The sequence below is a fragment of the Streptomyces crystallinus genome (assembly GCF_039521265.1).
Classification (GTDB): Bacteria; Actinomycetota; Actinomycetes; order Streptomycetales; family Streptomycetaceae; genus Streptomyces; species Streptomyces crystallinus.
Genome location: NZ_BAAACA010000015.1, coordinates 1 through 56,747, shown reverse-complemented (window position 1 = coordinate 56,747; position 56,747 = coordinate 1). Strand labels below are relative to the sequence as shown.

The following is a 56,747-nucleotide window of genomic DNA, read 5'->3' as shown; positions in this document are numbered from 1 at the left end:
AGCGTGGGGGCGGCGCTGGCGGCGGTGCGCCGGGCGGGCGGCGGGGACTGACCCGGGTGCTGCTCAGTGCGCGGCGCCGCCGGCGTTGAGCAGCACCACACCGCCGATGATCAGCGCGATCCCGGCGAGTTTGGCGGCCGTCATCGTCTCGCCCAGGAAGAGCATGCCGATGGCGGCGATGACGGCCGTGCCGACGCCGGACCAGATCGCGTACGCGGTGCCCACCGACATCGACTTCAGGGTGAGCGAGAGCAGATAGAACGCGAGGAGGTATCCGCCCACGGTCACCAGAGAGGGCCAGAGCCGGGTGAAGCCCTCGCTGTACTTCATCGCGGAGGTGGCGGCGATCTCCGACGCGATGGCGCAGGAGAGCAGGACGTACGGCATACGGACAAGCGTACACAGCGATGCGTACGGGCGTACATAACGGTTGGGGGGGGCGCGGAATCCGTCTGCGGGCTGTGGTGGGTTGCTCGCGGAGTTCCCCGCGCCCCTGACCACCTAGGGGCGCGGGGAACTGCGCGATCAGCCACCGACCGGGCCGCAGGCGAAGAACCACGCTTCAGCCCAGCTGTTACGGCCGCAACAGCCGCCCCAGCAACTCCCGTGCGTAATCTGGGTCATAGGCTCCGCCGGTCAGCAGCGCCTGGAGGCAGATGCCGTCCATCAGGGCGACCAGGCCACGGGCCGTGACGGGGTCGGTGTGGCGGGCCAGGACCTCCGCCACGCCCTCGGTCCACTCGGCGGCGACGGGCCGCAGCGGGGGCCGCCGCAGCGCCGCCAGATACAGCTCGTACTCCAGCTCCACCCGCGCCCGGTCCCCCGCGATCCACTCGCCCATCAGCCGGGCGAGTTCGGCGGCCACGTCCACGCCCGGCTCCGCCAGCGCCCCGCTCGCGCGGATCGCGGCGGCGAAGCCCTCGTTGGCCTGGCGCAGGGCGGCCACCATCAGCTCGTCGAGCGTGGTGAAGTGGTACGTGGTGGAGCCGAGCGGCACATCGGCCTCGGCGGCGACGCTGCGGTGGCTGAGCCCGGCGATACCGCGCTCGGCGACCACCCGGATCGCGGCGTCGATGATGCGGCGCCGCCGGTCGGGGTCGTACCGTCGGGCCATCAGTCGCACGCTCCTGTGACGGGGGCCATGCCACGACCGTACCGGGCACCCGGTGAGCGGACGGCGCCCGCCCGGCGTCAGCCGGTGACGGTGAACCAGGTAGCGCGGGACTTCTTCCACTCCGGGTGGGTGAGGTCCTTCGCCTCGGTCCCGTCCCCGTACAGATCGGCCGAGCCGTCGTCGGTGATCAGCTGGGCGCGGGCGCCCGGCACCGACAGGTCCGGCACGTCCACCACGGCCTCCCAGCCGCCCGGGTCGCTGGTGGGCAGGTCGCGCAGCTTGACCGGGGCGTGCGCGGCGACGCCGTCCCAGGAGTAGAGGGCGTACGGGTCGGAGTTGTCGTCGGCGGCCCAGGACCCGGCGAGGATCAGATACTGGTCGGCGGCGTTCTTGCGGAGGTCGCGGATGCTGAGCCCGCCGAGGTCGAGCTCGATGCCCGGCCCGAAGACGGCCCTGGCCCCGCTGCCCAGCACCTTGTCGATGTTGGTGACGGGCACGACGAGCGCTTTACCGCCGTTCACCGGCGGCACGAGCGGCGCACGGAACCCGATGTACGCGGTGGTGGAGGAGCCGGGCGCGAACTCCAGCCCCTCCACGTTGAACCCGTCGACCTGCTTCGGCGCCTGCCCGGCGGCGGTCGCGGCGGCGAAGCCGTAGCGGTCGCCGTTGGCCCGGTCCCAGGCGACGAGGTCGTCGCGCAGCTTCTTGTAGGAGCGGCCGACGGTGAGCTGGGTGCTCGCCCCGGACCCGGTGACGGTGGTGGTGAAGACGGTGTTGCGGTCGGCCTTGTACACGCCGTCCTTGTTGTTGCCGAGCGAGCCGGTCCAGTAGACCGTGTCGCCGACCCGGGCCGCGCCCTCGATGTCGATCTCCTTGGAGACCCCGAGCTGCGCGCTGAAGTCCCAGCTCCGCACGGGCGCCCCGGACCTCGAGCGGTCGTACAGCCGCAGGGTGTTGGACTCGTCGTCGGCGACGACGGCATAGCCGCCGCCCACGTCGACGGCGGCGGAGGCGTCGCTGGAGCCGGTGAGATAGCGGGTGTCGGAGGCGTACTGCACGGCGGCCGAGGCGGCGTAGTGCAGCGTCGTGGTGACGCTCTTGCCGCCGAGCCCGGTGAGCTTGAGGGTCAGGTCGGTGTACCCGCGCCCGTGCGCGGCCACCGCGACCTGCCGGGTGGCCCCGGTCCCGGTGACGCTCACGTCGCCGGGTGCGGCGACCGACGCCCTGGTGCTGGCGGAGGCGGAGAGGGTGAGCGCCGAGGCGTCGGCCCCGCTCTGCCCCACGGTGACGGTCACCACGGGGTCCCCGCTCGCCCCCACGGCCCCCGACAGATAACTGGCCGAAAGGGCGAGGGTCGGGGTGCCGTAACCGGCCGCGTGCGCGGGTGCGTTCAGGCCCATGGCGGACAGCGTAAGAGCCCCGCTCACGGCGGCAAGGGCAACGCGCCTGCCACGGGAAACGTCATACAGCACTGGGTGCCTCTCGTCGACGTGCTATCGACGAGAAGGGTCTTGGGCTTGCGCCAATTCCGGCCGTACGGGGTACGTACAGGAGGGGAACAGATCCGTACGGCCGACCGGGCCGACTGAATGATGTCCGCCGACCAGCGTCAGCCGATGACGCCACCCTGTGCGGTCTCGCCCCGTCCGATACGTCGGCACTAGGCTCGCGCCATGCCGACAGCTGACAGCGTGACACTCCGGACGCTTGATGGTCTGCACCTGGCTGGCACGCTCGTGAAACCCGACGCGCACTCCTCGCGCGGCGTGGTCCTCGTGCACGGCGGCGGCGTCACCCGAGAAGAGGGCGGGTTCTTCTCGCGGCTGGCCACCGGACTCGCCGAGGGCGGCGTGGGGTCCCTTCGCTTCGACATGCGGGGGCACGGCGAAAGCGAAGGCCGACAGGAAGAGCTGACGCTCGCCACGATCCTCAACGATATTCGTACGGCCATCACCCATCTGCGCAACGCCACGACCGCTCGGGAGATCACCTTGTTGGGCGCCAGCTTCGGAGGTGGCGTCTGCGCGTACTACGCCGCAAAGCGTTCGGCCGACCTTTCACGGTTGGTGCTGTTCAATCCTCAGCTCGACTACAAGTGGCGCACCATCGATACGCGGTCCTACTGGGCGAACGACTCGATCAGCGAGGAAGCGGCCCAGCAACTCACCGAACACGGATTCATCCAGTTCACACCGACCCTGCGGCATGGCCGTCCGCTGCTGAACGAGGTTTTCTGGCTGCATCCCCATCAGGTGCTCGGCGAGGTCCGGTCCCCGACGCTCATCGTGCATGGCACTCAGGACACTTTCGTGCCCATCGAGTCGTCGCGGTCTGCCGTACGAGATTTTCGCGCCCCCTGTGAACTTGTCGAAATCGACGGATCACAGCACGGATTTGCCGTGCACGACGACCCGCAGTACCTGAACCCTCGAAGTCAGGAGTGGCAGGCATTCGTCATCCGCACGGTAACCGAATGGCTGACCACGGACCCTCCTCAGGGCTAGACCTCCTGGAGCGCTTCACGGAATTCTCGCACCATGGGACGAGTCCGCCAACGACTCAGCGTCTGCGAAACTTCACCCAACACCCGCAAGGTACGCGTGGACTGCACTACCCGAGCTACGCCTACCGAAGCCATACCGATCCTGGCTGCCTCATCGGGCTCGCCGCTCAACGCCAAGGCCGCCGAGCGCCGGGCATTGAAGAATCCGACGTCGCGGCGAGACAGCGTTTTTGCCGCAATGATTTTTCCGAACAGGTCGGCGGCGAGTCGCGGCCTACCCGCCTCGGTATAGATCACAGCATTCCGGAGCAGCAATGTGTCGTCGTCGAAGTAGGCGCCAAGGTCGCCTGGTTCACCATTGGCCGCGTGAGCAAGCAGTTCTCGCGCCGTACCGAGTTTCTGTTCCACCAGCGAGAACGGTTCACCGAGCATGGCGTATCCCAGCGCTTCCTGCTGTAGCAGCTCCGCTTGGACACGGTCCGGAAGTTGCCACCTGTCATGCCGCCCCGCTTGCGCCAGCGCCGACATCCGCCCGGCATCGCCGCAGTCGTACGCCATCTGGGACTTCTTGAGCAACATATAACCTTGCATGGCAGGGTCGTTGGCCTCCTGCGCCCACTCCATAGCCCGGTCGTACCAGAAGACAGCACGAGTTGGTTGCTGAATGTCACGGTAAAGCCATCCAGCGAACTCGGCGCCGTCCGCAGCGACCGACAACAGCTCTCGCCGCACGGACGGCTTCGCATCACGGATCCCCTGCTCAACAGCCCTGAGCAAGCCAAGAACCAGTGGCAGAGTTTTCCGCGCGCCCAGATACCCGTCGTCGCGTTTGGCCACTTCGAGCTGTTCACGGAGAGAATCCGGACCATCGACGCGGCAGTGCGCGCTTTCCGGCCCTACGCCTGCATATGAGATCCGTTCGAAGTCAGCCCCCGCCATGGCGGATGTGGCGTTCCGCGGTCTCACCTCGGCGCCAACGGCGGATTCGACGCCAGGGCCGGCGTGGTCAGTGGTTTCGCCGATTTCCTCGGGTGAACCCTCCCATGGCCGTCTCGGCAGTCCGAACATTTCTCCGGGGATACCGAACCCGTCAGCCACGCGCTCGATGACCTCGCGCCCCCTGATGCCCCGGACCCCCCGGATGATGTCGCTGACGCGTGAACTGGTCATCTTCCCGATGGCTGCCGCCATGGCCGCATGGCTTGAGCCGGTGCGCCGGTTCACGAGCCGGAAGATCTCTTGGAAGTTCCTTGTGAGGCACGCCTGTCGCATGGCCTCACCCTGGAGAAGGGCACCGGGAATCGTCAGCGGATAGCCGCTGCGCCGGGCCTCGCGTTCGTCCATGGGCGCCGCCTGGGAGGGACGGAAGTGATCTCCTCCAGAGTAGCCCCGCTTCCTGAACGGGGTTCCCCGAATCGCGCCGGAACGGGGTTCCCCAAATGGCCTTGCGGGGTTCCCCGTTCGCTGTTCCGTGAGAAGCCTCGCCCGACCGATGGTGTTCAGGCGGCGCTCCGCACGCGCTGGACATACACCGACCCACGACCGAAGTGACGGTCGGAGGGCGTGGCCACCGACCATCAGGGGTTGACGACAGTGCCCGAAGCCACAGCCAGCTCTGCCGGAGGCCCCCAGCGGGCGGAGGGTGACACCGACGCCCGGCAGTGGGAGTACACGACTTATGCGCCCGCCGGTGAGACGTGCCCGGGGTGCGGGAGGCCCATCAAGAGCCTTGAGATCTGCCACCGGGCGCTGCTGGGCCGCCGAGCCCCGGTTCCGACCGTGGCGTACTGGCATGCGGACTGCGCGCTCGGAGAGGAAGGGCAGTGATCCCCAGGGACGAGTACAAGAGCGCGCTCGCCGAGGCGGAGCACACAGCGGCTCTGCTGCGTGCGGCCCTGCAACGTGTCGGTGTGCCCGAGCAGGAGGTCTCGCGGGTGCGAGCCCTGGTCACCGGCAGGGGGCGTGCGTACGTGGAGATCGGGGCGCTTCCCGTCGGCTCGGCGGTCGCACTGCTCGACGCGCTTCCGGTCGAGACCATGCGCCGCCTGGCCGAGCCCCGGTGACGCGAGTGGGCCCCCGGCACCATCGGCACCGGAGGCCCACTCGACGTACGAAACGGGGTCAGACGTTGAACCCCAGCGCCCGCAACTGCTCGCGCCCATCGTCCGTGATCTTGTCCGGGCCCCACGGCGGCATCCAGACCCAGTTGATCTTGAGTTCGTTGACGATGCCGTCGGTCGCGGCCTTCGCCTGGTCCTCGATCACGTCGGTCAGCGGGCAGGCCGCCGACGTCAGGGTCATGTCGAGGGTGGCGATGTTGGCGTCGTCGATGTGGATGCCGTAGATGAGGCCCAGGTTGACGACGTCGATGCCCAGCTCGGGGTCGACGACGTCGTACAGCGCCTCGCGGACTTCTTCTTCCGAGGCCGGCTTCAAGGTGGCCTCCGCGTTCTCGGTCATGCGCTCTTCCTCTCGGCTCCGGCGTCGAGCGCCTGGGCCGTCGCGTCTTTCCAGGCCATCCAGCTCAGCAGAGCACACTTCACCCGGGCGGGGTACTTGGAGACGCCCGCGAACGCCACCGCGTCCTCCAGGACCTCCTCCATCGCGTCGTCCGGCTCCAGCTGGCCCTTGGACTGCATCAGCTCCAGGAAGGTCTCCTGGATCCGGCGCGCCTCGTCCAGGTCCTTGCCGACCAGCAGGTCGTTGAGGACCGAGGCGCTGGCCTGGCTGATGGAGCAGCCCTGGCCCTCGTAACTGATGTCGGCGATCTGCGAGCCCTCGTACTTCACGCGAAGAGTGATCTCGTCGCCGCACGTCGGGTTCACGTGGTGCACCTCGGCGTCACCGTCCCGCAAGCCCCGCCCGTGCGGGTGCTTGTAGTGGTCCAGGATGACGTCCTGGTACATCGAATCCAGCTTCACAACGAAGACCCCTAGCCGAAGAAGTTCCGTACGTGCTCCAGGCCGTCCACCAGGGCGTCGACCTCGGCGGGCGTGGAGTACAGATAGAAAGACGCTCGGGTGGTCGCGGGAATTCCGTACCGCAGGCAGACCGGGCGCGCGCAGTGGTGGCCGACCCGGACCGCGATGCCCTGCTCGTCGAGGACCTGGCCCACGTCGTGCGGGTGGATGTCGCCGAGCGTGAAGGAGATCGCGGCGCCCCGGTCCTCGGCCGTGGTCGGGCCGATGATCCGCAGGTCAGGGACTTCGAGCAGGCGCTTGACCGCGTACTCGGTGATCGCGTGCTCATGCGCGGCGATCTTGTCCATGCCGATCGCGGAGAGGTAGTCCACGGCCGCGCCGATGCCCACGGCCTGCGCGATCGGGGGCGTGCCCGCCTCGAACTTGTGCGGCGCCGGCGCGTACGTCGACGAGTGCATCGAGACCGTCTCGATCATCTCGCCGCCGCCCAGGAACGGCGGCAGGTCCTCCAGCAGCTCCTGGCGGCCCCACAGCACGCCGATGCCCGTCGGGCCGCACATCTTGTGGCCGGTGAAGGCCACGAAGTCGGCCTGGAGCGCCTGGACGTCCAGCGGCATGTGCGGCGCGGCCTGCGAGGCGTCGATGCACAGCAGCGCGCCGACCTCCTGGGCACGGCGCACGATCGCGTCGACCGGGTTGACCGTGCCCAGCAGGTTGGAGACCAGCGTGAAGGAGACGATCTTCGTCTTCTCGGTGATGATCTCGTCGATGTCGGAGAGGTCGAGACGGCCGTCCTCGGTGAGGCCGAACCACTTCAGCTTCGCGCCGGTGCGCTGCGCCAGCAGCTGCCAGGGCACGATGTTGGAGTGGTGCTCCATCTCCGTGATGACTATCTCGGTCTCGTGGTCCACTCGGTAGGGCTCGTCGGCCCAGCCCAGCATGTTGGCGACCAGGTTGAGCGACTCCGAGGCGTTCTTGGTGAAGATCACCTCGTCGCGGCTCGGCGCGTTGATGAACGCGGCGACCTTGTCGCGCGCCCCTTCGTACAGCGCCGTGGCCTCCTCGGCCACCGTGTACACACCACGGTGGACGTTGGCGTTGTGGCGCTCGTAGTACTCGTTGAGCGCGTCGAGCACCTGGCGCGGCTTCTGCGAAGTCGCCGCGCTGTCGAGGTACACGATCTTCTTCCCGTCGTGGACCACGCGGTCCAGGAGGGGGAAGTCCTTACGGATCGCCTCGGTGTCGAGGAGGCCCGGCAGATGTGTCACTCGGATGCGCCGCCCTTCGTGTAGGCCTCGTAGCCCTCGTTCTCCAGCTTGTCGGCGAGCTCGGCGCCACCGGACTCGGCGATGCGGCCGTTCGCGAACACGTGCACGAAGTCGGGCTTGATGTAGCGCAGGATGCGCGTGTAGTGCGTGATCAGCAGCGTGCCGACCTCACCGGTCTCGCGGACCCGGTTGACGCCCTCGGAGACGACGCGCAGCGCGTCGACGTCCAGACCCGAGTCGGTCTCGTCCAGGATCGCGATCTTCGGCTTGAGGAGCTCCAGCTGGAGGATCTCGTGGCGCTTCTTCTCACCGCCGGAGAAGCCCTCGTTGACGTTGCGCTCGGCGAAGGCCGGGTCCATCTGGAGCTGCTCCATCGCGGACTTGACCTCCTTCACCCAGGTGCGCAGCTTGGGGGCCTCGCCGCGCACGGCCGTGGCCGAGGTGCGCAGGAAGTTGGAGACCGAGACGCCGGGGACCTCGACCGGGTACTGCATGGCCAGGAAGACGCCGGCGCGGGCGCGCTCGTCGACGGACATCTCCAGGACGTCCTCGCCGTCCAGGGTGACCGTACCGCCGGTGATCGTGTACTTGGGGTGACCCGCGAGCGAGTACGCGAGGGTGGACTTGCCGGAGCCGTTGGGACCCATGATGGCGTGGGTCTCGCCCTGCTTCACGGTCAGGTCGACGCCCTTGAGGATCTCCCGGGGGCCGTTCTCGGCTTCCACGGAGACGTGCAGGTCGCGGATTTCAAGCGTTGCCATGGGGACTTAGTTCTCCTGGGATACGGAGACGAGCACATCGTCCCCTTCGATCTTTACGGGGTAAACGGGCACGGGTCGCGTCGCGGGGAGGCCGGACGGCTTGCCGGTGCGGAGGTCGAAGCTGGAGCCGTGCAGCCAGCACTCGATCTGGCAGTCCTCCACCTCGCCCTCCGACAGCGAGACGTTCGCGTGCGAGCAGATGTCGTTGATCGCGAACACCTCGCCCGCGGTACGGACGACCGACACCGGCGTGCCGTCGAGTTCCACCCGCCTGGGGGTGTCCTCCTCCAGCTCGCTCAGTGCGCAGACGCGGACGAAGGCGGTCATCAGACGGACGCCTCCAGCTCCGCCTCGATCTTGGCGAGCAGACGCTCCTCGACGTCGGCGACGCCGACCTGCTGGACGAGCTCGGCGAAGAAGCCGCGCACCACCAGACGGCGGGCCTCGGCCTCCGGGATGCCGCGCGCCATCAGGTAGAACAGCTGCTCGTCGTCGAAGCGGCCGGTGGCCGAGGCGTGACCGGCGCCGGCGATCTCACCGGTCTCGATCTCCAGGTTCGGCACGGAGTCGACGCGGGCGCCGTCCGTGAGGACCAGGTTGCGGTTCATCTCGTAGGTGTCGGTGCCCTCGGCCTTGGCCTGGATGAGCACGTCACCGATCCACACGGCGTGCGCGTCGTCGCCCTGGAGGGCGCCCTTGTAGACGACGTTGGACTTGCAGTGCGGCGTGTTGTGGTCGACGAAGAGCCGGTGCTCCTGGTGCTGGCCCTTGTCGGTGAAGTACAGGCCGAACAGCTCGGCCTCGCCGCCGGTGCCCTCGTAGGAGATCCGCGGGTGCAGCCGGACCACGTCGCCGCCGAAGGTGACGACCACGGACTTGAAGGAGGCGTCCCGGCCGACCAGCGCGTTGTGCTGGGCGACGTGGACGGCCTTGTCGTCCCAGTCCTGTACGGAGACGACGGTCAGCTTGGCGCCGTCGCCGAGGACGAAGTCCACGTTGGCGGCGAGCACCGCGTCACCGGTGTGGTCGATGACCACGACGGCCTCGGCGAACGCGCCGAGCTCGACGACCTGGTGCGCGAAGACGGTGCCGCCCTCGCCGTGCACGGCGATCCGGATCGGCTCGCTGAGCACCGCCTCCTTGGCGACGGTCACGACCGAGGCCTTCTCGAACGAGGAGTAGGCCTGGGCGGCGACCCGGTCCACCGGGGTGCCGGCCCGGCCGAGCCGGGCGTCGTCACGGCCGACGGTCTCGACGGTGACGCCCTCGGGGGCGCTCACCTCGACGCGCAGCCCGTCGCCGGTCGCGACGGCGGAGCCGTCGTGCAGCCCGCGCAGCCGCGCCAGCGGGGTGAAGCGCCACTCCTCCTCGCGGCCGTGCGGCACCGGGAAGTCGGCCACGTCGAAGGACGGGGGCGCGCTCATGCGCGTGGCGACGGTCGACTCGGCGGCCACCGCGATCGAGCCGGCGGTGGTGGAGCCCGCCGGGATGTTCTGAGCCTCAGCCATGGCTGTCGTGTTGCTCTCTTCCTACGTCAAAAGGATGTCGCTGTGCTGCGGGGGCGGTCGCCGTACTAGCCGACCGAGCCCTCCATCTGCAGCTCGATCAGCCGGTTGAGCTCCAGGGCGTACTCCATGGGCAGCTCCTTGGCGATCGGCTCGACGAAGCCGCGCACGATCATCGCCATCGCCTCGAACTCGGTCAGACCGCGGCTCATCAGGTAGAAGAGCTGGTCCTCGGAGACCTTGGAGACGGTCGCCTCATGGCCCATGGACACGTCGTCCTCGCGGACGTCGACGTACGGGTAGGTGTCGGAGCGGGAGATCGTGTCGACCAGCAGCGCGTCGCACAGCACGTTCGACTTCGATCCGGCCGCGCCCTCGCCGATCTCGACCAGACCGCGGTACGAGGTGCGGCCGCCGCCGCGCGCCACCGACTTGGAGACGATGTTGGACGACGTGTTCGGCGCCATGTGGACCATCTTGGAGCCGGCGTCCTGGTGCTGGCCCTCGCCCGCGAAGGCGATGGAGAGGGTCTCGCCCTTGGCGTGCTCGCCCATCAGGTAGACGGCCGGGTACTTCATGGTGACCTTGGAACCGATGTTGCCGTCGATCCACTCCATGGTCGCGCCCTCGTACGCCACGGCGCGCTTGGTGACCAGGTTGTAGACGTTGTTCGACCAGTTCTGGATCGTCGTGTAGCGGCAGCGGCCGCCCTTCTTGACGATGATCTCGACGACGGCGCTGTGCAGCGAGTCCGAGGAGTAGATCGGGGCGGTGCAGCCCTCGACGTAGTGGACGTAGGCGTCCTCGTCCACGATGATCAGCGTCCGCTCGAACTGGCCCATGTTCTCCGTGTTGATACGGAAGTAGGCCTGGAGCGGGATGTCCACGTGGACGCCCTTGGGCACGTAGATGAACGAGCCGCCGGACCACACGGCCGTGTTCAGCGACGCGAACTTGTTGTCGCCGACCGGGATGACCGTGCCGAAGTACTCCTGGAAGAGCTCCGGGTGCTCCTTCAGCGCGGTGTCGGTGTCCAGGAAGATGACGCCCTGCTGCTCCAGGTCCTCGCGGATCTGGTGGTAGACGACCTCGGACTCGTACTGGGCCGCGACACCGGCGACGAGGCGCTGCTTCTCCGCCTCGGGGATGCCGAGCTTGTCGTACGTGTTCTTGATGTCCTCGGGCAGTTCCTCCCAGGAAGCGGCCTGCTTCTCGGTGGAGCGCACGAAGTACTTGATGTTGTCGAAGTCGATGCCCGAGAGGTCCGAGCCCCACTTCGGCATGGGCTTCTTGTCGAACAGGCGCAGGCCCTTGAGGCGCAGCTTCAGCATCCACTCGGGCTCGTTCTTCTTCGCCGAGATGTCGCGGACGACGTCCTCGGAGAGCCCGCGCTTGGCAGCGGAACCCGCCGCGTCGGAGTCGGCCCAGCCGTACTCGTAGTTGCCCAGACCCTCGAGTTCGGGGTGGGCAGTCTCCGTGGGGAGAGTCATGCGGGGTTCCTCCCGGCCGTGCTTGTGGATGCTGATTCGGTGGTCTGTGATGGTGCGCTGTGCGGGATGAACGTCGTGCACACCCCGTCGCCGTGGGCGATGGTGGCCAGACGCTGCACATGGGTTCCGAGCAGGCGGGAGAAGAACTCCGTCTCCGCCTCGCACAGCTGCGGGAACTGCTCGGCGGCGTGCGCGACCGGGCAGTGGTGCTGGCAGAGCTGCTCGCCCCGTCCGGGGAGGGGCGCGCTGCGCGCCGTAGCAGCGTACCCGTCGGCGGTCAAGGCCTTGGCCAGGGCCTCGGTGCGCTCCTCGGGCGGCGCCGCCTCGACGGCTTCGCGGTAGCTCTCGGACTGGGCCTCGATCCGCGCCCGGGCGAAGGCGACGACGGCTTCCTCGCCGGCCGCGCCGCCGCCCGCGGACCGCTCGATCCAGCGGAGCGCGTCCACGGCCAGCTTGTCGTACGACTGGTCGAAGGCGTCCCGCCCGCAGTCCGTGAGGGCGAAGACCTTGGCGGGCCTGCCGCGGGTCCGTGCGCCGTACACCCGCTGCTCGCGGGGGGCCACGACCTCGTCGGCCACCAGTGCGTCGAGGTGGCGGCGGACGGCGGCCTGGGTGAGGCCGAGGCGCTTCGCGAGGTCCGCGACGGTGGAGGGCCCATGGTCCAGGATGGAGCGCGCGACCCGGTTGCGGGTGGACCGCTCACCGGTCGCGAGTTCCTCCTGGGGAGCCTCGCCGACGTTTTTCACAACACCATTGTTGCGTAATTCCTCAGAGCCTGACAAGCCACGTCGCGATCATCGAACGGTGCGGTGCATCACTTAGGCATACCTAAGCTGACCTGCGGAAACGATCTCTGATCGATCAAATGGGGCACCCGGGGAAAGGGCGGCGCCGACCCCTTTGACCTCGGCGTATGACCCGTACGAGGTCCGTTTCGGCGGCCGCCGGACGAGCGTTTTCGGCCGGGCCGCCCGGGCTCCTCGTACGGGCCCCGGATGGCCGGAAATCGAAGGTCGCGCACCCGCGCGTCCGTGCCCCCGTACGACCCCCTCCCCCGGTCCGGTGCCCTTCCCGCGCTGCCTAGACTTGCCCGTCATGAAGAGCGAGTCCGTCGTCCAGGTCAGCGGCCTGGTCAAACGGTACGGATCGAAGACCGCCGTGGACGGCCTCGACCTGCGGGTCGCCGCCGGGACCGTCACCGCTGTCCTCGGCCCCAACGGTGCCGGCAAGACCACCACGATCGAGATCTGCGAGGGCTACCGCAGACCCGACGCCGGCACCGTCCGCGTCCTGGGCCTGGACCCGGTCACCGAGGCCGAGCGGCTGCGCCCGCGCATCGGCGTGATGCTCCAGTCCGGCGGCGTCTACTCCGGCGCCCGCGCCGAGGAGATGCTCCGCCACATGGCGAAGCTGCACGCGCACCCCCTGGACGTGCCCGCCCTCATCGAGCGCCTGGGCCTGGAGAGCTGCGGCCGCACCACCTACCGCCGGCTCTCCGGCGGCCAGCAGCAGCGCCTCGCCCTCGCCATGGCCGTGGTCGGCCGCCCCGAGCTGGTCTTCCTGGACGAGCCGACCGCGGGCCTCGACCCGCAGGCCCGCCGCGCCACCTGGGACCTCGTACGGGAGCTGCGCGCCGACGGCGTCTCGACGGTCCTGACCACGCACTTCATGGACGAGGCCGAGGAGCTCGCGGACGACGTGGCGATCGTCGACGCGGGCAAGGTCGTGGCCCAGGGCTCCCCCGAGACGCTCTGCCGGGGCGGCGCCGAGAACACCCTGCGCTTCACCGGCCGCCCCGGGCTCGACCTCGCCTCGCTCCTCAAGGCGCTGCCCGACGGCACGGCGGCGGCCGAGCTCACCGCGGGCGCGTACCGCATCAGCGGCACCGTCGACCCGCAGCTGCTGGCCACCGTGACCTCCTGGTGCGCCCAGCACGGCGTGATGCCCGACGGCATCGCGGTGGAGCGCCACACCCTGGAGGACGTCTTCTTGGAGCTGACCGGCAGGGAGCTGCGCCGATGAGCATCGGTACCGGTACGTACACGCCGAACCCCGGGGCCGCGCCCGTCGGCCGGATGATCGGCGCGCAGACCGCGCTGGAGACGCGGATGCTGCTGCGCAACGGCGAGCAGCTGCTGCTCACCGTGGTCATCCCGACGCTGCTGCTCGTGCTGTTCAGCGGCGTCGACATCATCGACACCGGCGACGGGAAGTCGGTCGACTTCCTCACCCCCGGGGTCCTCGCGCTCGCCGTGATGTCCACCGCCTTCACCGGCCAGGCCATCGCCACCGGCTTCGAGCGCCGCTACGGCGTGCTCAAGCGGCTCGGCGCCTCCCCGCTGCCGCGCTGGGGCCTGATGACCGCCAAGACGCTGTCGGTGCTGGTCACCGAGGTCCTCCAGATCGTCCTGCTCACCGTGATCGCCTTCGCGCTCGGCTGGTCGCCGCACGGCAACCCGTTCGCCGTGCTGCTGCTCCTGGTGCTGGGCACGGCCGCGTTCTCCGGGCTCGGGCTGCTGATGGCGGGCACCCTCAAGGCGGAGGCGACGCTCGCCGCCGCCAATCTGGTCTTCCTGCTGCTGCTGGTCGGCGGCGGGGTCATCGTGCCGATGGACAAGTTCCCCGGCGGTGTCCAGACCGCGCTCGGGCTGCTGCCCATCTCGGCCCTCTCCGACGGGCTGCGCGACGTCCTCCAGCACGGCGCCTCGATGCCCTGGGGCGACCTGGGGATCCTGGCGGTCTGGACGGTGCTGGGCCTGGGCGCGGCGGCGCGGTTCTTCCGCTGGGAGTAAGGGGCCCGGCCGGGGGCCGACCCCTCGTGAAAACGTGCACAAACGGAGCCCTACGATAGAGCCCATGCCGAACGTGACCCGAGCCGAAGCGGCTCAGGCGGTGCGCAACCCGCTCGCCTTCATCGCCGAGCGGTGGACGCCGTCCCCGCGGACCGTCCAGCGCGCGGCGCTCATCGCCGTCGTCATGGCCGTCGTCATCGTGGTGACCGGCGGCGCGGTACGGCTCACCGGCTCCGGGCTCGGCTGCCCGACCTGGCCCAAGTGCACCGACCAGAGCCTGGCGCCGACCGGCGAGATGGACTTCCACAGCGCCGTCGAGTTCGGCAACCGGATGCTCACCTACGTGCTGTGCGCGGCCGTCGGCTGGGCGATCGTCGCGGCCCGCGCGGCCAAGCCCTGGCGGCGCAGCGTCACCCGGCTCGGCTGGGTCCAGTTCTGGGTCGTCATGGGCAACGCGGTCCTGGGCGGCATCGTCGTCCTGGTCGGCCTCAACCCGTACACGGTCGCGGCGCACTTCCTGCTCTCCACCGCGCTGCTCACGGTCGCGATGACGACCTGGCAGCGCACCCGCGAGGGCGACGGCGAGCCGCGCCCGCTGGTGGGCCGGGCCGTGGTCCAGCTGACCTGGCTGCTGGTGGTCGCGGCGGGCCTGCTGGTCGCGGTCGGCACGGTCGTCACGGGCGCCGGGCGGCACGCCGGCGACTCCAGCGACGTGGAGCGCATCCCGCTGAACTGGACGATGATCAGCCAGCTGCACGCCGACCTCGCCTGGGTCGTGGTGGCCCTGACCGTCGCGCTCTGGTTCGTCCTGAAGGCGGTCGACGCCCCGGTGGGCCCGCGCAACCGGGCCCGTGACCTGTTCCTGGTACTGATGGGGCAGGGGGTCATCGGATACGTCCAGTACTTCACCAAGACCCCCGAAGCCCTGGTGGCCCTGCACATGTTCGGCTCCTGCCTGGTGTGGATCGCCGTGGTGCGCGTGCTGCTCTCGCTGCGCGAGCGTCCGCACACCGCCGTGCCCGTCCCGGCCCAGTCAGACCCGGCGCTCACCCGCGCCTGACAGCCCGTACACCCGCCGGGCGTTGCCCGCCCCGATCAGCGCGGCGACCCGCTCGGCGTCGGTACGCGCCCAGGCGCCGTCGGCCACCCAGGCGCCCAGCACCCGGCCGAGCGCCTGCGTGAACAGCCGCGCGCCCACCACATGCAGCTCGGGCAGCCCGCGCGCCCCGCTGGAGTAGAGCAGCTTCCCGAACGGCGCCAGCTCCAGGAGCTCCGCCAGCACGTCGGCGGCCCGCGCCCCGGTCCGCACCAGGGCGGGCCCCACGTCCGCGTACACATGCGGGAAGACGCTCGCCAGATGGGCGGCCTGGCGGTGGTACGGATAGCCGTGCAGCAGCACCAGGTCCGTGCCCAGGCCGTTGGTGGCGGCGGCGAACCCCGCGAGGCCGGTGGCGTCGTCCATGCCGAGCCGCAGCTGGAGCGGGCGCCCCGAGGCGACCGCGCTCCACAGCAGGTGCCGCAGCAGCACCGGGTCCTCCAGCGGCTCCTGGATGCGCCGCCGGGTCAGCCAGCGGCCCGCCGCACCGCGCACCTCGCCGGGCCCGGGCGGGTCCGGGTCGAGGCGCCGGCGTACGGCCGTGACGGAGATGAAGGCGACTGCGGAGGCGGCCGCGGTGTGCACGGCCTCGGCGAGGTTGGCGAGGAAGGCGTCGACGGTTCCCGAGGTGTCGGCGACCTGCTCGGCGAGGAGTTCGAGGCGGACGATCTCATGGGCCTCGGCGGCCCCGGCGCCGGCCAGCTCGTCCGGCCCGGTCAGATCGCCGGGCGGGCCGGTGTCGACCAGATAGGTGGACACGCCCGAGCCGCGCAGCAGCCGCCGCGCGCTCTCCAGGACGCCCAGCTCGCGCCGGCGGGCCAGATAGCGGGCCGGGGTGCAGTGCGCCTCCAGGTCCAGCAGCGGCGGACACCAGCGGCGCACGGCGAAGCCGGTCTGGGTGTCGAAGAAGGTGGTGCCGGGGGCGGGCGGGGCACCGGTCCTGCCGAGCTGCGTCTCGAACGTGCCGAGCCCCAGCTCGGTGCGGAGCACCCCGTGGCAGTACTGGTCCACCAGGTCCGGCTGCGGCGCGGCGTCGATCATCCGGGGCTCCCTGGGTGGTGTGCTTCCACCTCACTAACGGGTGAGCCCCGGATGAGTGTTGCTGTTGCCGTTCAGCCGTTCTTAGGACCGCCGAGCTGGATCCCGGCCATCCGGCTCCACTCGTACCGGCCGGTCTTCACCTTGGCCGCGAACTCGCCGTCGAAGTCCTCGTGGACGGTGATCCCGGCCTTCTCGACCGCGCTCAGCGCGATGGCGTGGCTGGGGGCCACCAGGTCGCCCCAGCCGCCGTCCTCCCCCACCAGCACGATCCGCGCGCCGCGCTGACCGAGGTACGCCACCTGGCCCTCGGCGCCGCCGTGCTCCTGGGCGAAGTGGCCGATCTGCTTGGCGAGGCGAGCCGCCCGCCGCTCGGCCTTGGCGGCCTGCTTCTCGTCAACCTGGGTGTCTGCCATGAGCAGGATGCTACTCGCGAGTAGATCCAGATGCGACGGGAGGGCCCAGTGGCTTGTACCACTGGGCCCTCCCGTACCGAAGAGCGGGCGAACTACCGCAGGAACGGGTCCACCGCGACCGCCACGAAGAGCAGGGAGACATAGGTGATGGACCAGTGGAACAGGCGCATCTCCTTGAGCTTCGCGCCCGTCACGCCCGACTTGGCGCGGTTCTGGAGCCCGTGCGCCTCCCAGAGCCACCAGCCGCCGGAGACCAGCGCCACCGCCGTGTAGAACCAGCCGGTGTAGCCGAGCGGGGTCAGCAGCAGCGAGACGGCGACCATCACCCAGCTGTAGGCGACGATCTGGCGGGCCACCACCCTGTTGGAGGCGATGACCGGCAGCATCGGGACGCCCACGCGCGCGTAGTCCTCCTTCACCTTCATCGACAGCGGCCAGTAGTGCGGCGGCGTCCAGAAGAAGATGACCAGGAAGAGGATGACCGCGGCCCAGGACATCGAGTCCGTGACGGCCGACCAGCCGATGAGGACCGGCATACAGCCCGCGATGCCGCCCCAGACGATGTTCTGCGAGGTGCGGCGCTTGAGGATCATCGTGTAGATGACCACGTAGAAGAGCAGCGCACCGAGGGACAGCGCGGCGGACAGCCAGTTGACGAGCAGTCCGAACCAGAGCGTCGAGACGACCGCGAGGGTGATGCCGAACGCCAGGCACTCGCGCGGCGAGACCATTCCGGTGACCAGCGGCCGCTGCGAGGTGCGGTCCATCAGGGCGTCGATGTCGCGGTCGATGTACATGTTCAGCGCGTTGGCGCCGCCCGCGGAGAGATAGCCGCCAATGGTGGTGGTGAGCACCAGCCAGAGTGACGGGACGCCCTGCTCGGCCAGGAACATCACCGGAATGGTGGTGATGAGGAGCAGTTCGATGATCCGCGGCTTGGTCAGTGCCACGAACGCCTTGACGCGGGCCCCGAACGGCCGATGGCCCCCCGGGCTGGGAGTCAAGACGACCCCTGCGGGTCGGGACTCGACGGCCGTCACGCACACCCCTGACAGAGAATTCCCAGCAAGTCCCGGGGCAATCGGTCGGATGGGCCCGGACGTTCCGGGCAGGAGAGCCCGGTGAAGACTTGCGCGTACCACGCCACTGTAGACGTTGCCCATACGCCGCCCTTCGCGGGGGTGGGCTCGTGTTGGGGCCGGGTCGCGAAGACTACGCCGTGAGGCGGAAGTGACCGGTCTTGGGCACTCTGGAGGTGTGTGTCCCAACCGGTGGGCAGTCGAAAAAATGAGCGTTCCGGCGGGGGTAGGCTCGACAACGCCCGGTGCGCCCACAGTCACCGGGAACGAACATGTGGAGAGGAGCCCTGACTCAGGGTGAGCACCAAGCCGACCACCACAGACCTTGAGTGGACCGAACTGGACCAGCGGGCCGTTGACACCGGCCGCGTTCTGGCCGCGGATGCTGTACAGAAGGTCGGCAACGGCCATCCTGGTACGGCGATGAGCCTGTCCCCGGCCGCGTACACCCTCTTCCAGAAGGTGATGCGCCACGACCCGGCGGACGCCGACTGGACCGGGCGCGACCGCTTCGTGCTGTCCGCGGGCCACTCGTCCCTCACGCTGTACGTCCAGCTCTACCTGGCCGGGTACGGCCTGGAGCTGGACGACCTGAAGGCCTTCCGCACCTGGGGCTCCAAGACCCCGGGCCACCCGGAGTACGGCCACACCACCGGCGTGGAGACCACCACCGGCCCGCTGGGCCAGGGTGTCGCCAACGCCGTGGGCATGGCCATGGCCGCCCGCTACGAGCGCGGTCTGTTCGACCCGGAGGCAGCCCCCGGCACCTCCCCGTTCGACCACTTCGTCTTCGCGATCGCCGGCGACGGCTGCCTCCAGGAGGGCATCTCCGCCGAGGCGTCCTCGCTGGCCGGTCACCAGAAGCTGGGCAACCTGGTCCTGCTCTGGGACGACAACCACATCTCCATCGAGGGCGACACCGAGACCGCCGTGTCCGAGGACACGCTGAAGCGGTACGAGGCGTACGGCTGGCACGTCCAGCGCGTGGCCCCCAAGGAGAACGGCGACCTGGACCCGAAGGCGCTGTTCGAGGCGATCGAGGCCGCCAAGGCCGAGACCGGGCGCCCCTCCTTCATCGCGATGCGCTCGATCATCGCCTGGCCCGCCCCGCACGCGCAGAACACCGAGGCCGCGCACGGCTCGGCGCTCGGCGACGACGAGGTGGCGGCCACCAAGCGCGTCATGGGCTTCGACCCGGAGAAGACCTTCGAGGTCGCCGACGAGGTCCTCGCGCACACCCGCGCCGCCCTGGACCGCGGCCGTGAGGCCCGGGCCGAGTGGGAGAAGTCGTTCGCCGCCTGGCGCACGGCCAACCCCGAGCGCGCCGCCGAGTTCGACCGCGTCAACGCGGGCGAGCTGCCCGAGGGCTGGGAGGAGAAGCTCCCGGTCTTCGAGTCCGGCAAGGGCGTCGCCACCCGCGCCGCCTCCGGCAAGGTCCTCCAGGCGCTGGGCGCGGTCATCCCCGAGCTGTGGGGCGGCTCCGCCGACCTCGCGGGCTCGAACAACACGACGATCGACAAGAACTCCTCGTTCCTGCCGGCCGGCAACCCGCTGTCCGAGGCCGACCCGTACGGCCGCACGATCCACTTCGGCATCCGCGAGCACTCGATGGCCGCCGAGATGAACGGCATCGCGCTGCACGGCAACACCCGTATCTACGGCGGCACCTTCCTGGTGTTCTCCGACTACATGCGCAACGCGGTGCGCCTGTCGGCCCTGATGCACCTGCCGGTGACGTACGTGTGGACGCACGACTCCATCGGTCTGGGCGAGGACGGCCCGACCCACCAGCCGGTCGAGCACCTGGCCTCGCTGCGCGCGATCCCGGGTCTGAACGTGGTCCGTCCGGCGGACGCCAACGAGACCGCGATCGCCTGGCGCGAGATCCTCAAGCGCTACACCAAGGTGTTCGGCAAGGGCGCCCCGCACGGCCTGGTGCTGACCCGCCAGGGCGTGCCGACGTACGAGCCCAACGAGGGCGCGGCCAAGGGCGGTTACGTCCTGTTCGAGGCCACGGGCCCCTCGGGCGAGACCGCTGACGCCCAGGTCGTGCTCATCGGCACCGGCTCCGAGGTCCAGCTCGCCGTCGAGGCGCGCGAGGCGCTCCAGGCCGAGGGCGTCCCGACCCGGGTCGTCTCGATGCCGTCCGTCGAGTGGTTCGAGGAGCAGGACCAGGCGTACAAGGACAGCGTCCTGCCGCCGTCGGTCCGGGCGCGGGTCGCGGTCGAGGCCGGCATCGGGCTGACCTGGCACCGGTACGTGGGCGACGCGGGCCGCATCGTCTCCCTGGAGCACTTCGGTGCCTCCGCCGACGGCAAGGTCCTGTTCCAGGAGTTCGGCTTCACCGCCGAGAACGTGGCCGCCGCCGCCCGGGAATCTCTCGCCGCCGCCACGCGCTGACGCCGGTATACGACTAGTAGGAGATGCATTTCTTATGACAGACGCACTCAAGCGCCTCTCCGACGAAGGCGTCGCGATCTGGCTCGACGACCTGTCGCGCAAGCGGATCACGTCCGGCAACCTGGCCGAGCTGATCGACCAGTCGCACGTGGTGGGCGTCACGACCAACCCGTCGATCTTCCAGAAGGCGATCAGCCAGGGCGACGGCTACGACACCCAGCTGACCGACCTGGCGGCCCGCAAGGTCACCGTCGAAGAGGCCATCCGCATGATCACGACGGCGGACGTGAGGGACGCCGCCGACATCCTGCGCCCGGTCTTCGACGCGACCGAGGGCCAGGACGGCCGGGTCTCCATCGAGGTCGACCCGCGCCTGGCGCACGACACCCGGGCCACCGTCGCCGAGGCCAAGCAGCTGGCGTGGCTGGTGGACCGGCCGAACACGCTCATCAAGATCCCGGCCACCGAGGCGGGTCTGCCGGCGATCGCCGAGACCATCGGCCTCGGCATCAGCGTCAACGTCACGCTGATCTTCTCGCTGGAGCGCTACCGCAAGGTCATGGACGCCTACCTGACCGGCCTGGAGAAGGCCAAGGAGCGCGGCCTGGACCTGTCGAAGATCCACTCCGTGGCGTCCTTCTTCGTGTCCCGGGTGGACACCGAGATCGACAAGCGGATCGACGCGCTGGGCACCGACGAGGCCAAGGCCGCCCGCGGCAAGGCGGGCCTCGCCAACGCCCGCCTCGCCTACCAGGCGTACGAGGAGGTCTTCTCCTCGGACCGCTGGGCCGCCCTCGACAAGGCGCACGCCAACAAGCAGCGCCCGCTGTGGGCCTCCACCGGCGTCAAGGACAAGGCGTACAAGGACACCCTGTACGTCGACGACCTGGTCGCCCCCAACACGGTGAACACCATGCCGGAGGCCACCCTGGAGGCGGCCGCCGACCACGGGCAGATCACCGGCGACACCGTGACGGGCACCTACGAGCAGGCCCGCGCCGAGCTCGACGCCGTCGAGAAGCTGGGGATCTCCTACGACGAGGTCGTGCAGCTCCTGGAGGACGAGGGCGTCGAGAAGTTCGAGGCGTCCTGGAACGACCTGCTCAAGTCGACCGAGGCGGAGCTCAAGCGCCTCGCACCCTCGGAGGCGTAAATCTTGTCAAGCAGCAATCCGCTGCGTGACGCCGCAGACCGACGGCTCCCGCGCATCGCGGGGCCGTCGGGCCTGGTGATCTTCGGCGTCACGGGCGATTTGTCCCGTAAAAAGTTGATGCCTGCCGTCTATGACCTCGCCAACCGGGGTCTGCTGCCGCCGGGCTTCTCGCTGATCGGCTTCGCCCGCCGCGAGTGGCAGGACGAGGACTTCGCGCAGGAGGTCCACGACGCCGTCAAGGCGCACGCGCGGACCCCCTTCCGCGAGGAGGTCTGGCAGCAGCTCATCCAGGGCATGCGCTTCGTCCAGGGCGACTTCGACGACGACGACGCCTTCGAGCAGCTGAAGTCGACGATCGCCGAGCTCGACAAGGCGCAGGGCACCGGCGGCAACTTCGCCTTCTACCTCTCGGTGCCGCCCAAGTTCTTCCCGCAGGTCGTCCAGCAGCTCAAGAAGCACGGGCTCGCCGACCAGAAGGACGGCTCCTGGCGCCGCGCGGTCATCGAGAAGCCCTTCGGCCACGACCTGGTCTCCGCACAGGAGCTCAACCAGGTGGTCCACGAGGTCTTCCCGCCGGACGAGGTCTTCCGGATCGACCACTACCTCGGCAAGGAGACCGTCCAGAACATCCTGGCGCTCCGCTTCGCCAACACCATGTTCGAGCCGCTCTGGAACCGGTCGTACGTCGACCACGTCCAGATCACCATGGCCGAGGACATCGGCATCGGCGGCCGGGCCGGCTACTACGACGGCATCGGCGCGGCCCGTGACGTCATCCAGAACCACCTCCTCCAGCTGCTCGCGCTGACCGCGATGGAGGAGCCCGCCTCCTTCGACGCGGACGCGCTCGCGGCCGAGAAGACCAAGGTCCTGGGCGCCGTGCGGCTCCCGAAGGACCTGGGCTCCAACACCGTGCGCGGCCAGTACGCGGCCGGGTGGCAGGGCGGCGAGAAGGCCGTCGGCTACCTCCAGGAGGACGGGATCGACCCCAAGTCGAAGACCGACACCTACGCCGCGGTCAAGCTGGAGATCGACAACCGCCGCTGGGCGGGCGTGCCGTTCTATCTGCGCACCGGCAAGCGGCTGGGCCGCCGGGTCACCGAGATCGCGGTGGTCTTCCAGCGCGCCCCGCACTCCCCCTTCGACCACACGGCGACGGAGGAGCTGGGGCAGAACGCCCTGGTCATCCGGGTCCAGCCGGACGAGGGCGTGACCGTGCGGTTCGGCTCCAAGGTGCCGGGCACCTCGATGGAGGTCCGGGACGTCTCGATGGACTTCGCCTACGGCGAGTCCTTCACCGAGTCCAGCCCCGAGGCGTACGAGCGGCTCATCCTCGACGTCCTGCTCGGCGACTCCAACCTCTTCCCCCGCTTGGAGGAGGTCGAGCTGTCCTGGAAGATCCTCGACCCGATCGAGCAGTACTGGGACGCCCACGGCAAGCCCGCGCAGTACCCGTCGGGCACCTGGGGCCCGGTCGAGGCGGACGAAATGCTCGCACGAGACGGACGGAGCTGGCGCCGGCCATGAAGATCGACCTTACGGACACCACGGCCAGCAAGATCAACAAGGCGCTGGTCCAGGGCCGCCGCGCCGTCGGCACCCCCGCCGTCGGAATGGTGCTGACCCTGGTCATCGTCACCGACGAGGAGAACGCGTACGACGCGCTCCGCGCCGCGAGCGACGCCTCGCGCGAGCACCCCTCGCGCACCCTGGTGGTCATCAAGCGGGTCTCGCGCTCGCCGCGCGACCGCACCCAGTCGCGCCTGGACGCCGAGGTGCGGGTCGGCGCGGACGCCGGCACCGGCGAGACGGTCATGCTCCGGCTGTACGGCGAGGTGGTCAACCACGCCCAGTCGGTGGTGCTGCCGCTGCTGCTGCCGGACGCTCCGGTCGTCGTCTGGTGGCCGGTGAACTCGCCCATCGACCCGGCCAACGACCCGCTGGGCGCCCTCGCGCAGCGCCGGGTCACCGACACCTACGCCGCCGAGCAGCCCATAGAGGAGCTGACCAGCCGCGCCGAGACCTACACCCCGGGCGACACCGACCTGTCGTGGACCCGCATCACGCCCTGGCGTTCGATGCTGGCCGCGGCGCTGGACCAGGTGTCGTGCAAGGTGACCGCGGTCGAGGTGGAGGGCGAGGAGTTCAACCCGAGCTGCGAGCTGCTCGCCATGTGGCTGGCGGACCGCCTCGACGTACCGGTGAAGCGCTCGCAGTCCTCCGGCCCGGGTCTGACGGCCGTACGGATGGAGACGGACTGCGGTCCGATCGTCCTGGACCGCGCCGACGGCTCGCTGGCCACGCTCTCGATCCAGGGCCAGCCCAACCGCGCGGTGGCGCTCAAGCGGCGCGAGACGGCCGAGCTGATCGCCGAGGAGCTGCGGCGCCTCGACCCGGACGACACCTATGCCTCTGCGCTGAAGTTCGGCGTGGACCGGCTCGGCGAGCCGTCCGACGGGAAGGCCGCGGCCGTCGCCGAGGCCGCTGCCGCTCCGGCGGCGGAGGGCTCGGACGCCAAGCCCGCCGCGAAGAAGGCCCCGGCCAAGAAGGCGGCGGCCAAGTGAGCACCCCTCAGCTCGTCGTCCACCGCGACAAGGAGCTGATGGCCCAGGCCGCGGCGGCCCGGCTGATCACGAAGATCGTGGACGCCCAGGCCGCGCGCGGCTCGGCGTCCGTGGTCCTCACGGGCGGGCGCAACGGCAACGGACTGCTCGCGGCCCTCGCCTCCTCCCCGGCCCGGGACGCGATCGACTGGTCGCGGCTCGACCTGTGGTGGGGTGACGAGCGGTTCCTGCCCGAGGGCGACCCGGAGCGCAATGTCACCCAGGCCCGGGCGGCGCTGCTCGACGCGGTGCCGGTCGACCCGAAGCGGGTGCACGCGATGCCCGCCTCCGACGGCCCGTACGGCAAGGACGTCGACGCGGCGGCCGCCGCCTACGCCGAGGAGCTGGCCGCCGCGGCCGGCCCCGAGGACCACGGCGACGTGCCGACGTTCGACGTGCTGATGCTGGGGGTCGGCCCCGACACCCATGTAGCGTCGCTCTTCCCGGAGCTGCCCGCGGTGCGCGAGACCGAGCGGACGGTGGTCGGGGTGCACGGCGCGCCCAAGCCGCCGCCGGTGCGGGTCTCGATGACGCTGCCGGCGATCCGGGCGGCCCGCGAGGTGTGGCTGCTCGCGGCGGGCGAGGACAAGGCGCAGGCCGCGGCCATCGCCCTGTCGGGCGCGGGCGAGGTGCAGGCTCCGGCCGCGGGTGCGTACGGCCGTGGCCGCACCCTGTGGCTGCTCGACTCGGCGGCCGCCTCCCGGCTGCCGCGCGCGCTGTATCCGCCCGCCTCACCGTGACCTCACCCTGAGGCGAACGGGCCCGGTCCACCTGCTTGGTGGACCGGGCCCGTTGCTGTGCGGCGCGAGCGTCAGAGGATGATCTGCTCGCCGCCGGAGGCCTCCAGGCGGGCGATGGCGCTGCGGACCGCCGCCACGAACTTGTCGTAGACGGGCGTGGTGCTGGTCGCCCGGCCCGCGATGGTGTTCACGGTGAACATGGACTTGCGCAGCTCGGTGGTGATCTCCAGCTGCGCGCCCTTGCCGAGCAGGGTCCGGTTGCAGATGTTGGCCGGGTCGACACCCGCCAGGTCCGGCTCGGTCGAGCCGTCGATGGTCTGGAAGCCGGCGGTGCCCAGAGCGTCGCGCAGATAGGCCTTGAAGGTGCTGTTGAGGCCGCCCACGACCACCGCCTCGGGGCGCGTGGTGGGTGCGCCCGCCTGGGCGGCGGTGCAGCCGTGCAGGCTCACCACGTTGAGGTTCGCGGCGGCTATGGACAGGGCCACCTTGTCGTCGCAGTTCTTCGAGGTGACATGCAGCTCGCTGTTGTTGCTGCTGCGGATCGCCTCGAACATCCAGTAGTCGTACGCCGGGCCGCCCTTGGCCGCGAGCGTGGCGGGGTCGTAGCCCGCGATGCCGAGGCACAGCTCGGAGGTGCCGCCCTCGATGCCGCCGCCGTGCAGCGCGAGAACGGCGGTACGGCCGTAGGGCAGGGCCGTCTTCTGGTCGCTGTCGACCTGCTCGTGGCGCTTGTAGCGTCTCGCGAAGTCGGTGCCCTCCTTGCCGGCGAGCTTGGTGTAGAGGTCGGTGTTGGAGTCGTAGAGGTCGTTGGCCCCCGTGGCGTGGGCGGTGCTCGCGCCGAGCCCGCCCATCAGCGGACCCGCGACGGTGGCGGTGGCCAGGGCGGTGAGGACCGTACGACGGCTGGTAGTAGTCATGGGCTCAATGATCCCCGGGCCGTACGGGCGTGATCACGCCGGGGTCGACTTCCGGCCGTTTCAGCGTGTTTCGGCCGGTCCGTCGGGCCCCGGTTCCCGTATCAGGAACGGCTCCAGGAGTCCCGGGACGGCCTCCGCGGCGAAGGCGAGGGCCTCGGCCTCGGCGGCGTCGCGTACCGAGTACGCACCGGCGCCGGCGGCCGTCGTGGCCGTCAGGGTGAGCAGCCCGGCGCGGCGCTGGAAGAGGGACTGCTTCACCGTCCAGCCGATGACCCCGCCGCGCTGGAGCGCCACCGTGGTCCGGCGGACCGTGCCCGAACGGGCCACCAGATAGGCGCCGTCGAGGCCGTGCCCCAGGTTCCGGTACGCGTCCAGGGCGAGCGCCACCGCGAGCGGCACCCCGACCGCCGCAAGCCCCGCCGCCCCATACAGCAGGACCGGGCTGAGCAGCACCCCCAGGAAGGTCAGCACCGCCACCGGTACGAGCGCGGCGAGCAGCGCCCACCGCAGCCGCCGGGCCCGGGCCGCACGCGGGTGCGCGGTCAGGGCGGTGGCGGTCGGGGCGGCCGGTTCGCGCAGCACCCGGGCGGCCACCTCGGACGCGAACGCCCGGGGCGCGGGCGGCAGCAGGGTCTTGTGGTCGGCGTGCTCGTCGTCCTCGCCCGTGGCCAGGCCGGTGGCGATCGCGTCGAGCCGGGCCGCGCCGCAGAGCCGGACGCCCAGCGGCTCGACCAGCTCCACGCCGCGCAGTCTGCGCTCCTCGATGGAGAGCGAGCGCGCGGTGAACAGGCCCCGGCGCACCCGCAGGGTGCCGCCGGGCTCCCGCTCCAGGCGGTAGTTCCACCACATCTCGACCCAGAGGCCGAGCGCGCCGACCACGCCCACGACCAGCGCCAGGGCGGCGACCGTGAGGACGATCCAGCCGAGCGCGGTGTCCTGGAAGCGGTCCCCGGCCCAGCGCACCACCTCGTCCTGGACGCCGAACCAGTCGCTGAGCTGCATCAGCCCGCCGAACGCGGCCCCGGCCAGCGCGGGCGCCACGAACGACACCGGCGCGTACCGGATCCAGCCGGCGTCGAGCGCCGCCAGCTCGCCCGTGCGGTGGGCGCCCTCGGGCCCGGCGGACTCGCGGGCCAGCAGCACCCGCCGCAGCCGCTCGCCCTCGGCCCGGCCGACCGGGTCCAGTACGAGGGTGGACTCGCCGCCGCTGTGCTCGCCGGTGCCGATCCTGACCCTGACCAGACCGAGGATCCGCAGCAGCGGGTTGGCGGTGAGGTCGACGCTGCGGATCCGCTCACGGGCCAGCGAGCGGCGCTTCACCAGGAGCAGGCCGGTGTGCAGCTCGGCCCGCTCGGGGCCGATCCGGTACCGGGTGCGGCGCCAGCCCGCGTATCCGGCCAGGGCGCCGCCGCCGAGCGGCAGCACCAGCCAGCCGAAGAGCACGGCGAACACCCAGCCGCCCGACACCCTGCCCAGCATGGCGAGCGCCGTGGGCAGCCCGGCGCCGAGGGCGAGCCCGGCCCCCAGGACCGTGGAGACGAGCACCCGCCGCCGGTCGAGCCGCAGCCAGGCGTCGGCGGGAGCGACCTGGGCGGGGGACTCGGACCCGGCGGCGTCGGGCAGAGGAGAGACGGCCGAAGGGGAGGCGGGCGCAGGAGAGGCGGGGGCGCCCGCGCGGTCGCCGCCCGCGGGGGCGCCGCTCATGCGGTCGCCGCTCATGTGGCGTCCCCCGGGGTCGCCCCCGTGATCCTCGTCAGCCGTTCGGCGAGGTCGGCCGCCACCTCGTGGTGCAGGCCCTCGATCCGCAGGGCGCCCTTGGCGGAGGCGGTGGTGACGGTGACCGTGGCCAGCGCGAACAGCCGCTCCAGCGGGCCGCGCACGGTGTCCACGGTCTGGATCCGGGACATCGGCGCGATCCGCGACTCCTGCCAGAAGTAGCCCGTACGTACGTACACCGCGTCGTCCGTGACCTCCCAGCGGTGCACTCGATACCACCACGGGGGCAGCAGGGCGGCGCAGAGCGCCCCCGCCGCGGCGAGCCCGGCCGCGACCGACAGCAGCCACGGCCGGGCGGGGGCGAGGAGCGCGCCGAGGACGGCGAGGACCACCACCGGCGCCGCGGTCAGCGCCAGCCACTGGGTGCGCCACCAGCCGACGGCCGCCGGGGCCAGCGCGTTCCTCGGCGGTCTCAGCACCGCCCCCTCCCCCGCCATGGCCTCAACGTCCCCGCAGCGCCCGGTACTTGGCGACCAGGGCCTTGCTGGACCCGTCCAGGCCCGGCACCTCGGCCCCTTCGGTCAGCGCGGGCTCGACGCGCTTGGCGAGCACCTTGCCCAGCTCCACGCCCCACTGGTCGAAGGAGTCGATGTTCCAGATCGCGCCCTGGACGAACACCTTGTGCTCGTACAGCGCGATGAGCTGGCCGAGGACGGACGGCGTCAGCTCGCGCGCCAGGATGGTGGTGGTGGGGTGGTTGCCGCGGAACGTCTTGTGCGGCACCAGCTCCTCGGCCACGCCCTCCGCGCGCACCTCCTCGGGCGTCTTGCCGAAGGCCAGGGCCTGGGTCTGGGCGAAGAAGTTGGCCATCAGCAGGTCGTGCTGGGCGACCAGGCCGGGCTGGAGGTCGGCGACCGGCTCGGCGAAGCCGATGAAGTCGGCCGGGATGACCTTGGTGCCCTGGTGGATCAACTGGTAGTAGGCGTGCTGCCCGTTGGTGCCCGGGGTGCCCCAGACGACCGGGCCGGTCTGCCAGTCGACGGGGTTGCCGTCCCGGTCCACGGACTTGCCGTTGGACTCCATGTCGAGCTGCTGGAGGTAGGCCGTGAACTTCGACAGGTAGTGGCTGTAGGGCAGCACGGCGTGCGACTGGGCGTCGAAGAACTGCCCGTACCAGACGCCCAGCAGACCGAGCAGGAGCGGGGCGTTGGCCTCGGCCGGGGCGGTGCGGAAGTGCTCGTCGACCAGGTGGAAGCCGTCGAGCAGCTCACGGAAGCGGTCCGGGCCGATGGCGATCATCAGCGAGAGGCCGATCGCCGAGTCGAACGAGTAGCGCCCGCCGACCCAGTCCCAGAACTCGAACATGTTGGCCGTGTCGATGCCGAAGTCCGCCACCTTGTCGGCGTTGGTGGACAGGGCCACGAAGTGCTTGGCGACCGCTTCCTGACCGGCCCTCAGCCCGGTGAGCAGCCAGTCGCGCGCGGAGGTGGCGTTGGTGATGGTCTCGATGGTGGTGAAGGTCTTGGAGGCGATGACGAACAGCGTCTCGGCCGGGTCGAGGTCGCGGACCGCCTCGTGGAGGTCGGCGCCGTCCACGTTGGAGACGAAACGGACCGTCAGGCCCCGGTCGGTGAAGGAGCGCAGCGCCTCGTACGCCATCGCCGGACCGAGGTCGGATCCGCCGATGCCGATGTTGACGACGTTCTTGATGCGCTTGCCGGTGTGCCCGGTCCACTCGCCGGAGCGGACACGGTCGGCGAAGGCCGCCATCTTGTCCAGGACGGCGTGCACGCCCGGCACCACGTTCTCCCCGTCGACCTCGACGACCGTGTCGCGCGGCGCGCGCAGCGCGGTGTGCAGCACCGCGCGGTCCTCGGTCGTGTTGATCTTCTCGCCGCGGAACATGGCGTCCCGCAGGCCCGCCACGTCCGCGGCGGCGGCCAGCTCGCGCAGCAGCCGCAGGGTCTCGTCGGTGACGAGGTGCTTCGAGTAGTCGAGGTACAGATCGCCGACCGTCAGGGTGTATCCGGTGCCACGGCCGGGGTCGGCGGCGAAGAGCTCGCGCAGATGGGTGTCGCCCATCTGCTCGCGGTGCTTGCCCAGTGCGGTCCACTCGGGCATCTGGTTGAGCCTGGTACGGCCTTCTGTGTTCATCTGTGACATCAGCCCACTTCCTCGTACTCGCGTACGTACCTGCCCCGCTGCCTTCCCAACCTAGTTGATCAGAACGTAAGGGCAGGAATCAGAGCGACAACGGCGGCCAGGAACAATCCGGACGCCACCAGGGCGGGGGTGTTGAGCCCCCAGGAGGCGGCCGTGGCGCCGCCGAGCAGCGCGCCCAGCGGCGTCCCCGCCACGGCGAGCGTGCGGAAGGCGGCGCTGGTGCGTCCCAGCATGGCCTGCGGGGTGCGCTCCTGCATCAAAGTCACCTGGTTGACGTTCCACACCATCCCCATCAGCCCGAACACCGCCATGGCCGTGATCGATACCCACACCTCCCGTATGGACCCCATCGCCGCGAGGCACACCGTCTGGACCGCACCGGCCAGCAGCACGCTCCCCATCCGGCCCAGCCGGCGCGCCAGTCGGGCGGCGAGCAGACCGCCGGCCACGCTCCCCGCCCCGTACGCCGTGATCGCCGCCGCGTAGCCGCCGTGGCCCGCGTGGAGCCAGCCGGTGATGTGCAGGACCAGGGTGGCTATCAGGGCGCCCACGCCGATGTTGCAGAGGGTCGTCGCCACGCAGAGCGCCCGCAGGCTCCGCTCGCCCCACAGCGCCCGCAGCCCCTCGGCCGTCTCGCCGCGCAGGGTGGAGCCGGGCTTGCGGGCGGGCCGCTCGGGGGCCGCCGTGCGCAGCGAGGCCACCAGCGCGGCGGCCAGCGCGAAGCTCAGCGCGTCCGCCACATACGGCACGCCCTCGCCCGCGGTCAGCAGGAGCGGCACCAGCGGCGCGGCGAGGAAGGCGCCGGCCAGCTGCTGGCCGGTCATCAGCCGGGCGTTGGCCCGGCCGAGCGCCGGCTGCGGCACCAGCGCGGGCAGCAGGGCGGTGGCCGCGTTGTCGAAGAGCGTCTGGAGGGTGGTGAGCGCGAAGGCGAGCGCGATGAGCAGGGCTATGGAGGCGTGCCCCAGGGCCACGGCGGCGGCGAAGGCGGCCATCAGCGCGCCGCGCACCAGGTCGACCGCCCACATGGCGCGGCGCTGGTCCACCCGGTCAGGGAGGGCCCCGCCGAGCAGGCCGAAGAGCAGCCACGGCAGGAACCCGCACGCCGTGACGAGCGCGACCGGCATGGGGTCGCTGGTCAGTGTGGCGGCGAGCAGCGGCAGCGCGGCGGCGCGCAGCGAGTCCCCGAACCGGGAGACGACCGCGGCCGTCCACAGCCGGCCGAACCCCCCGCGCCACGCGGGCACCTCGACCGCGTCGCCGGCGCTCTGCAGTGCTGCCACAACTCCCCCATGTGATCGACTGATTCACACGGTAGGGGGAGCCACTGACAATCGGCCTTGACCTGCGGTGATGCCGAAGGGCCCGGCAGCCGAACCAAGTTCGTCCGCCGGGCCCTTCGCTGTCAGATCTCGCCGCGCAGCTTGGCGAGCGCCTCCGCGAGGATCGCCTCGCCGTCCGCGTCGCTGCGCCGCTCGCGCACATACGCGAGGTGGGTCTTGTACGGTTCCGTGCGCGGCGGGTCCGGCGGGTTGTCCCGGTCCTGACCGGCCGGGAAACCGCAGCGCGGGCAGTCCCACGTCTCCGGAACCTGTGCGTCACTGGCGAAGCTCGGCTGCGTCTCGTGCCCGTTCGAGCACCAGAAGGAGATGCGCAGGCGCGGCGCGGACTCGCCGCGCTCGGCCTCACCCATCGGCCCCGCTCCGACCCGGCTTCCCCGGATCGCGTTGCCACTTGCCACGGTCGTAACTCCCTGCGTGATGGTGCTCGAAGATGCCCCAGTCTACGTAAGGCCCAACGCGCGTCCAGTGATTGTAGTTACACCCACCCCTGAACGCGGATACGACAGATCAGTTGTCCAGCTTCATCAGCAGACCAAGTACGACAATGCTCGCGAACCAGCACAGACCGACCACGACGGTGATGCGGTCGAGGTTGCGCTCGGCGACCGAGGAGCCGCCGACGGACGACTGCATTCCGCCACCGAACATGTCGGAGAGGCCGCCGCCCTTTCCCTTGTGCATCAGCACCAGCAGCATCAGCAGCAGGCTGAAGACGATCAGGGCAATCGAGAACCCGACAATCACGGCTGGACCAACTTCCTAGGACTGATATGGCGACGGGGGCCGGGGGGACGTATTCCATAATCCCGAGCCCGACCCCCGCAAGGGTACGACGGATCCGCGCTACCGCATACTCACTGGTCGCGGAAGCGGACGATCTTGACGAACTCGTCGGCGTCCAGTGCCGCGCCGCCCACCAGGGCGCCGTCGACATCCGGCTGGGCCATGATCGCGGCCACGTTCGAGGCCTTGACCGAGCCGCCGTACTGGATGCGGACCTTGTCGGCCAGCTCCTGCGAGTAGAGCTCCGCGAGGCGGCCGCGGATCGCGCCGCACACCTCCTGGGCGTCCTCGGGGGTGGCGACCTCGCCGGTGCCGATGGCCCACACCGGCTCGTACGCGATCACGATGGACTCGGCCTGCTCGGCCGGGACGTCCTTGAGGCCGCCGTCCAGCTGGGCCAGCGTGTAGGAGACCTGGTCACCGGCCTTGCGGACGTCCAGGCCCTCGCCGACGCAGAGGATCGGGGTCAGGCCGTGCTTGAACGCGGCCTTCACCTTGGCGTTGCAGAGCTCGTCGCTCTCGGCGTGGTACTGACGGCGCTCGGAGTGGCCCACGGCCACGTACGTGCACTTCAGCTTGGCGAGCATCGAGCCCGAGATCTCGCCGGTGTAGGCACCGGAGTCCTGCGCCGAGATGTCCTGGGCGCCGTACTTGATCTTGAGCTTGTCCCCGTCGACCAGGGTCTGCACCGACCGCAGGTCCACGAAGGGCGGCAGGACCGCGACCTCGACTGCGTCGTAGTCCTTGTCGGCCAGGGCGAAGGCGAGCTTCTGGACGTGCGCGATGGCCTCAAGGTGATTGAGGTTCATCTTCCAGTTGCCGGCCATCAGCGGCATACGCGTGGTCACGGTGTTCAGTCCTCCAGTGCGGCAAGGCCGGGAAGCGTCTTGCCCTCAAGGTATTCGAGGCTCGCGCCGCCGCCGGTCGAGATGTGACCGAAGGCGTTCTCGTCGAAGCCGAGGGTGCGCACGGCGGCGGCCGAGTCGCCGCCGCCCACGACGGTGAAGCCGTCGCAGTTGAGCAGCGCCCGGGCGATCGCCGAGGTGCCGCCCGCGTAGTCGGGGTGCTCGAAGACGCCGACGGGGCCGTTCCAGAAGACGGTCTCGGCGTCGGCGATCTTCTCCGCGTACAGCTCGCGGGTCTTCGGGCCGATGTCCAGGCCCTCCTTGTCGGCGGGGATCTTGTCCGCGTCGACGGTGACGAAGTCGGCCGGGGCCTTGGTCTTCAGGTCCGGGAAGTCGGACGAGGCCAGGATGTCGACCGGCAGGACCAGCTCGACACCGGTCTTCTCGGCGCGCTCCATGTACTCCGTGACGACCGGGATCTGGTCCTCCTGGAGCAGCGAGATGCCGACCTCGTGGCCCTTGGCCTTGAGGAAGGTGTACGCCATGCCGCCGCCGATCAGGATGCGGTCGGCCTTGCCGAGCAGCTGGTCGATCACGGCGAGCTTGTCGGAGACCTTGGCGCCGCCGAGCACGACCACGTACGGGCGCTTGACGTCGTCGGTGAGCTTCTTCAGGACGCCGACCTCGGTGGCGATGAGGAAGCCGGCCGCGTGCGGCAGGCGCGCGGGCAGGTCGAAGACCGAGGCGTGCTTGCGGTGCACCGCGCCGAAGCCGTCGCCCACGTAGAGGTCGGCGAGCTCGGCGAGCTGGTCGGCGAAGGCGCCGCGCTCGGCGTCGTCCTTGCTCGTCTCACCGGCGTTGAAACGCAGGTTCTCCAGGACGGCGACCTGGCCGTCGGCCAGCGCCGCGACGGTCTCCTTCGCGGAGTCGCCCACGGTGTCGGTGGCGAACGCGACGTCCGCGCCCAGCAGTTCGCCGAGCCGCTTCGCCGCCGGGGCGAGCGAGAAGGCCGGGTCCGGGGCGCCCTTGGGGCGGCCCAGGTGCGAGGCGACGACCACGCGCGCGCCGGCCTCGGCGAGCTTGGCGATCGTCGGCTGGACGGCGCGGATGCGGCCGTCGTCGGTGATGGCGGTGCCGTCGAGCGGCACGTTGAGGTCGGCGCGGACGAATACCCGCTTGCCGGAGACGCCCTCGGCGAGAAGTTCGTCGATCGTCTTCATGTGTTTCTGCGACTCCTTGGAGAAGGACGAGGCAAGCGACAGGGCTCGTGCGGCGCATCCTTGCGCTGCCCGAGCCCTGTGCTCACATCGAGATGCCTGCCCTGAGACTTATCAGACTTAGAGCTGGCCGCCGACGAAGACGGTGAGGTCGACGAGGCGGTTCGAGTAGCCCCACTCATTGTCGTACCAGCCGAGGATCTTCACCGACTTGCCCTCCTGGACCATCGTCAGGGAGGAGTCGAAGGTGCAGGAGGCCGGGTCGCTGACGATGTCGGAGGACACGATCGGGTCCTCGGTGTAGAAGAGGATGCCCTTGAGGTCGCCGTCGTCGGCGGCCTTCTTGAACGCGGCGTTGACCTCGTCCTTGGTGACCTCGCGCTGGAGCTCGACGACCAGGTCGGTGGCCGAACCGGTCGGGACCGGCACGCGCATCGCGATGCCGTCGAGCTTGCCCTTGAGCTGCGGCAGGACCAGCGCGGTGGCCTTGGCGGCACCGGTGGTGGTGGGGATGATGTTCTCGGCGGCGGCGCGGGCGCGACGCAGGTCCGAGTGCGGGAAGTCCAGGATGCGCTGGTCGTTCGTGTACGCGTGGACCGTCGTCATCAGGCCCTTGACGATGCCGAAGTTCTCGTCCAGGACCTTCGCCATCGGCGCCACACAGTTGGTGGTGCAGGAGGCGTTGGAGATGACGTGGTGGTTGGCCGCGTCGTACTTGTCCTGGTTGACGCCCATCACGATGGTGATGTCCTCGTCCTTGGCCGGAGCCGAGATGAGGACCTTCTTGGCGCCACCGGCGATGTGCTTCTCGGCGTCGGCCTTCTTGGTGAAGATGCCGGTCGACTCGATGACGATGTCGACGCCCAGCTCGCCCCAGGGGATGTCGGCCGGGTTGCGCTCGGAGAGCACCTTGATGGTGTGGCCGTCGACGGTGATGGTGTCGGCGGTGTGCGTCACCTCGGCCTTGAGACGGCCCAGAATGGTGTCGTACTTCAGCAGGTGAGCAGTGGTCGCGGTGTCACCCAGGTCGTTGACAGCCACGATCTCGATGTCAGCACCCTGCTCCAGCAGCGCGCGGAAGTAGTTGCGCCCGATGCGGCCAAAGCCGTTGATGCCTACGCGGATCGTCACGAACCGATCTCCTCGTTAGGTACGCCGGTTTTCGACGCCGGCGAGTTGTATGGGATGTCCCCGACCGCTTATGACCCTACCTCTCCCGGAGCCGTGGAGTGACATCGAGCGCACTCCCATGAGCGGCCATGAGGGCCCGGACATGGCCGACGGCCCATACCTACCAACGGGTAAGGGCCGCCGGGGGGACCTTGGTCCCGACTACGGAGCGTGAGGAACGGGCCTGGGGGCGCCCGCGCGGCTCAGCGTGCGGGCGCCCCGCTCCGGATCAGTCCCGGAGCGCGCGGAGCGCCTTGCCGATCACGTTCTTGCGGTCGGCGGCCGACGGCACGTGCTCCAGGCCGAAGCCGAGCAGCACGGTGGAGTCGGTGGTGACGGCCGCCTGGGAGTGGAAGAGCGCCTGCGAGCGGGCCCAGTCGCCGGCGTTTCCGGGACTGCCGGCCGGCGGCCCCGGCACACTCCACGGGCCGAGCGCCGTCTCGAAGCCCTCCGCGCCCTGCGTGGCGCCGCCCACGACCAGCTTGGTGTCGTCGACGAAGGCGCCCACGCCGCCGGTGCCGGGGTCCGACACATAGGAGACGGAGAGCTCGACCCGCTTGCCCGCGTACGGGCTGAGGTCGACCGAAACCGGCTGCCAGCCGTTGGAGGAGCCGGTGAACCGGTTCCACGAACCCGAGGTGCCGCTCGCGGCGCAGGCGCCGGAGCCCACGGTCAGATAGTGCGCCAGGAACGGGTGGCCCCGGACGTAGTAGCCCTGCTCGCACTGGGTGGGCACCGCCTGGCTGGTGCCGCCGTTGGTGTCCGGCAGCGTCGTCCAGTCGTCCTGCCCCACCGTGTGCGCCTCGACGATCACGTTGTCGAAGCCCGGCTCGGTGTCATAGCTGAGCTGGAAGCGCAGGCTGGGCTGCTCGGCGGCGGTGGTGCCGCTCAGGTCGACGGTCCTGGACAGCCGCATATAGGCGTCGTCCTGGTGCTTGGCCGCCGCGAACCAGTCGCCCGCCGCGGGCTCGAACGGGGTGCGGATGCCCGGGTAGCTGCCCGCGGCCGCGCTCTTGAACTGCGGGAACTGGTCGGGCTTTAGGGTGTCCGAGGTGATCGTGTACGCCCCGGCCAGGTCCAGCGGGTTGTCGCCCGCGTCGCCCAGCGTCGCCTTGGCGCCCGCCAGGCTCCCGGCGCCCTCGTAGGCGGGCGGGGACTTGAGGCCGACGCGGTTGTAGGCGCCGAGGTAGTACTGGGCGAAGTCGTCTGAGTCGGCGCCGCCCAGGTCGACGGTGCCGCCCGCCTTCTCACCGGCGTTGACGAGCTCGCCGCCCTCGTTGAGGAAGTCGCGCACGGCCCGGGTGACGGCGGCGGTGGGCCGCTCGGCGCCCGTGTACCAGACGGCCGTCCTGAAGTGGCTGAGCACGCCGAGCGCGCTCGGCGTGCCCTGGGTGGCCACGTCCCAGACCGCGGACCTGCGGCCGTTGTCGGCGAGCGCCTTGGTGTACGCGTCGGCGTGCCGGGCGGGCGCGCTGCCGCCCTCCTCCGCGATCACCAGCGTGTCGCCCTTGGGCCGGTCGGCCACGGTATAGGTGAAGGGCGTGCTGGAGGTGCGCTTTCCGGCCCGGGTGCGCCCGGTGAACCAGACCTCCACCTTGGAGCCGGTCGCCGCGCCCTCGACGGTGGCCCGGTACTGGTCGAAGTGGATGTTGTCCTCGCCGCCGTAGACGTCACCGCCCTTCCAGGCCCTCAGGTCCTCGGTGTGCGTACGGCCGCCGTCGATGCGGTAGTTGAGCCTCTTGTCGCGCACCGACTTGCGTACGGTCACGGCGACTTCCTGGTCCTTGCCGCGGGCGTACGAGGTGGTGAAGGCGTCCGGGGTGAAGTCGGGGGCCTCGATGCCGACCGGGGAGACCGGCTGGTCGGCGTGGCGCGCGGTGTCGGCGACGGCCAGCGCGAACGGGATGTTCTTGGTGAACTCCTGCTGGATCAGCTTCTCGTCGTCCGGGAAGTTGAAGACCGACTGGCAGTCACCGGGCTTCCACTGGTCGTTGGGGTCGATCCGGGAGGCGGTCTGGCAGGTCGACATCTCCGGGGTGAACATGTGGATCCCGTTGACGTTGCCCGCGTGGCCGTCGGCCTCGCCGTTGGTGGTGTACAGCTCGGAGGAGAGCTGGGGGCGGTAGCCGGGGATCGCCGAGTTGGCGGGCGTGCCGGCCAGCGCCTTGTAGAGGACGTCGTCCGGGGTCGGGGTGGCGACCTGCCAGCCCACGCCGTAGAGCAGCAGCTCGGCCGCGGAGTGGTAGTTGATGGCGTAGTCGAAGCCGATCCGCTTCTCGAAGGCGTCCAGCGCCCTGGTCTCCGGCTCGGATCCGGCGGAGGGGCCGCGGTAGGTCTCGTCGGCGGGGTCGGGGGACGAACCCTCGTTGTCGTACCCCCACTTGTACGGGAAGTTGCGGTTGGGGTCGACGCCGTCGCCGGGGGCGGTCTGCCCGTCGCCGTTGTTGTCGCGCAGGTTCTTGCGCCACAGCCGCTGCTGGGTGCCGGTGAAGGTGTAGTCGTACCCGTCCGGGTTGGCGGAGAGCACGAACCACACCTCGGTGGAGTCCACGATCTTGGTGATCCGCGGGTCCTTGCCGTAGTTGTCGAGGTAGTAGTGCATCAGCCGCCGGGTCATCTCCGGGGTGATCCACTCACGCGCGTGCTGGTTCGACATGTACAGCACGGAGGGCTTGGAGCCGTCCTTCGCCTTGTTCGCGCCCTTGGTGAGCTTCAGGGCGAGGATGTCCTGGCCCTTGACGGTCTTGCCGATGGACTCGACCTTGGTGAGGCCGGGGTGGGCGAGCTGGGTGTCGACGATCTCCTGCCGCAGGCCGTTCGCCCCGCTGTAGGGGCGGAAGACGCCGTCCCCCTGGGCCTTGAGGCGCTTCTCGGTCGCCGTCGAGAGCGTGTGCTCGGTGAGGTCGACACCCTGCTTCTTCAGCGTGCCGGCCTGCTTCTCGGTGAGGTAGAGCTCGACCTTGGCGGTGCCCTTCGCCGGTACCTGGGCGGTCAGTTCCTGGCCGTCCGCGCCCTGTGCCAGCAGCAGCGGCAGCTGCGCCTTGCTGACGTCGGCGTACCAGACGGACAGCCCTTCGCCCTGCCCGCCCCGGCCGCCCGGGCTGGCGTGGGCGGCCGGTACCGCCGCCAGACCGGCCGTGAGCAGTGAAGCCGCGGCGAGGATCGCTCTCGCTCTGCGTCTCATTGGCCCCCCTTGCTGTTGTGTGCCACGAAAGTGGACAGACGCCAGGCTCATGACCCTTCATGATCATGTCAATACTGCGTCAGGGTGGTGAACCGGAACCGGCGCCCACCAAGTGGACGCCGTTCACAGCGAGTTGATCCCAGGGCCGGTACCGCCGACACCGGCGGCACACGGAGCCGACGGCGGTACGAGAAGGGCACCGCCGTCCGGCGGAGGGGGCGCTCCGCCGATCAGCCGACCAGGCCGTCCGCCATCTCCTCGGTCAGATTGGACTCGGTGCCGGGGATGCCCAGGTCCTGCGCCCGCTTGTCCGCCATGGCGAGCAGCCGGCGGATCCGGCCGGCGACCGCGTCCTTGGTCAGCGGCGGGTCGGCGAGCGCGCCCAGCTCCTCCAGGGAGGCCTGCTTGTGCTCCATGCGCAGCCGCCCGGCGGCGGCCAGGTGCTCCGGCACCTCCTCGCCGAGGATCTCCAGGGCGCGCTGCACCCGGGCCCCGGCGGCGACGGCGGCCCGCGCCGAGCGGCGCAGATTGGCGTCGTCGAAGTTGGCCAGCCGGTTGGCGGTGGCCCGGACCTCGCGGCGCATCCGCCGCTCCTCCCAGGCGAGCACCGACTCATGGGCGCCCAGGCGGGTCAGCAGGGCGCCGATCGCGTCGCCGTCGCGGACGACCACCCGGTCCACCCCGCGCACCTCGCGGGCCTTGGCGGCGATCTGGAGCCTGCGGGCCGCGCCGACCAGCGCGAGCGCCGCCTCGGGGCCCGGGCAGGTCACCTCCAGGGAGGAGGAGCGGCCCGGCTCGGTGAGCGAGCCGTGGGCGAGGAAGGCCCCGCGCCAGGCCGCCTCGGCGTCACAGGTGGCCCCGGAGACCACCTGGGGCGGCAGACCCCGGATGGGGCGGCCCCGGCCGTCTACGAGCCCGGTCTGGCGCGCCAGCTGGTCGCCGCCCGCCACCACCCGTACGACGAAGCGCGAGCCGCGGCGCAGCCCGCCCGGGGCCATCACGATCAGCTCGGAGCTGTGACCGAAGATCTCCAGGATGTCCCGCTTGAGGCGGCGCGCCGCCATCGCGGTGTCCAGCTCCGCCTCGATCACGATGCGGCCGCTGACCAGGTGGAGGCCGCCCGCGAACCGCAGGATCGACGAGACCTCCGCCTTTCTGCAGCAGGTCCGGGTGACGGGGAGCCGGGAGATCTCATCCTTCACCGCTGCCGTCATCGCCATGGGCCGATCCTTCCATGCATCCGAAAAATACGGTCGTACGCGGCCGCCAACAGCTCCCGGTCGTGCTTCGGGGACCCGTCGGGCGCGGCGACCGCCGCCAGCTCGACCACCGCGCCGAGCGCCTTGGCGGCGTCGGCGAGGGACTCGCGGTCGGGCACGGCGGCCTCGTCGGCCAGCACCACGTCCAGGGCGAGTTTAGGGGCGTGTCGTCCCAAAACCTCCAAATGACGCTGCGGAGAGAAGCCATCGGTTTCACCGGGCTGGGGCGCCAGGTTCAGCGAGAGCACCTTGCGGGCCTTGGTCACGGTGAGCGCGTCGAGCAGCTCGGGCACCAGCAGGTGCGGGATCACCGAGGAGAACCAGGAGCCGGGGCCCAGCACCACCCAGTCGGCGTCCAGCACGGCCTCCACCGCCTCCGGGACCGCCGGCGGGTCGTGCGGAACCAGGTTGACCGACTGCACCTCGCCCGGGGTCAGGGCCACCGTGGCCTGCCCCCGGACGGTGTCCACATCGGTGGGGCGGGCCGGGTCGTGGCCCCGGACCAGCGCCTCCAGCTCCAGCGGGACCGCGGACATCGGCAGCACCCTGCCGTGCGCCCCGAGGAGCTTGCCGACCAGGTCGAGCGCCTGGACGTGGTCGCCCAGCTGCTCCCACAGGGCGACGATCAGCAGATTGCCGACCGCGTGCTCGTGCAGCTCGCCCTGGGACTGGAAGCGGTGCTGGATGACCCGGGCCCAGGTCTGGCCCCAGTCGTCGTCGCCGCAGAGCGCCGCCAGGGCCTTGCGCAGATCGCCCGGCGGCAGCACGCCCAGCTCCTCCCGGAGCCGGCCGCTGGAGCCGCCGTCGTCGGCCACGGTGACGACGGCGGTCAGATCGCCGGTAATCCGGCGCAGCGCCGCGAGCGACGCGGAGAGGCCCATGCCGCCGCCGAGGGCGACGACCTTGGGCTGGGCGCCACGCCCCCGGCCGGTGCGCAGCACCGGTCCGCGCGTGCGCCGTCGGTACACCTTCACTCGCGCCCCATGTCCCGGTGGACGACGACGGTCTCGATCCCCTCGGTGGCGAGGCGCGCGGCCAGCTTCTCGGACATCGCCACCGAGCGGTGCTTGCCACCGGTACAGCCGACGGCGATCGTCACGTACCGCTTGCCCTCGCGCCGGTAGCCGGTGGCGATCAGCTGGAGCAGCTCGCTGTACTGGTTGAGGAACTCCTTGGCGCCCGGCTGGTTGAAGACGTAACCGGACACCTCCTCGTTCAGACCCGTGTACGGGCGCAGCTCCGGCACCCAGTGCGGGTTCGGCAGGAAGCGGCAGTCCACCACCAGGTCGGCGTCGACCGGCAGGCCGTACTTGTAGCCGAACGACATCACCGTGGCGCGCAGCTCCGGCTCCTCGTCCCCGGCGAACTGGGCGTCCATCTTGGCGCGCAGCTCGTGGACGTTGAGGCTGGAGGTGTCGATCACCAGGTCGGCGTCGCCGCGCAGCTCGCGCAGCAGGTCGCGCTCGGCCGCGATGCCGTCCACGATCCGCCCGTCGCCCTGGAGGGGGTGCGGGCGGCGGACCGACTCGAAGCGGCGCACCAGCGCGTCGTCGGACGACTCCAGGAAGACGATCCGCCGGGTGACCTGCTTGGAGTCCAGGTCGGCCAGCGACTCGCGGAGGTTGTCGAAGAAACGGCGGCCGCGCACGTCGACGACGACGGCGATGCGGGCCACATTGCCCTGGGACCGGGCGCCGAGCTCCACCATGGTGGGGATCAGCGCGGGCGGCAGGTTGTCGACGACGAACCAGCCGAGGTCCTCCAGGCACTTGGCGGCGGTGCTGCGTCCGGCGCCGGACATCCCGGAGATGATCACCAGCTCGGGGATGGCCGCCTCTGCGGCGTCGTTCGTCGTGCCCGTACTCACGTGTGCGGCTCCAGCTTCTGCTTCTGATCGGTCGTGCTCAGTCATTTCGTGGATCCCCCGTCGTCCTCTTCAATGATCTCTCCTGTCGCCGTGTTCACGGCGGGTGCGGCCGGAGCTGCCTGGGCCAGGGCCGCCGCCACGGTCTCGGCCGTCTTGCGACCTATCCCGGGGACTTCACAGATCTGCTCGATTGTCGCCGACCGGAGCCGCTTCACCGAGCCGAAATGCTTGATCAGCGCCTGTTTGCGGGAGTCGCCGAGGCCCGGCACCGCGTCCAGCGGGCTCGCCTTGAACCGCTTGGTCCGCTTGACCCGCTGATAGGTGATGGCGAACCGGTGAGCCTCGTCACGCACGCGCTGGAGCAGATACAGCCCCTCGCTGGAGCGGGGCAGGACGACCGGGTCGTCGTCGTCCGGCAGCCAGACCTCCTCCAGCCGCTTGGCGAGCCCGCAGACCGCCACATCGTCCATGCCCAGCTCGTCCAGGGCCCGCTTGGCCGCCGCCACCTGCGGCTGGCCGCCGTCGACCACCACGAGCTGCGGCGGGTAGGCGAACCGCTTGGGCCGCCCGTCCTCGGTGCGCGGCCCGGTCTCCAGCGGGGCCTCGCCGGGTGCCGGGACCTCGCCGGAGGGAGCCGGTCCGGTCTCGGCGCCCTCCTCGCCGTCCGCCCACTCCCCCAGCCGGGCGCTCTCGGCCAGATAGCGCTTGAAGCGACGGGTGATCACCTCGTGCATGGACCGGACGTCGTCCTGGCCCTCGAAGCCCTTGATCTGGAAGCGGCGGTACTCGCTCTTCCTGGCCAGGCCGTCCTCGAAGACGACCATGGAGGCCACCACGTCGTCGCCCTGGAGGTGCGAGATGTCGAAGCACTCGATCCGCAGCGGCGCGCTCTCCAGGTCCAGCGCCCCGGCGATCTCCTCCAGGGCGCGCGAGCGGGTGGTCAGGTCGGAGGCCCGCTTGGTCTTGTGCAGCGCCAGCGCCTGCTGCGCGTTGCGCGCGACCGTCGCCATCAGGTCCTTCTTGTCGCCGCGCTGCGGGATGCGCAGCGAGACCTGGGACCCGCGCCGCCCGGCGAGCCAGGCGCCGACCGCGTCCGCGTCCTCCGGCAGCGCCGGCACCAGCACCTCCTTCGGTACGGAGTCGCCGGTCTCCTCCCCGTACAGCTGCTGGAGGGCGTGCTCCACCAGGCCCGCCGTGTCGACGTTCTCCACCTTGTCGGTGACCCAGCCGCGCTGGCCGCGCACCCGGCCGCCGCGCACATGGAAGATCTGGACGGCCGCCTCCAGCTCGTCCTCGGCGACCGCGATCAGGTCCGCGTCGGTGGCGTCGGTGAACACCACCGCGTTCTTCTCCAGGGCGCGGCGCAGCGCCCCGATGTCGTCGCGCAGCCGCGCCGCCCGCTCGTACTCCATCTCCTCGGCCGCCGCCGCCATCTCCTTCTCCAGGCGGCGCAGGTACGTACCGGTACGGCCGGCCATGAAGTCGCAGAAGTCCTCGGCCAGTTCGCGGTGCTCCTCGGGGGTGACCCGGCCGACGCACGGGGCCGCGCACTTGCCGATGTAGCCGAGCAGACAGGGGCGGCCGATCTGGGCGGAGCGCTTGAACACCCCGGCGGAGCACGTCCGTACGGGAAAGACGCGGAGCATCAGGTCGACGGTCTCGCGGATCGCCCACGCGTGTCCGTACGGACCGAAGTAGCGCACGCCCTTCTTCTTGGCGCCGCGCATCACCTGGACCCGGGGGAACTGCTCGTTGAGGGTGACCGCCAGATACGGATAGCTCTTGTCGTCGCGGTACTTGACGTTGAACCGGGGGTCGAACTCCTTGATCCACGAATACTCGAGCTGGAGCGCCTCGACCTCGGTGGAGACGACCGTCCACTCCACGGACGCGGCCGTGGTGACCATCGTGGCCGTGCGCGGGTGCAGGCTCGTGAGCGGCTGGAAGTAGTTCGCGAGCCGCTGGCGCAGGGACTTGGCCTTGCCGACGTAGATCACCCGGCGGTGCTCGTCCCGGAACTTGTAGACCCCCGGCGAGTCGGGGATCTGTCCCGGCTTGGGGCGGTAGGTGGAGGGGTCTGCCATGCCCACCACCCTACTGGCGGGGACCGACAACGCGGCTGCACGGGGCACAGCCCTTCGGGGGCGCGGCCTGGCTGGTGGGGCGCCGCTTCCAGGGGTGCCGGGAGATGCCGTCATCAGGGGCGCGGGGAACCGCGTGGCCGGCCGCGCACGATCCGCGGCCGGCCACGCGGTCCAGGGGACGGGCTACGCCCGGTTCGCCCCGCGCCGACGGCGACGCAGAGCCACGGCGCCGAGGCCGACAGCGGCGAGCGCGCCCGCACCGGCCGTCACCGAGGCGGCCGTGGACGCGCCCCCGCCCTGGCCGGAGACGGACGCCGCGGCCTGGGCCCGGGCTTCCTCCGGGGTCTGCCCGTACCCCCCGGCCTTGCCGGACTTCGCGTACGCGGACCCGGGCAGCTTGTCGCCGTAGGCCCGCTGGACCCGCTGCCGGTACGCGGCCAGCGTGGTGCCCCTGGCGCCGACCGCCCGTACCGCGTCCTCGTCCAGCGGCAGCACGGCGCCGCCCTTCTGGACGTACCACGCGTTGATCTGCGGCTCCTGGAAGACCGTGCCGCCGGGCAGCCGGCTCGCGCCCGCCGCGGCGTAGCGGGCCTCGTCGTCACCGGTGGCTATGTTCACCACCTGCCAGGTGCCGCCCCGTGGAACCGTCCACAGGGAGGCCTTCTGGCCGTCCGAGGAGACGGCCGTGGAGGCGAGGTACTCCAGCTTCGCCACCGGCGCCCCCGCCCGCCCCGCGACGAACTCCGGGGAGAGCGTGTACACGGGCACCGCGTCGCCCTGGATGCGCGGGGCGGCGGCGGTCAGGGACACCTTGCCGTCCCGGGCGAAGAACCGGGAGAGCGTGTCGAGGGTCGCGGGGGCCTCGGCCGCCCGGTGTGCGGCGGCCTTGGAGCCCGCCGTCGCGGTGGGGTTCCCCTCGGCCGCCGCGCCCGGGGCGCAGAGGCCGACGAGGCCGGTGACCAGCGCCGCGACGGCGGCGCAGCAGGAGGACAGACGTCGCAGGGTCATCGCCGTCACGCCCCGATCCGGTAGAGCGAGTGGGTCCAGGAGAACGAGTCGTTGTCGACGTACCAGGCGTGCGAGGCCCAGTTGTAGCGGTTGCTGGAGGGCCAGGGGTCACCCCAGTAGACCCAGCTGCTGGCGGTGTCGTACCCGTAGATCACATGCATGTGACCGCCGCCGCTGGACCACTGGATGCGGCTCTCCATCGGCCGGTTGGCGTTGATCTCGCTCTGTACGGTCGTGTAGCGCAGCCAGCCGCTGACGTACGAGCCGGAGCTGATCCCGGCCCAGTCCAGGGCGTTCTGCACATTGCCCAGGTCCGCCTGCCAGTTGGGGCAGTCGTAGCCCTGCTGGCGCCCGAAGGCGGCGTTGCAGAACTGGTTCTGGCTGTAGCCGCGGCCGAACCAGGTCGCGATGGTGTTGCCGCTGGCGGCCCAGCACCAGTTGTTCTTCTGCTGGGCCTGCATGGTGATGTTGAGCCGCTTCGACGTGGCAGCCGTGGCGGACGGCTTGTCGGCGGCGGTACGGGTGTCGGTGGCGTGGACGTCGGAGGTACGGGTGTCGGCGGCGGTCGTGGACGTGGCGGCTGCGGTGGTGCCGTGCTCGTGCGGGGATGCGACGGCGCTCGCCGTGGGGGCGGCGAGCAGGGCCGTCACCACGAGGGCGAGGGCCGGAAGCCGTCTCTTGCGGTTGTGCATCGCGTTCCTCCCGAAGCGGGGGGTGTGGGGATTGGAAGGAGCGCGTCCGGACGCTTTCGGTGAGCATCGAACGTTGTCGTGGGCTGGTCAACGCGCTTCAATGCGGGGTGAGACGCGGGTGTGAACGGAGTGGCCGCCATGTGAACAGGCCTTCCGGGCCCACCAGGCAGCCCGGGTCCCGCGGCGACCCGTGACCACCCCCCGCCGTGAACGTTCACTGTGCGGCCCGAAGTCCCCTGACCGGCGGCGCGGTTGAACCAGGCCTTCGTGACCACCCCCACCGAGGCCCCGTCCCGAGGCCCCGTGGCGGTGCCCGATCCGTATCCGACCTCGCGGCACTGCCCGATCCGTAGGCGACAGGAGCCCCGGTCCCGCGGCGGCCCCCTACCCCCGAAGCAAGCCCCCCCCCGATCCCGAAGCAGTCCCCTACCCCGAAGCAGTTCCCTACCCCGCAGCAACCCCCCATCCCGCAGCAGTCCCCGAGGGAGTCCCCCATGCTCCACACCGACGCCGATCTGGCACAGGTGCTGCACACCGGCCCGTTCCATCTGGCGCTGCGCGCCGCGCTCGCCGTACGCGGTCTGCCGCTCCAGCGCGTCCAGCACCATCTCGCGGGGCGCGGCGTCAAGGTCGGTGTGACCAGCCTGAGTTACTGGCAGCAGGGCGCGCGGCGGCCGCAGCGCGCCGAGTCGCTGCGGGCGGTGCGCGCCCTGGAGGAGGTCCTCGGGCTGCCCGAGCGCTCGCTGCTGCGGCTGCTCGACGACGGCGAGGCGCGAGACGGGGCGGAGCGCCCGGCGGGCCGCTCCTACCGCTCCCTGGTGGAGGCCTCCGGGGTCGTGGAGCGGCTGATCACGGGCCTGGAGTCACCGGTGGACGGGGGACTGCACACCGTCGGCCACCAGGAGCGGGTACGCGTCGGAGCGGGCCGGGAGCTGGTCGGCCGCGACTCCCAGCAGGTGGTGCGGGCCCACCGGGACGGCGTCGACCGCTATCTCGCCATCCACCACGGCGACCCCGGCTGCGACCCGTCCCGGGTGCGGGTGCGCGCGGCGGAGAACTGCCGCACCGGCCGGGTGCGCTGGGACGCCGAGACCGGCGTCCTGGTGGCCGAGCTTCTGTTCGACGCCCGGCTGCGGGCCGGCGAGACGTATCTCTTCGGCTACGGCTTCGAGGACGGCACGGCCGGGCCGAGCAGCGAGTACGTCCGCGGCTTCAGCTTCGCGGGCGGGCAGTACGTGCTCCAGGTCCGCTTCGACGAGCGGGCGCTGCCGGTGCGGTGCCGGCGCTTCTCCCGGACGTCGGCGGGCGCGGCCCGCTCGGCCCGGGGCGATCTGACGCTGAGCGGGCAGCACCGGACGGTGCACATGGTGGAGCAGGGGGTGCGCCCCGGAATCCTGGGGATCGACTGGGACTGGGAGTAGCCGGCGTGGCCGTGGGCCGTCGTCAGGCGTCGGGCCCGGCCACCAGCTTCCCGTCCTTCACCTTCACCGGGACGGGGGGCAGCGGAACGGTCGCCGGGCCGTGCACCGGCTGGCCGGTCATCACATTGAAGCGGCTGCCGTGGCAGGGGCAGTTCCCGTGCCCGTCCTCGATCTTGTCGAGGACGCAGCCGGCGTGGGTGCACTGGGCGCTGAACGCCTTGTACTCGCCCTTGGCCGGGCAGGACACCATCAGCCGCTGCTCGCGGTAGAGCTTGGCCCCGCCGACCGGGATCTCCTCGGCCGCGCCCAGCGCGACGGGCGCGGTCGGCGTCGGCGTCTCGGCGTGCCCGAGCTTGGAGTCGGTGGAGCAGGCGGCCACACCCAGCCCCGCGGCCCCGGCGAGGGCCGCACCTTTCAGCACGGTACGACGGGCGGCGGGCTGGCCGGACATGGGGTCTCCACGGTGCATGGGGGGTTGGTGACGTATCCGACGATACCGGCGGGGGGTGCGGGTGGGACGGGCGGGGCGGGCGGGGCGGGCAGCTGCGCCGGGGCGGGGGGGCCGCCCGTGGGTCGGCCCAGGCCGGGGAGGGGCGGGGGCGGGCCGGGGCCGGATGGGCGGGCTGGACGGAAGTCGTTCGGGTGGGTGTACGTTCGGCCGCGTGATCGTCGTTGCCGGAGAAGCCCTCATCGACCTGGTCCCCGAGCGCCCCGGCGACCGGCTGGGCCCCCTGTCCCCCCGGCTCGGGGGCGGCCCGTACAACACCGCGGTCGCCCTCGGGCGGCTCGGCGCCGAGACGGCCTTCTGCTCCCGTGTGTCGACGGACGGCTTCGGCGAGGCCCTGCTCGACGGGCTGCGCGCCGCCGGTGTCGACACCTCCCTGGTCCAGCGCGGCCCGGAGCCCACGACGCTGGCGGTGGCGAACGTCGGGCCGGACGGGGCCGCCGGATACGGCTTCTACGCGTCCGGCACCGCGGACCGCCTCTTCGAGCTGCCGCCCGAACTGCCCTCCGGGGTACGGGCGCTGGCGCTCGGCACCTGCTCGCTGGTGCTCGAACCGGGGGCGAGCGCGTACGAGGCGCTGCTGCGGCGGGAGTCGGGGCGGGGCGTGTTCACCCTGCTGGACCCCAACATCCGCCCGGGCCTGATCCCGGACGCGGACGCCTACCGGGCGCGTTTCCGCTCCTGGCTGCCGTACGTGTCCCTGCTGAAGCTGTCCGAGGAGGACGCGGCATGGCTGGGCGGCGGGGTGCGGGAGTGGCTGGCGGCGGGCCCGGAGGCGGTGGTGCTGACGCGGGGCGCGGCGGGGCTGACGGTGTGGACCCGCCACGGCGAGGAGGTCTCCGTCCCCGGGGAGCGGGTCTCGGTGGTGGACACGATCGGGGCGGGGGACACGGTGAACGCGGCGCTGCTGCGGGTGGTGGCGGGGCGGGGGCGGCTGTCTGCGGCCGAGTGGGGGGTGGCGCTGAGGTACGCGGCGGAGGCGGCGTCCCTGACGTGCGGGACGCACGGCGCGAACCCGCCGTACGCCACGTCCCTGAGAACCCCCACCCCGCCCCTTCCCGATGCTCTGGACTGAGTGTTCTGGAGTGATCGGGTCGTGGCGGTATCTACGCAGGTCAGGCAGTCGGGGAACTCACTGGTCCCCACAGAAAGCATGGAGACCAGCGCCACCAACATAGGAGCCACCCCCACCGAGACCCTGCGCGGGGTGCGGTGCGTCCGTCTGTCGGTGCGGACGGATGAGACGACGAGCCCGGAGCGTCAGCGTGAGTCTGACGACCAGGCGGCAAGCGCCCTCGGTATCGACTTCGGTACGGGTGAGACGCTGCGTGAAGCGGTCGACCTGGACGTGTCGGCGTCCAAGGTCGGCCCCTTCGAGCGTCCGCAGCTCGGCGCGTGGCTGAAGCGGCCCGCCGACTTCGACGCCCTTGTCTTCTGGCGCTTCGACCGTGCCATTCGGTCCATGGGCGACATGCACGAGCTTGCGAAGTGGGCCCGCGAGCACCGCAAGATGATCGTCTTCGCCGAGGGTCTGGGCGGCACAGGGCGGCTCGTCTTCGACTTCCGCAACCCCATGGACCCCATGAGCGAACTCATGATGATGATGTTCGCGTTCGCCGCACAGGTCGAAACGCAGTCCACCAGCGACCGCGTGACCGGCGCACAGGCAGCCATGCGCAAGATGCCGCTTCGCTGGCGCGGCGGCGGCAAGACCGCATACGGCTACCTTCCCGCCCCCATGCCGAAGGAACACGGCGGAGTGGGCTGGACCCTCGTCCCAGACCCCGTGGCGGTCTCCGTCATCGAGCGAATCATTGCCGCCCTGATGTCCGGGCTCGCCCCTCTCGCCATTGCACGCATGCTGAACGCTGACGGCGTGCTGTCGCCGTCCGCCCACTGGGCCGCCTACCGGGCCCGTACGAAGAACGCCGGAGCGGAGCCCGCCGAGAGCACCCCTCGGAAGCGGAAGCCCGCGCAGTGGCGCGCCGAGACCATCATCAGGATGCTGACCAGTCCGGCGCTGCTCGGGTGGAAGGTGTACCAGGGCAAGCCCGTCCGTGACGACCAGGGCGCCCCGATCATGGCTGCCGAAACCCCGATCCTCACCCGCGAAGAGTTTGACCAGGTGGGCGCGCTGCTCGCACCCAAGCCTGTCGCCGAGCGTGCGCCTGTCCGTAAGGACTCCGGGGCGCTGCTGCTGCGCGTCATCCACTGCAACGGATGCGGCTCCCGCATGTACCTGAACAAGGCACGGCCGGGCAAGGGCCGCGACGTCTACCAGTGCTCGTCATACAAGTACGGGGCGAACTGCCCGGCCCCGTCCACCATCCGTGCGCAGTGGGCGGACGAGTACGTGACCACCGAGTTCCTGCGCCTGGTCGGCCCCGTACAGATCACCCGCGTCATCGAGATACCCGGCTACGACCCTCAGCCCGAGATCGACGCCACCGTGGCGGAGTTCGCCGAGCACCAGAAGCAGAAGGGCCGCCAGAAGTCCAAGGCGGCACAAGCCGAATGGCAGCGCCACGCGGACGCACTCGACTCCCGCTTGGCCGAACTGGAAGCGCGGGAGAAGACCGAACCCCGCCGTGAGGCACTTCCCACCGGACGCAGCTACGCCGACGACTGGAACAACGCGGACGCCATGGCCCGGCGCACCATGCTGGTGGAAGCAGGGGCCAAGCTCATGATCAAGCCCGGCACGAAGGGCGGGTGGCGAAAGCTCGACCTACGGCGCGCCGACTTCACCATCACAGGCGACCTTGACCCGGCAATCGAGGAGAACGCCACCATGGCCGATGCCCTCGCCGCCGAGAACAACCCGCAGCACACGCCCACGACCGGAGCAACGGCGCATCGCAACCTGACGCCGGACAGCCTCGCGGCTGCCGCGTAACGGGCCGGTACGAGCACGAGCACGCCCCGCCCACCCATGCCCGGCCGGGGCTCTCGGCGCCCCCTCCGCGGCGTATAGGCTCGTACCATCCCGCGCCGGAATGGGTGCGCGGGCGAGGGCTGGTGCCTTACAGGTTCGTCCTGGAATGCAGTACGACCGGCCCGCACCGCCCCGGTACTCCCTCGGGACCGCCGGGGCTTTCTGCTGCCTACCCCGAGGCTCGCCGACTCGGCCGAGACCGGCCCAGCAGCGGCACAGAGGGTGTCAGAGTGACGGTTCCAACCCACTTTTTAGAACACGTAGAAAAAACATAGAAGAAGAGAGACCGGACCACCGTTCAGCACACCGCCACGGTTCAGCGCGGGATACCTCCGCTCTCCCGTAAGTAGTGAGAGCGAGAACAGCCCGCGCATCCAAGAAAGCGCGGGAACGCCCGCTCTTCCCCACTTCCGAGAGCGGGACTACCGCGCACTCACCCAGCGGGAGTTCGGCGGGCTGAGTGCCTGACTTTGGGCACCAGCGTTGCCCTTGCACTACGCGCCTGACGCAGCGCTGCCGCGGCGAGGGCCACCAGCGGGCGCAGCCATGACGATATGACGGTTCAGGGCCCGTTTCTGTTTTTCTCTTACGTTTTCTAAGAAAAGTCAGAAAGACACTAGAACCGTCATTCCGTCATGCCGTGGGCCCGGCAGGAATCTACTGGTCCCCACAGCACAGTGAGGGGGTAGCCGCGGAGCCCGCATCGTCCGGAAGGGCGCCGGGAATTCGCTGGTCCCCACAACAGAGTGAGAGCGGGTTACCGCGCACCCACCCCAAGGGGGACACCCGGGCGGACCGAGTGCCCGTTCTCACCAGCGTTGCCCGTGCACCACGCACCCTCGCGTTACTCGGGGGTGGCCGCAGGGGTCGTGCGGCAACGCATGCGGGGACTGCATCGCCCATGAGTAACCGCCCTTGACCGGGGCGCCGAAAGGGGTTGTAAGCGCGTGCAGTCCCCTCGTTGTCCCGCCTTACCGGCGAGGACGACACAAGCCCGCCTAGCCCAATCGGTAAGAGGCACGCGGCCTAGACCCGCGGTGTTCCCGGTTCGAGTCCGGGGGCGGGCACCCGACAACAACGACGAACAGGCGGTGACACATGACCCCCTGCATTGAGTGCAGCGAGGCAGCAACTCGGCGCGGCCGATGCGGAGTTCACGACCAGGCGCACCAGGACCGTCCCACGGTTCGCGCGCGCCGTTCACGCGGTCGGCGACGAGCCGCCCGCTATGACGCTGCGGCTCGGCTACGCCGGCGAGTACAGGAACGGGGTACGGCCTGGTGCGACTGGTGCTTGGGCGACTTCCCCGCGGACGGGGTGGACGTGGACCACGTACGCCCACTGTCCCTCGGTGGCGAGGACGTTGACCGCAACGTTCAGGTGCTGTGCCACGGATGCCATGGGCTCAAGACCCGTACGGAGTTCGGGGCCGCTGCGCCTCACTCCTGACACCGCGACGTCCGAACGGACACACTTAGATTCGAACTACGCTAAATGTCCCCTGAACAGTCACGGTGTTGTCCGTACTGGACACGTAGACGCGCACGTCAGGAACGTAGTCGTCGTTGTTCACATATCCAGTTCCATACTCTCGCTCGGCTAGCGTGATCCGCCCCAAGGGACTGCCTCCTCGGGCAGTCCGCACTTCAAAGCGAATCTTCTCGTTTTGCGACGTGCGATTGTAGATCACAAGCTTAGTCCCGCGCGGAACCTTCGCTACGCGACACTCATTGAAGAATCCTTCCGGGGCCAAGCATTCGTACCTTGTAGCCAACGGTGCCGACGGTGTAGCGCTGGCGACATTGCCTGGCAAGGAAGACGCAACAGCGATGGCGCTGGCCACAACTACCTGAGTGAACCTTGTTCTTGGCATTCGAGTGCCCCTCATTATGGATGTGCTCACTTCTATACCCCCTCGCATCAGCGCGCATTCCCAGCATCCGGGCAGTCCCCTGATCGACGGCTGAGCGATTCACTAGTTCGAGCATCTTGACTACCGGTGGCAGTCCACGTTCGCTCGTGACGAATCATCGGCTTGTCCACCAGGCGGTGCCCGTACCCGTGGCCGTGATGCTGATTGTGATCAGCCACATTGGGATGCGCTGAATAGTCAAGTGGACGCCACCGCAGCGAAGTTCAATGGCGGGCTGTTGTTGTGCTGCCTGATAGGCAGACGGAAGGGCTGGACCCTTCGCCGAGATGTTGCGTTTGGTCACGCATGAAGAGTGCCCGACCAGAGTTCCCCATGAGAAGAATACCGAAGAGATATGCATATATCTGTCGCTCAATGGGGTGAAGCTAGAAACGAACATTCGTAGTTACTGGCACTCCCAACTTGTCTGGAGGTGTTCCCCCCATGCCCCGAAGACCCCGCCCCCCGTGCTCGGCACCCGGGTGCCCGGAGCTGACCGCCCGTGGCGGACGCTGTGAGGCTCATCGACGCGAGGCCGAGCAACAGCGCGGAACCAGCGCTGAACGGGGCTACACGACGCGTTGGCAGCGCATCCGTAAGGCGTACCTCTACCGCAACCCGTGGTGTCTGCTGTGCGGTCGCACGGCGACGGTGGCTGACCACTTCCCGCACTCTCGGCGTGAGCTGGTGGCGCAAGGAGTCGCCGATCCGGATGCGTTCAACAGGCTGCGTCCGCTGTGCACGACGTGCCACAACCGCGAGACCGCGAAGCGGCAACCGGGCGGTTGGGCAGCAGCAAATTTGAAGCCGATTCGGAAATAATTTCCGTCTCGACCAGGGGGGCACTCCCCTTCTCCCGCCCAAAAGATCGGCAGGGAGGCAAAAAACTCGCATGGCTGATTGGGCCATTTCTGTGGGTGTCGTCAGCAACCGGCTGCGGCACTTTTCTTGTTGATCCACCCAGAATTAGGGAATTACTCATGTCTTTGACTCTTGCTGAATCCGCGAAGCTTTCCCTTGACCAGCTTCAGCGTGGCGTGATCGAAACGTTCGTCCAGGAATCGCCGATCCTGGACCGGCTCCCGCTGATAGAGGTCCAGGGCAACGCGTACCGATACAACGAGGAATCAACCCTCCCCGGAGTCTCCTTCCGAGGAGTAAACGAGGCTTACCCGGAAAGCACCGGCACACTGAATCAGAAGATCGAGACACTTGCCATCCTTGGCGGAGATTCCGATGTGGACAAGTTCATCGCTCAGACCCGTGGCAACATCAATGACCAGCGAGCCATTCAGGAAACACTCAAGATCAAGGCCGCGTCCGTTCATTTCGCGGACCAGTTCTTCAACGGCGATGTCGAAGTGAACCCCAAGGGCTTCGATGGTCTGCGTAAGCGCCTGTTCGCTGGACAGGTCCTGGACGCAAAGGGCGTCGGTCCGGTCGCCAACGGTCATGACTTCTTCGATGCGATGGACGCTCTTGTCGCCCAGGTGCGCGGCATCAGCGGCTCGAACGGAGCGCTCTACATGAACGCCGCGCTCCGCGCGAAGATCGAATCAGGGTTCCGGCGGCTCGGTGGTGCCGAACTCCTCTCGGCCGAGATCGCCGGGAAGGCCACCGTCACATGGAAGGGCATCCCGCTGCTCGACGCCGGGCAGAAGCTGGACGGCACCGACGTGCTCCCGCTCACCACTGGCACGGGCGGCAAGCAGACCGGCGACATCTACGCCGTGCGCTTCGGCCGCACCGAGGCCGACGCCGGGGTGAGCGGCCTGACCAACGGCGGTGTGCAGGCCACCGACCTGGGCGAGTCCCACGACAAGCCCGTCTACCGCACCCGCATCGACTTCTACTGCGGCCTCGCCCTCTTCGGCGGCAAGGCCGCTGCACGCCTGACCAACGTCCTCGCCGGCTGACCCGCAGCATCACAGAGCCCCCGCGCTCGTCACCCTTCGGGGCGGCGGGTGCGGGGGTTTTGTCGCGTCCGGAAACGCCGACTTTCGCGTGACCGCATGACGCTGGAGACGTTCGGATGACGGTGCCCGACGGTCGCGAGCTCAGTACACCGGTCGGCCCTCTACCTCTGCCATGAGGAGCCGGAGGGTCAAGGAGTGCTTTTCGGGGGGCAGGGCTTCCAGAGCGGCCCGCGAGTAGGCCACCCCTCCCGCGCTGTCCCCGGACCGGGTGATCATCAGCCCCCGGTGCATTTCAAGGTGCGTGGCGAATCGGGGCAGTGTGGGGGGCAGTTCTGCCCGTGCCGCTTCCTGCGCTCCTACGGCCGTCTTCTCGTCTCCGAGCCGGGCGGCAAGCAGTGAAATGAAGACGTTGACTCGCCACCAGGGCACGGCGTAGTCGCTGGTCTGCTCGTACGAACCGGCCTTGTCGAAGACTCGTCGGCCTTGCTCGATGAGCTTCCGCGCTGCGTCGCGGTCTCCTCGGATCGCTGCTGTGTGGGCCTTGCCGAAGATGGCGTTCAGTAGTCCGAGCGAGGGCTTGTTACTGATCGCCATAGCCTGGTCGGCCAGCATGTCGGCAACGCCGAGGGATGCGCCCTCGTACCCCAGGGCGATAGCCGCGCGGCCCCGGACCCATACGCGCGCCGCCTCGTCTCCGGACTGGTCGGCCGCCTTGGCCGCCATGCGGTACCAGTGGACGGCCTTGGAGCCGTCCGACCCCGGAAACGTTTTGGCGTACAAGGTCATCAACCGGGAGGCCACAGACCACAGTTGGGGGGTGTCGAGCTGTTGTTGCACGGTGACCAGTTCCGCGCTGATGCGCCGCTGAATGTCGGCAGCGCCCAGGCTCATGTACTCGGTGCCGTACGTGGCCAGCTTGGCCTCCCAGGCATCCGCTGTGGGACCGCCGGACAGGCGGGCGGCGAACCCTGCGGACAGCAGGTCTGAGGCCACCACAGGGGCTATGGCCGCTCCGGCTGCATCGGTCAGGAACATACGGCGCTTCACTTCACCCTCAAGCACTGCTAGAGGCACGTCGAGAACTGCGGACAGGCACCGCAGGTAGAACGGGCCAGGCGTGACCTTGGAACGCTCCCAACGGCTCACATACTCCCGATCGAGGTTCGTTCCGAAGGTGTCGTTGATCGCCGACGCTAGCCGCCCCTGGCTCCATCCGCGAGCCTTCCGAAGGTCTGTGATCAGTTCCCCGATGGCCATGGGCTCATCTTGCCCCTACAGATGCCTCTAGACCGGTGGTGAACGGGGAAGCGGTGGCAACTTGCCCCTACGGATGCCCCTACGCGGTCCCGCTGCGGGGCGGGACGATCCCGGCACGACCACGCGAGGGGATGGCGAGAGACCATGGCTGACCACTGGGTCCCCACCACGGGAACGTACGCGGTGGACACGACGAGCGGCCGGATCGGTGAGGTACGCAAGCTGTTCGAGGGGTCGGCGTACCTCGTTCCGCCGGGCGGTGGTGCCGAGTGGGCTGTTGCCCCGGACAAGCTTCGCGCGCCGACGAACCACGAGGCCTTTCGGGCGCGCGTCTGGACTCGCCCTGTGGGGTCGCTCTGATGTGGGCAGCGGTACCTGCGCCCCGGTGGATTCCCGAACCGGGCGTAATCGTCAAGGACACAGCGCGCGGGCGGCTCGGGAAGGTCATCGCGTGGGACGGCGACACGCGCACAGTCACGCTGGTACCGCCGGACGGCGACGGGGAGTCCTGGGAGACCGGCGTGTTCCGCCCGGCGAACGAGCCGGAGGGGCAGCGGTGAGCTTCAGAAGCACGCTGCGCGCCGTGGTCTACAAGGTGCTGCGCCACCCTGATAGCGAAGTGACTCTATCGGCCCGCTGCATGTCCGGCGCGGATGGCGGATGCTGCTGGACGCTGGACGCGACGGCGGACCTCAAGACCGGAAGCATCGCCATGATCGAGCACACGGCCGCCACGGGGCACGCGATCTTCGCCCGCACGCTGGAAGACATGGCGTGCGTAATGCTCGACAGCCCTCAGGAGCAAGCCCGTCGCGTAGCGGTCAACCGGCTGGAACTCGCGGCCACCGAGGAGCACGCGAGGGCTGGTCACCCCTGAGACTCCCGCCCCCGGAGAGACCCGTACTCGCCCCTGCTGCCGATGGCGTGGCGCGAGTGGCAGTGGTCCCGTTCCGGCCGGGGGGTGGGGCGAGCCCCCGTCCGGCTGTTGCGCCCTCTCATTCCCGTGAGGCGTGACGGCCGGGCGGGTGGCAAGTGCACGACGGCTCGGGGACCGACTCCCCGTTCTTCGACGGGAGGAAACGCACGATGGCTGAGCGACCTGAGTTCGAGTTCCACACGTCCAGCATGTGCAAGTACGACCCGAACGACCGACGCTGTGTCGAGGTGGCGACCAACGTCCCCGGCAAGGTGGCCGTCCGCAACTCCGAGACGGGCCAGACGGTCGAGTTCACGGCGGTTGAGTGGACCGACTTCCTGGGCGGTGCCAGGCTGGGCGAGTTCGACTTGTCGGCCTAGGGAGACCCCATGCAGCCGTGCCCACGATGCGGCGGCAGCGCGGAGACCGATCCGGAGCATGCCCGGGTGGTGTGCTGCCTGTCGTGCTGGCACACATGGGTGCTTCCCGGTGAGCGGCCCTGCGCCGGGACGCGAAACCTTCTGGCCCCGGGGCTGCGCATGCTGGAGGAATACCGGGACCTGAACCGCTGAGTCCCGCAACAGCCCCGTTCGGCCACAGTGCCGGGCGGGGTTTCCTCGCGTCCTGACCAGGCACTACCCTCCAGAACACCTACTTACGAGCATCGGGGCTTCCCTAAACCCTCCGGGGGCGGGAGGGGGTGGGTTCTGCCGGGGGTTACGCCCCCGGCCCCGTGAGCGAGGGCTCCGCCCCCTGTACCC

The 56,747-nt window shown here is 70.1% G+C and carries 52 protein-coding genes and 1 tRNA gene (1 of these 53 running past the window's edge); 19 read left to right on the top strand and 34 right to left on the bottom strand.

All coding sequences use genetic code 11. The features are described 5' to 3' along the window. Positions 1-51, top strand: the end of a protein-coding gene (locus tag ABD236_RS15675) for a winged helix-turn-helix transcriptional regulator (protein WP_344074297.1). It extends 837 nt beyond the left edge of the window; 51 of the gene's 888 nt are visible here — the last part of the coding sequence; its start codon lies off the left edge, out of view; its stop codon occupies positions 49-51. A gap of 12 nt (positions 52-63) precedes the next feature. Here the strand turns inward: ABD236_RS15675 and ABD236_RS15670 are convergent, their stop codons facing one another. The 3 genes from ABD236_RS15670 to ABD236_RS15660 all read right to left on the bottom strand — a co-directional run bounded on the left by ABD236_RS15670 (position 64) and on the right by ABD236_RS15660 (position 2,514). Further along, entirely contained in the window at positions 64-387 is a 324-nt protein-coding gene (locus ABD236_RS15670) for a DMT family transporter (RefSeq protein WP_344074296.1), read from the bottom strand. A gap of 187 nt (positions 388-574) precedes the next feature. Then, positions 575-1,114, bottom strand: a complete 540-nt coding sequence (locus ABD236_RS15665; RefSeq protein WP_344074295.1) for a TetR/AcrR family transcriptional regulator — start codon at positions 1,112-1,114, stop codon at positions 575-577. A gap of 77 nt (positions 1,115-1,191) precedes the next feature. Continuing rightward, on the bottom strand, positions 1,192-2,514 hold the full coding sequence (locus ABD236_RS15660) for a DUF3616 domain-containing protein (RefSeq protein ID WP_344074294.1): 1,323 nt from the start codon (positions 2,512-2,514) through the stop codon (positions 1,192-1,194). A gap of 273 nt (positions 2,515-2,787) precedes the next feature. On the opposite strand from ABD236_RS15660, the gene ABD236_RS15655 reads away from it, so the two are divergent. After that, complete coding sequence (locus tag ABD236_RS15655; protein WP_344074293.1) at positions 2,788-3,618, top strand: alpha/beta hydrolase; 831 nt, start codon at positions 2,788-2,790, stop codon at positions 3,616-3,618. Here ABD236_RS15655 and ABD236_RS15650 read toward each other — a convergent pair. After that, positions 3,615-4,961 carry an NsdA family TPR-like regulatory protein gene (locus ABD236_RS15650; protein ID WP_344074292.1) on the bottom strand — a complete coding sequence of 449 codons (1,347 nt, stop codon included), beginning with the start codon at positions 4,959-4,961 and terminating at the stop codon, positions 3,615-3,617. The two genes, ABD236_RS15655 and ABD236_RS15650, sit on opposite strands and share 4 nt — an antisense overlap. Before the next feature lie 479 nt (positions 4,962-5,440). Here ABD236_RS15650 and ABD236_RS15645 point away from each other — a divergent pair, with 479 nt between their 5' ends. Continuing rightward, positions 5,441-5,680 carry a hypothetical protein gene (locus tag ABD236_RS15645; RefSeq protein WP_344074291.1) on the top strand — a complete coding sequence of 80 codons (240 nt, stop codon included), beginning with the start codon at positions 5,441-5,443 and terminating at the stop codon, positions 5,678-5,680. A gap of 58 nt (positions 5,681-5,738) precedes the next feature. Here the strand turns inward: ABD236_RS15645 and ABD236_RS15640 are convergent, their stop codons facing one another. The 8 genes from ABD236_RS15640 to ABD236_RS15605 all read right to left on the bottom strand — a co-directional run bounded on the left by ABD236_RS15640 (position 5,739) and on the right by ABD236_RS15605 (position 12,308). Further along, the gene (locus ABD236_RS15640; protein WP_344074290.1) at positions 5,739-6,077 is read right to left on the bottom strand and encodes a metal-sulfur cluster assembly factor; all 339 of its coding nucleotides are present in this window, start codon (positions 6,075-6,077) and stop codon (positions 5,739-5,741) included. After that, positions 6,074-6,538, bottom strand: a complete 465-nt coding sequence (gene sufU / locus ABD236_RS15635; protein ID WP_344074289.1) for a Fe-S cluster assembly sulfur transfer protein SufU — start codon at positions 6,536-6,538, stop codon at positions 6,074-6,076. The genes ABD236_RS15640 and sufU overlap by 4 nt, the downstream gene beginning before the upstream one ends. Positions 6,539-6,549: 11 nt before the next feature. Beyond that, a complete protein-coding gene (locus ABD236_RS15630; RefSeq protein WP_344074288.1) occupies positions 6,550-7,806 on the bottom strand; it encodes a cysteine desulfurase in 1,257 nt (418 codons plus the stop codon). After that, positions 7,803-8,567, bottom strand: a complete 765-nt coding sequence (sufC, locus tag ABD236_RS15625; protein WP_344074287.1) for a Fe-S cluster assembly ATPase SufC — start codon at positions 8,565-8,567, stop codon at positions 7,803-7,805. Before sufC ends, ABD236_RS15630 begins: the two co-directional genes overlap by 4 nt. 6 nt (positions 8,568-8,573) lie before the next feature. Beyond that, a complete protein-coding gene (locus ABD236_RS15620; protein ID WP_344074286.1) occupies positions 8,574-8,894 on the bottom strand; it encodes a bifunctional 3-phenylpropionate/cinnamic acid dioxygenase ferredoxin subunit in 321 nt (106 codons plus the stop codon). Beyond that, positions 8,894-10,075: a Fe-S cluster assembly protein SufD gene (gene sufD / locus ABD236_RS15615; RefSeq protein ID WP_344074285.1), complete on the bottom strand. Its 1,182-nt coding sequence runs from the start codon at positions 10,073-10,075 to the stop codon at positions 8,894-8,896. Before sufD ends, ABD236_RS15620 begins: the two co-directional genes overlap by 1 nt. Positions 10,076-10,140: 65 nt before the next feature. Then, complete coding sequence (sufB, locus tag ABD236_RS15610; RefSeq protein ID WP_344074284.1) at positions 10,141-11,562, bottom strand: Fe-S cluster assembly protein SufB; 1,422 nt, start codon at positions 11,560-11,562, stop codon at positions 10,141-10,143. Beyond that, positions 11,559-12,308, bottom strand: coding sequence for a helix-turn-helix transcriptional regulator (locus tag ABD236_RS15605; protein WP_344074283.1), 750 nt, complete (start codon positions 12,306-12,308; stop codon positions 11,559-11,561). The genes sufB and ABD236_RS15605 overlap by 4 nt, the downstream gene beginning before the upstream one ends. 349 nt (positions 12,309-12,657) lie before the next feature. On the opposite strand from ABD236_RS15605, the gene ABD236_RS15600 reads away from it, so the two are divergent. From ABD236_RS15600 to ABD236_RS15590, 3 genes are read left to right on the top strand one after another with little or no spacing between them, the layout of a single operon-like run. Then, positions 12,658-13,584, top strand: coding sequence for an ABC transporter ATP-binding protein (locus tag ABD236_RS15600; protein ID WP_344074282.1), 927 nt, complete (start codon positions 12,658-12,660; stop codon positions 13,582-13,584). Positions 13,585-13,586: 2 nt separating this feature from the next. Continuing rightward, positions 13,587-14,354, top strand: a complete 768-nt coding sequence (locus ABD236_RS15595) for an ABC transporter permease (protein WP_344074388.1) — start codon at positions 13,587-13,589, stop codon at positions 14,352-14,354. Between the two features lie 55 nt (positions 14,355-14,409). After that, a complete protein-coding gene (locus tag ABD236_RS15590) occupies positions 14,410-15,414 on the top strand; it encodes a COX15/CtaA family protein (RefSeq protein ID WP_344074387.1) in 1,005 nt (334 codons plus the stop codon). Here the strand turns inward: ABD236_RS15590 and ABD236_RS15585 are convergent. The 3 genes from ABD236_RS15585 to ABD236_RS15575 form a co-directional block, all read right to left on the bottom strand. Further along, entirely contained in the window at positions 15,388-16,491 is a 1,104-nt protein-coding gene (locus ABD236_RS15585; RefSeq protein ID WP_344074281.1) for an amidohydrolase, read from the bottom strand. The genes ABD236_RS15590 and ABD236_RS15585 overlap by 27 nt on opposite strands. A 71-nt stretch (positions 16,492-16,562) precedes the next feature. After that, on the bottom strand, positions 16,563-16,904 hold the full coding sequence (locus ABD236_RS15580; protein WP_344074280.1) for a hypothetical protein: 342 nt from the start codon (positions 16,902-16,904) through the stop codon (positions 16,563-16,565). A gap of 92 nt (positions 16,905-16,996) precedes the next feature. After that, positions 16,997-17,950 (bottom strand): heme o synthase, encoded by a 954-nt coding sequence (locus ABD236_RS15575; protein WP_344074279.1) that lies wholly within the window; start codon positions 17,948-17,950, stop codon positions 16,997-16,999. 330 nt (positions 17,951-18,280) lie between these two features. Here ABD236_RS15575 and tkt point away from each other — a divergent pair, with 330 nt between their 5' ends. The 5 genes from tkt to pgl are packed head-to-tail and all read left to right on the top strand — an operon-like array spanning position 18,281 to position 24,879. Beyond that, complete coding sequence (tkt, locus tag ABD236_RS15570; protein ID WP_344074278.1) at positions 18,281-20,383, top strand: transketolase; 2,103 nt, start codon at positions 18,281-18,283, stop codon at positions 20,381-20,383. A gap of 34 nt (positions 20,384-20,417) precedes the next feature. Then, positions 20,418-21,536: a transaldolase gene (gene tal / locus ABD236_RS15565; protein WP_344074277.1), complete on the top strand. Its 1,119-nt coding sequence runs from the start codon at positions 20,418-20,420 to the stop codon at positions 21,534-21,536. Between the two features lie 3 nt (positions 21,537-21,539). Then, positions 21,540-23,063: a glucose-6-phosphate dehydrogenase gene (zwf, locus tag ABD236_RS15560; protein ID WP_344074276.1), complete on the top strand. Its 1,524-nt coding sequence runs from the start codon at positions 21,540-21,542 to the stop codon at positions 23,061-23,063. Then, positions 23,060-24,100, top strand: coding sequence for a glucose-6-phosphate dehydrogenase assembly protein OpcA (opcA, locus tag ABD236_RS15555; RefSeq protein WP_344074275.1), 1,041 nt, complete (start codon positions 23,060-23,062; stop codon positions 24,098-24,100). Before zwf ends, opcA begins: the two co-directional genes overlap by 4 nt. After that, the gene (gene pgl / locus ABD236_RS15550) at positions 24,097-24,879 is read left to right on the top strand and encodes a 6-phosphogluconolactonase (RefSeq protein WP_344074274.1); all 783 of its coding nucleotides are present in this window, start codon (positions 24,097-24,099) and stop codon (positions 24,877-24,879) included. Before opcA ends, pgl begins: the two co-directional genes overlap by 4 nt. Positions 24,880-24,950: 71 nt before the next feature. On the opposite strand, the gene ABD236_RS15545 is transcribed toward pgl, so the two are convergent. From ABD236_RS15545 to ABD236_RS15465, 17 genes are all read right to left on the bottom strand, one after another. Then, positions 24,951-25,796 (bottom strand): poly-gamma-glutamate hydrolase family protein, encoded by an 846-nt coding sequence (locus ABD236_RS15545; protein ID WP_344074273.1) that lies wholly within the window; start codon positions 25,794-25,796, stop codon positions 24,951-24,953. A 60-nt stretch (positions 25,797-25,856) separates the two neighbouring features. Then, the gene (locus tag ABD236_RS15540) at positions 25,857-27,515 is read right to left on the bottom strand and encodes a PH domain-containing protein (RefSeq protein WP_344074272.1); all 1,659 of its coding nucleotides are present in this window, start codon (positions 27,513-27,515) and stop codon (positions 25,857-25,859) included. Beyond that, the gene (locus tag ABD236_RS15535) at positions 27,512-28,009 is read right to left on the bottom strand and encodes a PH domain-containing protein (protein ID WP_344074271.1); all 498 of its coding nucleotides are present in this window, start codon (positions 28,007-28,009) and stop codon (positions 27,512-27,514) included. The genes ABD236_RS15540 and ABD236_RS15535 overlap by 4 nt, the downstream gene beginning before the upstream one ends. Positions 28,010-28,013: 4 nt before the next feature. After that, positions 28,014-29,666, bottom strand: a complete 1,653-nt coding sequence (pgi, locus tag ABD236_RS15530; protein WP_344074386.1) for a glucose-6-phosphate isomerase — start codon at positions 29,664-29,666, stop codon at positions 28,014-28,016. A 68-nt stretch (positions 29,667-29,734) separates the two neighbouring features. Next, entirely contained in the window at positions 29,735-30,955 is a 1,221-nt protein-coding gene (locus ABD236_RS15525; RefSeq protein ID WP_344074270.1) for an MFS transporter, read from the bottom strand. Between the two features lie 122 nt (positions 30,956-31,077). Next, positions 31,078-31,413, bottom strand: coding sequence for an RNA polymerase-binding protein RbpA (locus ABD236_RS15520; protein WP_003976875.1), 336 nt, complete (start codon positions 31,411-31,413; stop codon positions 31,078-31,080). Between the two features lie 109 nt (positions 31,414-31,522). Next, on the bottom strand, positions 31,523-31,759 hold the full coding sequence (secG, locus tag ABD236_RS15515; RefSeq protein WP_344074269.1) for a preprotein translocase subunit SecG: 237 nt from the start codon (positions 31,757-31,759) through the stop codon (positions 31,523-31,525). Positions 31,760-31,869: 110 nt separating this feature from the next. After that, a complete protein-coding gene (tpiA, locus tag ABD236_RS15510; protein ID WP_344074268.1) occupies positions 31,870-32,646 on the bottom strand; it encodes a triose-phosphate isomerase in 777 nt (258 codons plus the stop codon). 5 nt (positions 32,647-32,651) lie between these two features. After that, entirely contained in the window at positions 32,652-33,863 is a 1,212-nt protein-coding gene (locus ABD236_RS15505; RefSeq protein WP_344074267.1) for a phosphoglycerate kinase, read from the bottom strand. A 117-nt stretch (positions 33,864-33,980) separates the two neighbouring features. Then, entirely contained in the window at positions 33,981-34,991 is a 1,011-nt protein-coding gene (gene gap, locus ABD236_RS15500) for a type I glyceraldehyde-3-phosphate dehydrogenase (RefSeq protein WP_344074266.1), read from the bottom strand. Positions 34,992-35,259: 268 nt separating this feature from the next. After that, positions 35,260-38,214, bottom strand: coding sequence for a M14 family metallopeptidase (locus ABD236_RS15495; RefSeq protein ID WP_344074265.1), 2,955 nt, complete (start codon positions 38,212-38,214; stop codon positions 35,260-35,262). A gap of 230 nt (positions 38,215-38,444) precedes the next feature. After that, complete coding sequence (whiA, locus tag ABD236_RS15490) at positions 38,445-39,434, bottom strand: DNA-binding protein WhiA (RefSeq protein ID WP_101387789.1); 990 nt, start codon at positions 39,432-39,434, stop codon at positions 38,445-38,447. After that, positions 39,425-40,447 carry a gluconeogenesis factor YvcK family protein gene (locus ABD236_RS15485; protein WP_344074264.1) on the bottom strand — a complete coding sequence of 341 codons (1,023 nt, stop codon included), beginning with the start codon at positions 40,445-40,447 and terminating at the stop codon, positions 39,425-39,427. The genes whiA and ABD236_RS15485 overlap by 10 nt, the downstream gene beginning before the upstream one ends. Beyond that, positions 40,444-41,385 (bottom strand): RNase adapter RapZ, encoded by a 942-nt coding sequence (gene rapZ / locus ABD236_RS15480; protein WP_344074263.1) that lies wholly within the window; start codon positions 41,383-41,385, stop codon positions 40,444-40,446. Before rapZ ends, ABD236_RS15485 begins: the two co-directional genes overlap by 4 nt. Beyond that, a complete protein-coding gene (gene uvrC, locus ABD236_RS15475; RefSeq protein WP_344074262.1) occupies positions 41,382-43,424 on the bottom strand; it encodes an excinuclease ABC subunit UvrC in 2,043 nt (680 codons plus the stop codon). Before uvrC ends, rapZ begins: the two co-directional genes overlap by 4 nt. 183 nt (positions 43,425-43,607) lie before the next feature. Next, positions 43,608-44,432, bottom strand: a complete 825-nt coding sequence (locus tag ABD236_RS15470) for a hypothetical protein (RefSeq protein ID WP_344074261.1) — start codon at positions 44,430-44,432, stop codon at positions 43,608-43,610. 5 nt (positions 44,433-44,437) lie between these two features. Next, positions 44,438-45,124, bottom strand: coding sequence for a papain-like cysteine protease family protein (locus ABD236_RS15465; protein ID WP_344074260.1), 687 nt, complete (start codon positions 45,122-45,124; stop codon positions 44,438-44,440). A gap of 494 nt (positions 45,125-45,618) precedes the next feature. Between ABD236_RS15465 and ABD236_RS15460 the strand changes: the two genes are divergently transcribed. Then, on the top strand, positions 45,619-46,545 hold the full coding sequence (locus ABD236_RS15460) for a hypothetical protein (protein WP_344074259.1): 927 nt from the start codon (positions 45,619-45,621) through the stop codon (positions 46,543-46,545). Positions 46,546-46,567: 22 nt separating this feature from the next. Here the strand turns inward: ABD236_RS15460 and ABD236_RS15455 are convergent, their stop codons facing one another. Continuing rightward, complete coding sequence (locus ABD236_RS15455) at positions 46,568-46,996, bottom strand: Rieske (2Fe-2S) protein (protein WP_344074258.1); 429 nt, start codon at positions 46,994-46,996, stop codon at positions 46,568-46,570. A 211-nt stretch (positions 46,997-47,207) separates the two neighbouring features. On the opposite strand from ABD236_RS15455, the gene ABD236_RS15450 reads away from it, so the two are divergent. The 5 genes from ABD236_RS15450 (at position 47,208) to ABD236_RS15430 (ending at position 53,813) form a co-directional block, all read left to right on the top strand. Then, on the top strand, positions 47,208-48,125 hold the full coding sequence (locus ABD236_RS15450) for a carbohydrate kinase family protein (RefSeq protein WP_344074257.1): 918 nt from the start codon (positions 47,208-47,210) through the stop codon (positions 48,123-48,125). 78 nt (positions 48,126-48,203) lie between these two features. Further along, on the top strand, positions 48,204-49,946 hold the full coding sequence (locus ABD236_RS15445; RefSeq protein WP_344074256.1) for a recombinase family protein: 1,743 nt from the start codon (positions 48,204-48,206) through the stop codon (positions 49,944-49,946). A 1,031-nt stretch (positions 49,947-50,977) separates the two neighbouring features. Continuing rightward, positions 50,978-51,052: transfer RNA gene (locus tag ABD236_RS15440), tRNA-Leu, on the top strand. 31 nt (positions 51,053-51,083) lie between these two features. Next, positions 51,084-51,434 carry an HNH endonuclease gene (locus ABD236_RS15435; RefSeq protein ID WP_344074255.1) on the top strand — a complete coding sequence of 117 codons (351 nt, stop codon included), beginning with the start codon at positions 51,084-51,086 and terminating at the stop codon, positions 51,432-51,434. A 1,443-nt stretch (positions 51,435-52,877) separates the two neighbouring features. Continuing rightward, entirely contained in the window at positions 52,878-53,813 is a 936-nt protein-coding gene (locus tag ABD236_RS15430) for a major capsid protein (RefSeq protein ID WP_344074254.1), read from the top strand. A gap of 141 nt (positions 53,814-53,954) precedes the next feature. On the opposite strand, the gene ABD236_RS15425 is transcribed toward ABD236_RS15430, so the two are convergent. Then, entirely contained in the window at positions 53,955-55,070 is a 1,116-nt protein-coding gene (locus ABD236_RS15425; RefSeq protein ID WP_344074253.1) for a helix-turn-helix domain-containing protein, read from the bottom strand. Between the two features lie 556 nt (positions 55,071-55,626). On the opposite strand from ABD236_RS15425, the gene ABD236_RS15420 reads away from it, so the two are divergent. Both ABD236_RS15420 and ABD236_RS15415 read left to right on the top strand, forming a co-directional pair. Continuing rightward, positions 55,627-55,947 carry a hypothetical protein gene (locus ABD236_RS15420; protein WP_344074252.1) on the top strand — a complete coding sequence of 107 codons (321 nt, stop codon included), beginning with the start codon at positions 55,627-55,629 and terminating at the stop codon, positions 55,945-55,947. Positions 55,948-56,156: 209 nt separating this feature from the next. Beyond that, positions 56,157-56,366, top strand: a complete 210-nt coding sequence (locus ABD236_RS15415; RefSeq protein WP_344074251.1) for a DUF397 domain-containing protein — start codon at positions 56,157-56,159, stop codon at positions 56,364-56,366. Positions 56,367-56,747: the final 381 nt, after the last annotated feature.

Bases quoted from the DNA above. Each gene is read 5' to 3' on its own strand.
- ABD236_RS15670 (WP_344074296.1), bottom strand. From the start codon at position 387: ATGCCGTACGTCCTGCTCTCCTGCGCCATCGCGTCGGAGATCGCCGCC.
- ABD236_RS15665 (WP_344074295.1), bottom strand. From the start codon at position 1,114: ATGGCCCGACGGTACGACCCCGACCGGCGGCGCCGCATCATCGACGCC.
- ABD236_RS15660 (WP_344074294.1), bottom strand. From the start codon at position 2,514: ATGGGCCTGAACGCACCCGCGCACGCGGCCGGTTACGGCACCCCGACC.
- ABD236_RS15655 (WP_344074293.1), top strand. From the start codon at position 2,788: ATGCCGACAGCTGACAGCGTGACACTCCGGACGCTTGATGGTCTGCAC.
- ABD236_RS15650 (WP_344074292.1), bottom strand. From the start codon at position 4,961: ATGGACGAACGCGAGGCCCGGCGCAGCGGCTATCCGCTGACGATTCCC.
- ABD236_RS15640 (WP_344074290.1), bottom strand. From the start codon at position 6,077: ATGACCGAGAACGCGGAGGCCACCTTGAAGCCGGCCTCGGAAGAAGAA.
- sufC (WP_344074287.1), bottom strand. From the start codon at position 8,567: ATGGCAACGCTTGAAATCCGCGACCTGCACGTCTCCGTGGAAGCCGAG.
- ABD236_RS15620 (WP_344074286.1), bottom strand. From the start codon at position 8,894: ATGACCGCCTTCGTCCGCGTCTGCGCACTGAGCGAGCTGGAGGAGGAC.
- sufD (WP_344074285.1), bottom strand. From the start codon at position 10,075: ATGGCTGAGGCTCAGAACATCCCGGCGGGCTCCACCACCGCCGGCTCG.
- sufB (WP_344074284.1), bottom strand. From the start codon at position 11,562: ATGACTCTCCCCACGGAGACTGCCCACCCCGAACTCGAGGGTCTGGGC.
- ABD236_RS15600 (WP_344074282.1), top strand. From the start codon at position 12,658: ATGAAGAGCGAGTCCGTCGTCCAGGTCAGCGGCCTGGTCAAACGGTAC.
- ABD236_RS15585 (WP_344074281.1), bottom strand. From the start codon at position 16,491: ATGATCGACGCCGCGCCGCAGCCGGACCTGGTGGACCAGTACTGCCAC.
- ABD236_RS15580 (WP_344074280.1), bottom strand. From the start codon at position 16,904: ATGGCAGACACCCAGGTTGACGAGAAGCAGGCCGCCAAGGCCGAGCGG.
- tal (WP_344074277.1), top strand. From the start codon at position 20,418: ATGACAGACGCACTCAAGCGCCTCTCCGACGAAGGCGTCGCGATCTGG.
- opcA (WP_344074275.1), top strand. From the start codon at position 23,060: ATGAAGATCGACCTTACGGACACCACGGCCAGCAAGATCAACAAGGCG.
- ABD236_RS15545 (WP_344074273.1), bottom strand. From the start codon at position 25,796: ATGACTACTACCAGCCGTCGTACGGTCCTCACCGCCCTGGCCACCGCC.
- ABD236_RS15540 (WP_344074272.1), bottom strand. From the start codon at position 27,515: ATGAGCGGCGACCGCATGAGCGGCGCCCCCGCGGGCGGCGACCGCGCG.
- ABD236_RS15535 (WP_344074271.1), bottom strand. From the start codon at position 28,009: ATGGCGGGGGAGGGGGCGGTGCTGAGACCGCCGAGGAACGCGCTGGCC.
- pgi (WP_344074386.1), bottom strand. From the start codon at position 29,666: ATGAACACAGAAGGCCGTACCAGGCTCAACCAGATGCCCGAGTGGACC.
- ABD236_RS15505 (WP_344074267.1), bottom strand. From the start codon at position 33,863: ATGAAGACGATCGACGAACTTCTCGCCGAGGGCGTCTCCGGCAAGCGG.
- ABD236_RS15495 (WP_344074265.1), bottom strand. From the start codon at position 38,214: ATGAGACGCAGAGCGAGAGCGATCCTCGCCGCGGCTTCACTGCTCACG.
- whiA (WP_101387789.1), bottom strand. From the start codon at position 39,434: ATGGCGATGACGGCAGCGGTGAAGGATGAGATCTCCCGGCTCCCCGTC.
- rapZ (WP_344074263.1), bottom strand. From the start codon at position 41,385: ATGACTGAGCACGACCGATCAGAAGCAGAAGCTGGAGCCGCACACGTG.
- uvrC (WP_344074262.1), bottom strand. From the start codon at position 43,424: ATGGCAGACCCCTCCACCTACCGCCCCAAGCCGGGACAGATCCCCGAC.
- ABD236_RS15470 (WP_344074261.1), bottom strand. From the start codon at position 44,432: ATGACCCTGCGACGTCTGTCCTCCTGCTGCGCCGCCGTCGCGGCGCTG.
- ABD236_RS15465 (WP_344074260.1), bottom strand. From the start codon at position 45,124: ATGCACAACCGCAAGAGACGGCTTCCGGCCCTCGCCCTCGTGGTGACG.
- ABD236_RS15460 (WP_344074259.1), top strand. From the start codon at position 45,619: ATGCTCCACACCGACGCCGATCTGGCACAGGTGCTGCACACCGGCCCG.
- ABD236_RS15455 (WP_344074258.1), bottom strand. From the start codon at position 46,996: ATGTCCGGCCAGCCCGCCGCCCGTCGTACCGTGCTGAAAGGTGCGGCC.
- ABD236_RS15445 (WP_344074256.1), top strand. From the start codon at position 48,204: ATGGAGACCAGCGCCACCAACATAGGAGCCACCCCCACCGAGACCCTG.
- ABD236_RS15435 (WP_344074255.1), top strand. From the start codon at position 51,084: ATGACCCCCTGCATTGAGTGCAGCGAGGCAGCAACTCGGCGCGGCCGA.
- ABD236_RS15430 (WP_344074254.1), top strand. From the start codon at position 52,878: ATGTCTTTGACTCTTGCTGAATCCGCGAAGCTTTCCCTTGACCAGCTT.
- ABD236_RS15425 (WP_344074253.1), bottom strand. From the start codon at position 55,070: ATGGCCATCGGGGAACTGATCACAGACCTTCGGAAGGCTCGCGGATGG.
- ABD236_RS15415 (WP_344074251.1), top strand. From the start codon at position 56,157: ATGGCTGAGCGACCTGAGTTCGAGTTCCACACGTCCAGCATGTGCAAG.